Source organism: Massilia suwonensis (assembly GCF_042655665.1).
Classification (GTDB): Bacteria; Pseudomonadota; Gammaproteobacteria; order Burkholderiales; family Burkholderiaceae_D; genus Telluria; species Telluria suwonensis.
The window spans coordinates 1-57014 of the sequence record NZ_JBHSMR010000004.1 but is presented as its reverse complement, the minus strand read 5'-3'; the positions used below and the strand labels follow the sequence as shown (position 1 = coordinate 57014).

General features: G+C 61.4%; 49 protein-coding genes, 1 tRNA gene and 4 pseudogenes (1 of these 54 running past the window's edge). 16 read left to right on the top strand and 38 right to left on the bottom strand.

Annotated features, from left to right (window positions below; all coding sequences use genetic code 11):
• Nucleotides 1-371, top strand: the 3' portion of a protein-coding gene (locus tag ACFPQ5_RS02905; RefSeq protein ID WP_379751733.1) for a YybH family protein. The gene continues 73 nt to the left of window position 1, outside the view; only the last 371 of its 444 coding nucleotides appear in the window; its start codon lies off the left edge, out of view; the stop codon is at nucleotides 369-371.
• A 63-nt stretch (nucleotides 372-434) separates the two neighbouring features.
• Here the strand turns inward: ACFPQ5_RS02905 and ACFPQ5_RS02900 are convergent, their stop codons facing one another.
• The 3 genes from ACFPQ5_RS02900 to ACFPQ5_RS02890 form a co-directional block, all read right to left on the bottom strand.
• Nucleotides 435-2237 carry a 2Fe-2S iron-sulfur cluster-binding protein gene (locus ACFPQ5_RS02900; protein ID WP_379751731.1) on the bottom strand — a complete coding sequence of 601 codons (1803 nt, stop codon included), beginning with the start codon at nucleotides 2235-2237 and terminating at the stop codon, nucleotides 435-437.
• Complete coding sequence (locus ACFPQ5_RS02895; protein ID WP_379751729.1) at nucleotides 2234-2926, bottom strand: hypothetical protein; 693 nt, start codon at nucleotides 2924-2926, stop codon at nucleotides 2234-2236. Before ACFPQ5_RS02895 ends, ACFPQ5_RS02900 begins: the two co-directional genes overlap by 4 nt.
• 84 nt (nucleotides 2927-3010) lie before the next feature.
• Nucleotides 3011-5719 (bottom strand): TonB-dependent receptor, encoded by a 2709-nt coding sequence (locus ACFPQ5_RS02890; RefSeq protein ID WP_379751727.1) that lies wholly within the window; start codon nucleotides 5717-5719, stop codon nucleotides 3011-3013.
• Between the two features lie 1036 nt (nucleotides 5720-6755).
• Here ACFPQ5_RS02890 and ACFPQ5_RS02885 point away from each other — a divergent pair.
• Nucleotides 6756-8046 (top strand): annotated as a pseudogene (locus tag ACFPQ5_RS02885) (type II restriction endonuclease).
• 61 nt (nucleotides 8047-8107) lie between these two features.
• Here ACFPQ5_RS02885 and ACFPQ5_RS02880 read toward each other — a convergent pair.
• From ACFPQ5_RS02880 to ACFPQ5_RS02855, 6 genes are all read right to left on the bottom strand, one after another.
• A complete protein-coding gene (locus tag ACFPQ5_RS02880; protein WP_379751725.1) occupies nucleotides 8108-8791 on the bottom strand; it encodes a c-type cytochrome in 684 nt (227 codons plus the stop codon).
• 234 nt (nucleotides 8792-9025) lie between these two features.
• The gene (locus tag ACFPQ5_RS02875) at nucleotides 9026-9367 is read right to left on the bottom strand and encodes a CzcE family metal-binding protein (RefSeq protein WP_379751723.1); all 342 of its coding nucleotides are present in this window, start codon (nucleotides 9365-9367) and stop codon (nucleotides 9026-9028) included.
• 356 nt (nucleotides 9368-9723) lie between these two features.
• Nucleotides 9724-10614, bottom strand: a complete 891-nt coding sequence (locus ACFPQ5_RS02870) for a CopD family protein (RefSeq protein WP_379751721.1) — start codon at nucleotides 10612-10614, stop codon at nucleotides 9724-9726.
• The gene (locus ACFPQ5_RS02865) at nucleotides 10615-10983 is read right to left on the bottom strand and encodes a copper resistance CopC family protein (RefSeq protein ID WP_379751719.1); all 369 of its coding nucleotides are present in this window, start codon (nucleotides 10981-10983) and stop codon (nucleotides 10615-10617) included.
• A gap of 368 nt (nucleotides 10984-11351) precedes the next feature.
• On the bottom strand, nucleotides 11352-12758 hold the full coding sequence (locus ACFPQ5_RS02860) for a heavy metal sensor histidine kinase (RefSeq protein WP_379751717.1): 1407 nt from the start codon (nucleotides 12756-12758) through the stop codon (nucleotides 11352-11354).
• Nucleotides 12755-13426 carry a heavy metal response regulator transcription factor gene (locus ACFPQ5_RS02855; protein WP_379751715.1) on the bottom strand — a complete coding sequence of 224 codons (672 nt, stop codon included), beginning with the start codon at nucleotides 13424-13426 and terminating at the stop codon, nucleotides 12755-12757. The genes ACFPQ5_RS02860 and ACFPQ5_RS02855 overlap by 4 nt, the downstream gene beginning before the upstream one ends.
• A gap of 230 nt (nucleotides 13427-13656) precedes the next feature.
• On the opposite strand from ACFPQ5_RS02855, the gene ACFPQ5_RS02850 reads away from it, so the two are divergent.
• A complete protein-coding gene (locus ACFPQ5_RS02850) occupies nucleotides 13657-14838 on the top strand; it encodes a hypothetical protein (protein ID WP_379751714.1) in 1182 nt (393 codons plus the stop codon).
• Between the two features lie 114 nt (nucleotides 14839-14952).
• Here the strand turns inward: ACFPQ5_RS02850 and ACFPQ5_RS02845 are convergent, their stop codons facing one another.
• The 7 genes from ACFPQ5_RS02845 to ACFPQ5_RS02815 form a co-directional block, all read right to left on the bottom strand.
• Nucleotides 14953-15297 carry a four-helix bundle copper-binding protein gene (locus tag ACFPQ5_RS02845; RefSeq protein WP_379751712.1) on the bottom strand — a complete coding sequence of 115 codons (345 nt, stop codon included), beginning with the start codon at nucleotides 15295-15297 and terminating at the stop codon, nucleotides 14953-14955.
• Between the two features lie 122 nt (nucleotides 15298-15419).
• Nucleotides 15420-16703 carry a copper resistance protein B gene (locus ACFPQ5_RS02840; RefSeq protein ID WP_379751710.1) on the bottom strand — a complete coding sequence of 428 codons (1284 nt, stop codon included), beginning with the start codon at nucleotides 16701-16703 and terminating at the stop codon, nucleotides 15420-15422.
• The gene (locus ACFPQ5_RS02835) at nucleotides 16700-18577 is read right to left on the bottom strand and encodes a copper resistance system multicopper oxidase (protein WP_379751708.1); all 1878 of its coding nucleotides are present in this window, start codon (nucleotides 18575-18577) and stop codon (nucleotides 16700-16702) included. The genes ACFPQ5_RS02840 and ACFPQ5_RS02835 overlap by 4 nt, the downstream gene beginning before the upstream one ends.
• Before the next feature lie 21 nt (nucleotides 18578-18598).
• Nucleotides 18599-20860: a copper-transporting P-type ATPase gene (locus ACFPQ5_RS02830; protein WP_379751706.1), complete on the bottom strand. Its 2262-nt coding sequence runs from the start codon at nucleotides 20858-20860 to the stop codon at nucleotides 18599-18601.
• A 964-nt stretch (nucleotides 20861-21824) separates the two neighbouring features.
• Entirely contained in the window at nucleotides 21825-22775 is a 951-nt protein-coding gene (locus ACFPQ5_RS02825) for an acyltransferase family protein (protein ID WP_379751704.1), read from the bottom strand.
• Between the two features lie 113 nt (nucleotides 22776-22888).
• Entirely contained in the window at nucleotides 22889-23065 is a 177-nt protein-coding gene (locus ACFPQ5_RS02820) for a Tn3 family transposase (protein WP_136223706.1), read from the bottom strand.
• 158 nt (nucleotides 23066-23223) lie between these two features.
• Nucleotides 23224-24240, bottom strand: a complete 1017-nt coding sequence (locus ACFPQ5_RS02815; protein ID WP_075791083.1) for a YeiH family protein — start codon at nucleotides 24238-24240, stop codon at nucleotides 23224-23226.
• 55 nt (nucleotides 24241-24295) lie between these two features.
• On the opposite strand from ACFPQ5_RS02815, the gene ACFPQ5_RS02810 reads away from it, so the two are divergent.
• The 8 genes from ACFPQ5_RS02810 to sorB all read left to right on the top strand — a co-directional run bounded on the left by ACFPQ5_RS02810 (nucleotide 24296) and on the right by sorB (nucleotide 30923).
• The gene (locus ACFPQ5_RS02810; RefSeq protein WP_379751701.1) at nucleotides 24296-25270 is read left to right on the top strand and encodes a LysR family transcriptional regulator; all 975 of its coding nucleotides are present in this window, start codon (nucleotides 24296-24298) and stop codon (nucleotides 25268-25270) included.
• 80 nt (nucleotides 25271-25350) lie between these two features.
• A complete protein-coding gene (locus tag ACFPQ5_RS02805) occupies nucleotides 25351-25779 on the top strand; it encodes a nuclear transport factor 2 family protein (RefSeq protein WP_034303915.1) in 429 nt (142 codons plus the stop codon).
• 28 nt (nucleotides 25780-25807) lie between these two features.
• Nucleotides 25808-26314, top strand: coding sequence for an RNA polymerase sigma factor (locus tag ACFPQ5_RS02800; RefSeq protein WP_034303913.1), 507 nt, complete (start codon nucleotides 25808-25810; stop codon nucleotides 26312-26314).
• Nucleotides 26311-27108 carry an anti-sigma factor family protein gene (locus ACFPQ5_RS02795; protein WP_034303912.1) on the top strand — a complete coding sequence of 266 codons (798 nt, stop codon included), beginning with the start codon at nucleotides 26311-26313 and terminating at the stop codon, nucleotides 27106-27108. The genes ACFPQ5_RS02800 and ACFPQ5_RS02795 overlap by 4 nt, the downstream gene beginning before the upstream one ends.
• Nucleotides 27105-27557, top strand: coding sequence for a DUF305 domain-containing protein (locus ACFPQ5_RS02790; RefSeq protein ID WP_136223449.1), 453 nt, complete (start codon nucleotides 27105-27107; stop codon nucleotides 27555-27557). The genes ACFPQ5_RS02795 and ACFPQ5_RS02790 overlap by 4 nt, the downstream gene beginning before the upstream one ends.
• 2 nt (nucleotides 27558-27559) lie before the next feature.
• Nucleotides 27560-28954, top strand: a complete 1395-nt coding sequence (locus tag ACFPQ5_RS02785) for a YVTN family beta-propeller repeat protein (protein ID WP_379751698.1) — start codon at nucleotides 27560-27562, stop codon at nucleotides 28952-28954.
• A 119-nt stretch (nucleotides 28955-29073) separates the two neighbouring features.
• Nucleotides 29074-30273: a SorA family sulfite dehydrogenase catalytic subunit gene (sorA, locus tag ACFPQ5_RS02780; protein WP_379751828.1), complete on the top strand. Its 1200-nt coding sequence runs from the start codon at nucleotides 29074-29076 to the stop codon at nucleotides 30271-30273.
• Between the two features lie 11 nt (nucleotides 30274-30284).
• Entirely contained in the window at nucleotides 30285-30923 is a 639-nt protein-coding gene (gene sorB / locus ACFPQ5_RS02775) for a SorB family sulfite dehydrogenase c-type cytochrome subunit (RefSeq protein ID WP_262836180.1), read from the top strand.
• Between the two features lie 146 nt (nucleotides 30924-31069).
• Here the strand turns inward: sorB and ACFPQ5_RS02770 are convergent, their stop codons facing one another.
• A complete protein-coding gene (locus ACFPQ5_RS02770) occupies nucleotides 31070-32086 on the bottom strand; it encodes a tyrosine-type recombinase/integrase (protein WP_136223455.1) in 1017 nt (338 codons plus the stop codon).
• A gap of 186 nt (nucleotides 32087-32272) precedes the next feature.
• Between ACFPQ5_RS02770 and ACFPQ5_RS02765 the strand changes: the two genes are divergently transcribed.
• Together ACFPQ5_RS02765 and ACFPQ5_RS02760 are read left to right on the top strand one after the other, a co-directional pair.
• Complete coding sequence (locus tag ACFPQ5_RS02765) at nucleotides 32273-33241, top strand: DNA-binding protein (protein WP_219881137.1); 969 nt, start codon at nucleotides 32273-32275, stop codon at nucleotides 33239-33241.
• A 107-nt stretch (nucleotides 33242-33348) separates the two neighbouring features.
• Nucleotides 33349-36309, top strand: a complete 2961-nt coding sequence (locus ACFPQ5_RS02760; RefSeq protein ID WP_379751695.1) for a Tn3 family transposase — start codon at nucleotides 33349-33351, stop codon at nucleotides 36307-36309.
• Nucleotides 36310-36317: 8 nt separating this feature from the next.
• Here ACFPQ5_RS02760 and ACFPQ5_RS02755 read toward each other — a convergent pair whose 3' ends face one another.
• From ACFPQ5_RS02755 to ACFPQ5_RS02665, 19 genes are all read right to left on the bottom strand, one after another.
• Nucleotides 36318-36890: a hypothetical protein gene (locus tag ACFPQ5_RS02755; RefSeq protein WP_051516974.1), complete on the bottom strand. Its 573-nt coding sequence runs from the start codon at nucleotides 36888-36890 to the stop codon at nucleotides 36318-36320.
• Between the two features lie 123 nt (nucleotides 36891-37013).
• The gene (locus tag ACFPQ5_RS02750) at nucleotides 37014-37868 is read right to left on the bottom strand and encodes a hypothetical protein (protein WP_379751693.1); all 855 of its coding nucleotides are present in this window, start codon (nucleotides 37866-37868) and stop codon (nucleotides 37014-37016) included.
• A gap of 57 nt (nucleotides 37869-37925) precedes the next feature.
• Nucleotides 37926-38028: transfer RNA gene (locus ACFPQ5_RS02745), tRNA-OTHER, on the bottom strand.
• Nucleotides 38017-39192, bottom strand: a complete 1176-nt coding sequence (locus ACFPQ5_RS02740) for an MFS transporter (RefSeq protein ID WP_379751691.1) — start codon at nucleotides 39190-39192, stop codon at nucleotides 38017-38019. Before ACFPQ5_RS02740 ends, ACFPQ5_RS02745 begins: the two co-directional genes overlap by 12 nt.
• A gap of 47 nt (nucleotides 39193-39239) precedes the next feature.
• Nucleotides 39240-40076 (bottom strand): alpha/beta fold hydrolase, encoded by an 837-nt coding sequence (locus ACFPQ5_RS02735; RefSeq protein WP_034303221.1) that lies wholly within the window; start codon nucleotides 40074-40076, stop codon nucleotides 39240-39242.
• A 2-nt stretch (nucleotides 40077-40078) separates the two neighbouring features.
• Nucleotides 40079-40270 (bottom strand): 2-hydroxymuconate tautomerase, encoded by a 192-nt coding sequence (locus tag ACFPQ5_RS02730; RefSeq protein ID WP_034303223.1) that lies wholly within the window; start codon nucleotides 40268-40270, stop codon nucleotides 40079-40081.
• 23 nt (nucleotides 40271-40293) lie between these two features.
• Nucleotides 40294-41082 carry a 2-oxo-3-hexenedioate decarboxylase gene (gene dmpH / locus ACFPQ5_RS02725; RefSeq protein WP_379751689.1) on the bottom strand — a complete coding sequence of 263 codons (789 nt, stop codon included), beginning with the start codon at nucleotides 41080-41082 and terminating at the stop codon, nucleotides 40294-40296.
• Nucleotides 41079-42110: a 4-hydroxy-2-oxovalerate aldolase gene (gene dmpG, locus ACFPQ5_RS02720; RefSeq protein ID WP_034303227.1), complete on the bottom strand. Its 1032-nt coding sequence runs from the start codon at nucleotides 42108-42110 to the stop codon at nucleotides 41079-41081. The genes dmpH and dmpG overlap by 4 nt, the downstream gene beginning before the upstream one ends.
• Nucleotides 42111-42126: 16 nt before the next feature.
• Nucleotides 42127-43038, bottom strand: coding sequence for an acetaldehyde dehydrogenase (acetylating) (locus ACFPQ5_RS02715; protein ID WP_379751687.1), 912 nt, complete (start codon nucleotides 43036-43038; stop codon nucleotides 42127-42129).
• Between the two features lie 46 nt (nucleotides 43039-43084).
• Nucleotides 43085-43867 (bottom strand): 2-oxopent-4-enoate hydratase, encoded by a 783-nt coding sequence (gene dmpE, locus ACFPQ5_RS02710; RefSeq protein WP_379751685.1) that lies wholly within the window; start codon nucleotides 43865-43867, stop codon nucleotides 43085-43087.
• Between the two features lie 2 nt (nucleotides 43868-43869).
• Nucleotides 43870-45324, bottom strand: coding sequence for a 2-hydroxymuconic semialdehyde dehydrogenase (locus ACFPQ5_RS02705; RefSeq protein WP_379751683.1), 1455 nt, complete (start codon nucleotides 45322-45324; stop codon nucleotides 43870-43872).
• A gap of 114 nt (nucleotides 45325-45438) precedes the next feature.
• Complete coding sequence (locus ACFPQ5_RS02700) at nucleotides 45439-46383, bottom strand: catechol 2,3-dioxygenase (protein WP_379751681.1); 945 nt, start codon at nucleotides 46381-46383, stop codon at nucleotides 45439-45441.
• A gap of 28 nt (nucleotides 46384-46411) precedes the next feature.
• On the bottom strand, nucleotides 46412-46789 hold the full coding sequence (locus ACFPQ5_RS02695) for a 2Fe-2S iron-sulfur cluster-binding protein (protein WP_379751679.1): 378 nt from the start codon (nucleotides 46787-46789) through the stop codon (nucleotides 46412-46414).
• 1 nt (nucleotide 46790) lies between these two features.
• The gene (locus ACFPQ5_RS02690; protein ID WP_379751677.1) at nucleotides 46791-47855 is read right to left on the bottom strand and encodes an NADH:ubiquinone reductase (Na(+)-transporting) subunit F; all 1065 of its coding nucleotides are present in this window, start codon (nucleotides 47853-47855) and stop codon (nucleotides 46791-46793) included.
• A 9-nt stretch (nucleotides 47856-47864) separates the two neighbouring features.
• Complete coding sequence (locus ACFPQ5_RS02685; protein ID WP_379751675.1) at nucleotides 47865-48227, bottom strand: phenol hydroxylase subunit P4; 363 nt, start codon at nucleotides 48225-48227, stop codon at nucleotides 47865-47867.
• 57 nt (nucleotides 48228-48284) lie between these two features.
• Nucleotides 48285-49802, bottom strand: coding sequence for an aromatic/alkene/methane monooxygenase hydroxylase/oxygenase subunit alpha (locus tag ACFPQ5_RS02680; protein ID WP_379751673.1), 1518 nt, complete (start codon nucleotides 49800-49802; stop codon nucleotides 48285-48287).
• Nucleotides 49803-49838: 36 nt separating this feature from the next.
• A complete protein-coding gene (locus ACFPQ5_RS02675) occupies nucleotides 49839-50111 on the bottom strand; it encodes an MmoB/DmpM family protein (RefSeq protein WP_379751671.1) in 273 nt (90 codons plus the stop codon).
• A gap of 22 nt (nucleotides 50112-50133) precedes the next feature.
• Nucleotides 50134-51126 carry an aromatic/alkene monooxygenase hydroxylase subunit beta gene (locus ACFPQ5_RS02670; protein WP_034303247.1) on the bottom strand — a complete coding sequence of 331 codons (993 nt, stop codon included), beginning with the start codon at nucleotides 51124-51126 and terminating at the stop codon, nucleotides 50134-50136.
• Between the two features lie 19 nt (nucleotides 51127-51145).
• On the bottom strand, nucleotides 51146-51379 hold the full coding sequence (locus tag ACFPQ5_RS02665; RefSeq protein ID WP_034303249.1) for a phenol hydroxylase subunit: 234 nt from the start codon (nucleotides 51377-51379) through the stop codon (nucleotides 51146-51148).
• Between the two features lie 289 nt (nucleotides 51380-51668).
• On the opposite strand from ACFPQ5_RS02665, the gene ACFPQ5_RS02660 reads away from it, so the two are divergent.
• Complete coding sequence (locus tag ACFPQ5_RS02660) at nucleotides 51669-53480, top strand: sigma 54-interacting transcriptional regulator (RefSeq protein ID WP_379751669.1); 1812 nt, start codon at nucleotides 51669-51671, stop codon at nucleotides 53478-53480.
• Nucleotides 53481-54208: 728 nt separating this feature from the next.
• On the opposite strand, the pseudogene ACFPQ5_RS02655 reads toward ACFPQ5_RS02660, so the two are convergent.
• Nucleotides 54209-54475, bottom strand: a pseudogene (locus ACFPQ5_RS02655) (transposase); the annotation flags it as partial.
• 189 nt (nucleotides 54476-54664) lie between these two features.
• Here ACFPQ5_RS02655 and ACFPQ5_RS02650 point away from each other — a divergent pair.
• A complete protein-coding gene (locus tag ACFPQ5_RS02650; RefSeq protein WP_379751667.1) occupies nucleotides 54665-55645 on the top strand; it encodes an IS5 family transposase in 981 nt (326 codons plus the stop codon).
• Nucleotides 55646-56104 (top strand): annotated as a pseudogene (locus tag ACFPQ5_RS02645) (IS110 family RNA-guided transposase); the annotation flags it as partial.
• A gap of 472 nt (nucleotides 56105-56576) precedes the next feature.
• Here the strand turns inward: ACFPQ5_RS02645 and ACFPQ5_RS02640 are convergent.
• Nucleotides 56577-56939, bottom strand: a pseudogene (locus ACFPQ5_RS02640) (nucleoside monophosphate kinase); the annotation flags it as partial.
• Between the last annotated feature and the right edge of the window lie 75 nt (nucleotides 56940-57014).

Below are 57014 nucleotides of genomic sequence, written 5' to 3'. Positions count from 1 at the left end.
CCTCGCCTACCGAGGCGCTTGCGGCCTTCCATGATGCCCTCGTCGCAGGAGACAAGGCCCGGGCCACCAGCCTGCTGGCAACCGACATCGCGATCTACGAGGCCGGTCATGTAGAACGCTCCCGCGAGGAGTACGCGGGCCATCATCTCGGGGGCGACATGGAATTTGCGAAGAACTCGACGCGCAAAGTACTCGAGCAAAACGAGCGCGTCGACGGCAACACGGCGGTCGTGTGGCAGGAAACCGAGACGACTGGCACCCTGCGCGGCAAGGCCATCCACATGCTCGGGACTGAAACGGCGGTTCTACAGAAAAAGGACGGCGCCTGGTCAATCGTCCACGTGCACTGGTCGTCCCGAAAAGCAAAGTAAAGCGGGGCATGCCCCGATCGTGCCCCTCCGGACCGATCGGGAGCGCCCCGGGCACCTACGCACCTATATCTTGAAGTCGTCGTACGCTACATTGGCGTCGTCCACCCCGAGAGAACGCAGCATCGTTCGGGTAGCCGACAGCATCGCCGGCGGACCGCACACGTAGAACTCGAGTGCACCGATATCCGGGTAGGTGCGCAGCAGCCCTTCCCGCACTGCATCATGTACGAACCCGCTGCACATGCCAGATTGGGCTGGTTCCTCCGACAAGACCAGGTGCCATTGGAAGTTGGCGTGCTGTTCGGCGAACGCTTGCATTTCCTCGACATAGGGGGCCTCGCGCCTGCTGCGTGCGCCGTACCAGAAATGAAGTGGCTCGCGGGCGCCCCGAGCGAGCAGCGCGTGGATCATCGCGCGCAGCGGCGCCATACCGGCTCCCCCGCCAATGAAAACCTTCTCGCGTGCGCCCGGCTTCAGGGCGAAGTCGCCAAACGGACCGCTGAAGCGCACTTCGTCACCGGACTTGAGCGTGTACATGTAGCCGGATCCCTTGCCCGGTGTCGCGCCCGGAACGAAGCGCACAAGGAAGGTCAATTCGCCGCCCGCTTGCTCCACCGGTACCGACACCGAATACGAACGCCGCACAGGGTTCGCATTGGCCAGCCGCCCTGGTCGCCCGACGGTGTGCCAGTCTTCGAGATGATCCTCGGGAATATCCAGATGGCTTGCGTCGCGCTCATAGGCAGGCACATGCAGCTGGACATAAGCGCCTGGGCGGCATTCGAGCCGGGTGTGCGGCCGTATCGTAAGCTCCCGCAGGAATGGCGTAATGGCCTTTGCGCCGGTTACCACGCCACTTTGTTCGGACATGAACGCTAAGATATCCCCGACATCGATGTCGACGCTGCGCCTGACCGGAAGGTTGCAGGCGAGCCTGAATCCCGCGTCAAGTTTTTGCGGCGACAACAACGCGCGGTCCGCGTCCGTTGGTGCCGGGACCTCGCCAGTGCAGCGGACCTCGCAAAGCCCGCAATTCTGTCCGCCACCGCAGTTCGACGGCAACTGCAGCCCGGCGCGGGCCAGCGCGTTGAATACCATCTCACCGTGCGCCGCCTCGATCGACCTTAGGCTGTTATTACTCCTGTCCACGAGATTGACCGTGCGGCTGCGGCGCCAGCCGCGTGGAACGAACTCGGCCAGGCGGATGCTGGTAAAGAGCAGCCAGACGCCGGTCAATGCCATCCACAAGCCGCCGATGGCACTGGAGACGAGCAACGGATTATTGAAGTTGGTGCGCTCGCTGTAGTCCATGATGTGGAGCATCCAGAACAGGTCGAACAGGCGCCATGTGCTGTTCCTGTGCTCGAGCACGGCGCCCGAGAGGTTCGAGACATACACGGAGGTCCCCTGCGCGTCGTCGAAATCGACGCGCCAGACCTGCTCCTTGTGGGCGCGCGTTTCTGGCGAATACGCGAGCAGGCGTGCCGGCGCCGGCTTTCCGGGTCCGGAATACGAGGCCAGGGCGATCTGCGTGGCGAGGCCGGCATCAAGCGTTATGGCCTTGCCTTCCCTCGCGCTCACCAGCCAGCTGCGCTTTTCGTTCTGTAGCCGGTACACCGGCCGGTCGAGGATCCAGCCTGAGGTGATCGCCATGACACTGTCTACGCTGGCAGCCAGGACGGCGTCCGCAGCAAGCGCACTGCGCGGCCATTCCGGTGGTGTCGGAGGCTTGATCCGGAATTCCCGTCCCTGCACCTTGTTTGCGTCCAGCAGACTCATCATGGCCCCGCTCGACATCCATAGCAGGAACTGGATGGCCAGGATCAGTCCCACCCACTTGTGGAGGCGTCGCATCCAGGGGCTCATGCTGTCTTCCTCCGGGTAAAGCTGTAGAACAGGAGCCATGCGCCGCTCAGGGCGAACAGCAGGCCCGTGATCGATGCCGTCCGCAACAGGGTATTGTTCACGTTTTCACGTTCTTCGTAGTCCATGATGTGGAACATCCAGAGGAAGTCGAACCATCGCCAGAGCTCGTGGCGCCGTGCTACCAGGTCGCCCGTATGCGGCGAGAAATACAGTGTGGTCTTGCCCGGCTCGTCGTAGTGGACGGCCCAGAGCGGCACCGGTCGGCTGCCGACTTCCCGTGGCGCCTTCGTTACCCATTCCACGCCGCGAATGCTGCCTTCCCCGACATAGGCAGCCTCGGCAAGCGCAACGATGTGTTCCCGGTCGAGCGGGCTGATTTTTACACCATCCGCCGCGTTTACGAGGTTGGCTTGCTTTCCTTGCTTGATCTCGTATACCTCTTTTCCGAGAAGGTTTTTCAGGCGAATGGAAGTAATCCCGGGGTAGACCTCGTGCAGCCGGCCCAGTGGGACCCGGCGGCCGCCAGGATTGAGCCGTTCGGTCGGCACGTGCGCCAAGTGGTCGCCGTGAATGACTTCCAGCGGTACCACCACCATATACAGGCCGCTGATCATCCAGAACAATGCCTGCACGCCAATGACAAGGCCGATCCATTTATGGGCGCGCCGCACCCAGAACGCTAATTGCATAGTAGTAAAAAATTGGTTGAGTTACCCGGCTGCGGTGGTCGGCCCCGCAGTATATGCGGGGCCGGCCTGACTGCGGGCCAGCGGTTAGAACCGGTAGCCCAGGCGGACGTGCCAGCGGCGTCCGAGCAGGTCATAGGTCATCGTGTCCGTATTCCCGTCGGTCCAGCTCTGGATGTACGGAGGACGCTTGTCGAACAGGTTGTCGATGCCGAAGGAAATCGCGAGCGCCTTGTTGAAAGCGTATTTCACGCTCGCGTTGTGATAAGCCACACTCGGCGCGCGCGCGCCGATATCGCCAGGAGCGGCATTGATGTCCTCGGCCGACCCGATGTACTGGACCGTATACGAGCCCGCCCAGGGGCCGTTTTCCCCCGACAGGGACATGTTCGAACGCCACTTGGCATAGCTGCCGCGCCCGCCCGTAATCTTGCCGGCGTATTCGATGGTGTCGCCACCAGGGAACGGCGTGACGTCGAAACGCTGGAGCCGCGAGACATCGGCCGTGAAGGACGAGTTCCATCCGAAGAGCTTGAAATCGACCATCGCGCCGACATCCACCCCGGAGACGCGCTGTTGCGCCGCATTTTCCGGCTGCGAGGAAAGGAAATTGATTTCCCGGGTCTGCGGGTCGCGCGTGAAGCTCGATGGGCTGCAGAAAATGTGGGCCAGGCCCGGCGAGTTGTAGCACACTGCCAGCTTGGTGGAACCGGGCACGGTCTCGATCGCGTTGTCGATCTCTATGTTGAAGTAATCGACCGTGAATGTCAGCGTTTTCGACGGCGTCCAGACCGCACCGACGGTGAAGGTGTCCGCCTCTTCGGGCTTGAGGTTTCGATTTCCTCCGCCGGTCGTCAGGATCGAGGGGCCGAACTGCCTGAAGCCGGCCGGCACGCCGGAGGCCTGGCAGTTTTTGTAGACTGCCAAGTTCGGGTCCAGCGTATTCCAGTTATTGCAAGGATCGGTTGTCGTAAGGTTGCCCTCGGATACGCCGCCGAAGAGCTCTGGCACGGTCGGCACGCGGAACGCAGTCGACATGTTGGCGCGCATCTTCAAGGCACGAGTGATCTGCCAGTCCAATCCCAGCTTGTAGGTCCCTTGCGACCCGAACAAATCATAGTCCGAGTAGCGAGCTGCGGCGTTCAAGGTCAGTGAATCGACGAACGGCAGCTTGGCGAGCAAAGGCACTGCCAGTTCTGCGAACACCTCACGCGCGCTGTATTCACCGGCGATCGGATCCTGGGCATTGGTGTTGGCCGAACCCGAAACAATCAGGCTGTCCGGATCACGCCATCCCTTTTCGCGGCGGTATTCGAAGCCTGACGCAAAGCCGACTGCACCTGCCGGCAGCGAGAACAACTCGCCGCTGATGCTGGCGTTGAAACTCTTCTGATCGTTACCGCCATGGTCCCGCGTTGTGAAGTGAATATAGTCGAGCGCTGCCTGGCTGAGATTGCCGTATCCAAGGTAGTTGCCGCAAGGCGCGGCAGTTGGACTGGTGCCGCAGGTTGCCGCACTCAGGGTCGCATCCACGCGGTCGAGGTTGATGATGTTGGTCATGCCATCGACGCCCGTGTTGCGTCCCCAGTTCAGCGAGGCCGACCAGTCCCACTTTTGCGCGAACGTGCCCTTCAGGCCTGCGACGACACGGAAGGTGTTGGTCTCCTGGAAGAAGTAGCGCGGCCCAACCTCCGCCACGCGGCGACGTTCCAGGATCAGGTTTTGCCCGGTAGGGTTGGTCGGGTGATTTGCCGCGATCGCGATCGGCCGATAGATGCCAATCGCGCCAGGCGTGGCCAGCTGTTCCGACTGACGGTTCGTGAACATGAGCTCGGTGAATCCATCGACCGAATCGCTCAGGTGCATGTTGCCGAAGGCGCTGACGCCGATCCGCTTGATCGGGTTGACGGCATTCAGGAACGGATTGCTGTTGTAAGCGTGCTTCGCGGCATTATAGGTCTCGAACCCACGCGGGTTACCGTTTGGGTCCTGATTGAAATTGATCCGTCGGCCGTCCGCCAGGCGTGCCCGGCCGCCGATGGTGGACGAACTGCCAGAGCAGACCAGTTCGCCGTCCTCCTCGAAAAGAGCGCATGGAGCGCGGCTCGCCAGATTGACCGCTCCGCTTTCAGAATAATTCAGCGAGGCCATCACGCTTCCGCGCTCGCTACGCGTTCCCCAGACGAGGTCGGCCGATTTTTCATCGCCGTCGCCACGCTCGGTTTTACCATAGCGAACCGATGCCTCAACGCCGTCGATTGCCTTCTTGGTGATAATGTTCACGACGCCGGCAACCGCATCGGCACCATAAATGGCCGAGGCCCCGTCCTTCAGGACTTCGATGCGCTCGATCATTGCGACCGGAATCATGTTCAAGTCGACCGAACTGTTGGCTCCGGTGCCTCCAGACACGACACGCCGGCCGTTGAGCAGCACGAGCGTGCGGTCGATTCCCAGGCCTCGCAGGTTGACCTGCGTGGTGCCGTAGCCATTGCTGGTCCAGTACGCGCTACTCTGGTTGCCCGCGGTGCCGGCGGACGACGGCAGACGCTGCAGGAGGGTTTCGATCGAAATCGCCCCCGAGCGCTGGATCGTTTCTGCATCGATCACGGTAACTGGGCCAACACCTGAAACCTGCTCCTGCCGCAGATTGATGCGGCTGCCGGTGACCTGTACGCGGGCCACGCTCGCATCTTCGGGGGTGCTACCCCCTGCCGCAGGCTGTTGCGCATAGGCACTCTGCAAGAGCAGAAGTGCGAGCGCGGTCGTCGTCGTCGGTATGTACTTGTGAGTCATTTACCCTCCAGGTTACTTTTTATGAGAAGCCGGGCACTATCCGCACGGCCAGGACGCCAGTTTCGATACACCAAGAGACCACGACTCAAGTTGTATAGACATATTCAGTAAGGGTTAATGTAGACCGAAAATGGATTTTTAGCATCATAAATTAATTTATCCGTGTAACGACAACATAAAATTTTGCCTATCGCGAAAAGTCCGTTCCTTATGTGGGAAAATCGTGCGGTTGCTGGGATGGGCGTTCAGCAGGCGCGGCAGGCCAGTTGCGCCCTCCACTGTCGTAGCGCTGACCCGAACATATCGACCGGACACCAGGTTAAGGTACCTCTCAACTAATGAGTGACCTGTGCCGCAGCGCGGGCAGAGGGTCTTTGGATGCGACCTGCGACTGCCGCTCATGCCTTGAAGCAGCTGCGCACGACCCGTCGAGCACTGGACGCTGTCAGGAATCAGAGACGTGCGGGGCCCTTAGGTCGAACGCCTGGCGGGCACTTATTCCGGCACAGCGACACTTGCTGCTACCGCGGCGACTGTAGGTGTCAACCAAAGCGCTGGATATCGGAATCGATTTGCGCGTGCGAAAATAGCTATTCGCGCTACAACATATCTGAGGCAAACAGTGGAAGAGGTTATCGTTCCGGATTCTGTTATGGAGTTGCTTGCAATGGCAACCGGCATTCTGGCCGTCGTTGTCACTGGTTTCGTTATATACGGAGTTCATGCAAGACGTACGAGACGCAAGATATTGAAAGCAGCTAGGTCTTTGCAACCAGCACCGCGCGAAATCCGGACGACTTCGGGGCGTAGGAAGAAACGCAAATGAGCTGCCGAGACGGCACAGCCTTAGCTTAAAAGTGGACGTTCAAGAGAGCAAAGCTCCGACGGCATGCAGTCTGCGCAGCTTCCGCGCAGATGGTGAATGTCATTTTTCTGGCAATCGCGCGGTACGCCATATCGCCCAGGCCCCAACGGCCCTATTCCCCATTGCTCGGCGTTACAATGTATTTTATTTACTGAACGACCGGAGTCATTTTTGAGTCTCGACACAGGTGCCCCAACCGTACACCAACAGCAGCGGTTAATCGAGCAATGGCGGGCAGACAATGGCGGTTCCTACCAGAGCTGGTTCATGTGGGACGAACGCCTGAAGAACTTCCGATCAATTCGACGGGGCCTCCAGGCCGTTGTAAAGGAAATACGCGAGAACACCTTCGGCGTTGCCTATCGAGGGTCCATCGCTCGAAACTGTCGTCCACTCGATTGCTGAACAGCGCCAGATATTCAAGGGCGCCGATCACGCATTCCTGTGGAAACCGAAACTGCGGATCCCTGACATTTACGAGAGCCGAAACAATCAGCTCGCGTTCGGGCGATTTCTCGACACCTGTTTGTGCTGCGAGCGTGAAGACGACGTCGTCAAGGCTGTCCAACTTCTGGACAGTGTGCAGATCAAAGGGCTGGGTCCTGCATGCGCCAACCTTCTGTACTTCCTGCACCCCACCATTGTCCCTCCCAACAATACCGCGATCGTCAAGGGTTTCAACGCATTGTTTGGTGCGAATGTGAAACTCGGTCGTTGGAGCGAATACCTGGCAATGCGCCGCCGCGTGATCGAATTTAACGAAACCCATCGCAAGCGGCTCTCCAACGACCTAGGCGCAGTCGCAGGCTTGCTGTTCGATATCGGGACGGGGCGCTACGCGCTCGAAGCCGGCAGCTCTCTCTCGGTAGACTGGAAAGCAGACCTGGCAAAGGTGCACCAGGAAAGTACCGCTGCGGCAAAGGCAAGGCAGGCCGCGTCGGAAAACGACCAAAGTCATACCCAAGTCCAAGGATGGCTGCGAGATCTTGGCTTGTCTCTTGGGTACCGGGTCTGGATTGCGAATAACGACAAGGGGCGGGAATACGCCGGTGGCAGGCTGGGCGACCATTGCCTCACTGAGCTTCCGCAGTTCATTCGCTCGAGCCCGGCATGCGACACGATCGCACTCATTGACGTTCTCTGGTTGGACCCGGGAAGCCGAAAGATCGCAATGGCCTTTGAAGTCGAGCACAGCACAAGCATTTACTCCGGCATCGTCCGGATGCTCGATCTCGCCCTCGGGGTTCCGGAACACGACGGATCGACCTTCTTCCTGGTTGCCCCGGATGCACGCGAGCAGGATGTCCGCAACCAGTTCGCTCGTCCGGCCTTTTCCCGGGTGAGCGAACTCGACGTGCGCTACATCAGTTATGGCGAGCTGGCCAAGCATCGCGACGCGATAGCGCGTTTCGGCCACGGTGCGAAAGGCGTCTTGGCAATTTCGACCCCGCTGACGAGCTGAGTCGATCCGTTGCAGTCAGTCTGGCTTGTTCACGCACACGTCCCGTACCTCCGGGCCTGACTCAGTGTGCGTGCTCAGCTTCGGGCGCTGGCTTGGGCGACGTCGCATGGTCCATGTTTCGCATGCCGCGTGGATGTTCGCCCTCACCTTCGGCATGTCCCATTCCGTCGTGCGCGTCTTGGCCCGACTCGCCTTCGTCATGGCCGGCGCCTGCACCGGCATGGGAATGCCCGGAGCTCTTGGCAACCATAGCGCGGTACCCCTGGGCATCGAGGCTCGGTAGTTGCTGCAGGAACCCGACCATATTCCAGATTTCTTCGTCGTTCATGCTTTTGCCCCAAGCCGGCATGCCCGATGTTTTTATCCCATGTTTGATCGCCCAAAACGCCTGTCCTGGTTCAAAGCGGGTTTTCGAAAGATTGGGGGGCGCCGGATATAGGCCCCTGCTCAGCTCGGTCTCCGCCATACCCGGGGCCAGATGGCATTGCACACACATGGCGTTATAGTTTCCCGCGCCCTTGACTGTCCGGCCAGGGTCCTTGAAGACAGGTACCTTGATGTTTTGCGCGCGTACCTCGATGGAGCGTCCGCGCATATAGTCGAGCATTGAATAGACTGGTGCGGAGTGTTGCGCATCGGCGCCGAAGTCATATACGCCCAAATGCGCGAACAGGCCAAAGGCCAGGGTGCCGCCTGCAAGCAGGATCGCTGTCGTCGCCAGGACGTGTTTGGTGATTGGTTTCATACGCTCTTCCGTTTTCAGTTTGCTGCACCATCCAGGAGCACTCTCCGGGTAGAAGTCTGAACAGGAACGTGCGCCCCCCCAAGTACGGCGCGGTGTCATAGACTGCACGCCGCGGCCACGCGTCGCCTTCGATGCCCCCGCCCGCTCTTTGCGGGCTCTGTTTCGGTCGCTACCGGTCCAACCGCCCGGTGCACGACCGTGTGCGTGGTGTCGGGGCGCGCGACCTTATGTGTATCAGTTCTGATAAAGCGGATTCTGCCCGACAAATACTTGTACTGCGTATGTATTAATCCCTTTCGGAGCGAACAGCGCGAGGTCAAGCCAACCTTGGGGACGTTCGGTGTCGAACTGCCATGCGAAGACTTTTCCTTCCACTTCGAACTTGACGATATCCCCCTGGTTCACATTTATATACCTTGTCTGCGGGGCAATCGTGACCGTGCGTGTTGCAGCGGAAACAGGCGAACTCATTCCGATTTTGCGGATGTCGTCATGCGGGCCATCATGTGCAAAAACTGCCTGTGCAAGCGTTAGAGCGGAGAAAAAAGCTACGCTTCGTTTTGTAGAGTAAAACATTTTTGGTTCCTTAGCATTTCCTAATTAAATACAGCGTGCCCACGACATAATTATAGGTAGCAAAGTGAACGGCTCAATTACTCGTACATTACATTCAAATTACGTCACGACCGGTCTAAGCCAATCCCGTTATTCATTTTCTAAATCTGGTGGCACAGAGCGCGAGGTAACGCCCCTCTGTGCCGACGGACACAGAAAAGAGCGCCAGGCCGGTTCAGTACCCGCAGCCGTGCGCCTCAGATTGATTCGGTAGAAAAACGGCCACGTCGCATGATTGCTAACGTGGTCGGCGACTATTGCAACTGAAGTGATTCGGAGCCTAATCGGCAGGTCAAGCGCCTGTCGCCCCCCAACAATCACATCGCGCTTGGAGGCTGCTGCGAGACGAGGAACGCGGCGGCGGCCAGCGCGCCGAGGACCGCCACGGCTTCCAGACGCAACACGAAGCGTACGGTGCGCTGGCCCTCAGCCGAGTTGGCGGCGGCCGGCAGGCCAAAGAGTTTGTTATAGCCGCCCAGCGCGATAGCCAACACTACCAATATTACTTTCACCAGCAGCGTGATGCCGTAGTCGGTGCCGACCAAGTGCTCGGCAGTCCCGACACGGTGCCAGGCACTGTATAGACCCGTAGCGACGATGGCCGTCACCGCGACCATGGCCGCGTTGGACATCGCATCGAGATAGGCAGATATCTTTGACCTGTCGACCTCTCCACGGTCGAGGACAAACCAGCCCGACACCATCACCATGCCGACCCAAAGCGCGATGGCGAAGAGATGGATGCTTTCAGCCGCAAGCGGCAGGCTCACGAACCCCTGCTCGCCCGCATGGCCCATCGAGGCTCGGGTAACAGTGAACACGGCAAGCAGCAACAAGACTGCTCCATCCGCATTGCGACCGGGACGATGGATGAGCCGAGACAGAAGCAGTAGCGCGATCGCCGCCAGGCCAACAGCCCCGGCGTGCCCGAGCGAGGTCGTGGCAAGCATTGTCCAGAGCATCGGACCTGCTTCAGACAGCTGGAACCCGCCCATGACTGCGGTAGCAGCCCAGAATGCAGCCGCGCTCGATGCTATTACCAGTCCGGCTGCCGCTAGGTCGAGCTGGCGCATGGCCTCCTGATAGCTCGCCGCGGGTACGTTCGCCGCTTGCAACCAGCGGCGCCCAAACCAGGACCCGACCAGCCAGGCAAAGCCGAAGTCGACCAACCAGGCTGAGGTCACCTGCAGCAGCGCAACGCGATCCAATTACTTCACCGTGAACGAGAACTCGCCGGTGCGACGATGCCCATCGTGGCCCGCTACTGCCCACTTGACGGTGTAAGCGCCGGCAGCCAGCGTCGGGGTCTCAAGACGCAGGACGGCCGGACTATCGACGTCCACGGTGGCCTTGGCGGCAGTCACGGCTTTGCCCGTACTGTCGTTGAGGCGGACAGTGCTGAATGCCTGCTCGATTTTCTCGTTGAAGGTCAGCGAGATCTGTTTCGGTGCGCTCGCGACAGTGCTGCCTGCCAGAGGATCCGATGCCTTCAGGCTGGCATGGGCGGACGCAAACGGGCTCGCAAATACTGACGCCGCGAATGCCGATGCGATCACGATCGATTGGAATGCTTTCATCTTGTTACTCCTTCACTGGTTGTGTACCGGTTGAGGTGCCGATGTGGCGCCCCAGCGCTCCTTCGCTACATGCCTTGCTGCGGGCACATATATTTCATGAGGCTATTATAGGGAGCCATTCATACGGGCAAATGACCCGAAAATTACATTCGCATTACAACGAGGCCATCTGCATGGAATAAGCGAGTGGTCAAAGTCCGGCGCTATTGGCGCCGGCATCGGTAGTGGCCGGCATGCCAGGGTCTGGTGCTCGTCTATAACAAGTTACGATCAGGCCGGCAAGAATCCATACGCGATCCGATATCCGCGACGTATGGCAGGATCGAGATTGAGCGATCGGATCGACGCATGAGCGTGTGCCGGCCAATTCAAGTATCCGTTCGGCGATCAGGGAAAAATAGTTCGAAACGCGTCGAACCTAGCTCGCTGCTTGCACGGACCCGGCCCCGGTGGAGCGTCATGATGGACCGAACGATCGCCAGTCCCAGGCCTGCCGACCTGGCGGCACTGGAGCGCGATCTGTCAGCCCGGTAAAAGCGGTCGAACAGCCGCGGCAGATCTGCGGCGCTGATGCCGACGCCCGGATTAATGACCGTTATGCGCATCCCGCCATCCGCTGCGGAGGCTTCGAGCCAGATTGTGCCGCCGTTGGGCGTGTACCGAACCGCATTAGCGACAAGATTGTTCACCGCGCGCCGCAGCAGATGCAGGTCTGCAAGGACGGTGCCGCTCGCCCGGACTTTGATACCGATCCCCGCTTCCGCTGCAGGGGCCTCGAAATACTCCGCGATCTGCTCGAGCGCCTTGTTCGCATCGAGCTGTTCCGTGCTCAGCAATATTTCTTCGTGGTCCGCCCGCGCCAGGAAGAGCATGCTCTCCACCATGCGCGCCAGACGCTCGAACTCTTCATGATTCGATGACAGGAGGTTCTGGTACTCCTCGTTTGTTCGGGGCTGGGACAGTGCAACCTGCGTTTGCACCATCAGATTGTTGAGCGGCGTGCGCATGTCGTGTGCCAGATCGGCAGAAAACTGCGACAGATGTTCGAAGCTCTTTTGGAGACGGTCCAGAACGGCGTTAAAGGCATCAGCCAGCACGAGTAGCTCATTTGGCGCGGTCGCCGCGTCGAGCCTCACGGCGAGGTTATGCGCCGTCACCTTCCTGGCCTGGTCAGCCAGTTGCCGTACCTGCCGCAGGCCGCGCTTTACCAGCAGAAAACCCATCAACGCGGTGAGAATCGCTCCTCCGATCGCCGCGGCCATCACCTTCAGCCGATATGCTGCAAGCAGCGCGGAACGGTCGTACGGCGTCCTCGCCAAAACGATGCGCACGACACTTCCGTCGGCAGCCTCGCCCAGTGCCGCCAATATCCTCAGCCCTCCGCCTCCGACCTCGTTTTCGCCAATAACATCATTTGCAGCCGGCGCACGTGCTGTAGCGACGGCATTAGCAGGGATGGTAAAGTTCCTCCGACCGACATTGCGCAGCAGAGGCCGTCCATCGGTCGTTTCGATCGCAAGAAGGTAGCCACCGTGGATGTCGACGGCGTCCAGGAACTGGTGGGGATGCTTGCTCACGTCAGTCACTGTCGCAGTCTCGTCGAGCAGGTGGCGTATCAGTGAAATCCTGTCAATCAGGTCGGCATCGTCGCGCTCTTGCAGCTGGCGCGCTAGCGCTTGGTACAAGTAAATACCCACGGCCGCGAATACCACGACAGCAATCGCAGCGAACAGCGCCCCGAGCTGCATCGTAAGGGAACGCTTCCAGGCGCTCACCCCCGGTCTTCCAGTACATAGCCCATGCTGCGCACCGTATGGATGAGTTTCGCGGTGTACGGGTCATCGATCTTCGCGCGAAGCCGTCGGATCGCGACGTCGACGACGTTGGTTTCGCTGTCGAAGTTCATGTCCCAAACTTGAGAAGCGATGGCCGATCGCGACAACACTTGTCCCGCGCGCTGGGCCAGCACGTGGAGCAGGGCGAACTCCTTTGCGGTGAGATCGATTCGGTTTCCCATCCGGGTGACGCGATGTTTCGGTACATCGATCTCGAGGTCGGCAATCTGGAGGACTTCCAGTTCACGGATGGGGCCACGCCGCAGCAGCGTCTTGATCCGGATGAGTAGCTCCGCAAAAGCGAAGGGTTTGACGAGATAGTCATCCGCTCCCAGCTCGAGCCCCTTGATACGATCAGCGAGCGCGTCCCGTGCGGTCAGGAACAAGACCGGCGTATCAAGGCTCTTCCTCAGCGCACTAATGACCTGCCACCCGTCGAGTCCAGGGAGCATGACGTCCAGCACAATCAGATCGTAATGCATGGCGGTGGCCGCAGCGAGCCCTTCTGTTCCGCTCCGGACCAGGTCGACAACGAAACCGGATTCGCTCAATCCCTTCTGGATATAGTCACCCGCTTTGGGCTCATCCTCGACAACTAATAGACGCATGTTGATTCCGTAACACTACTTTGGGGCAGACCTATTCTAGGGGCGACGCGTAAGAGAAACATGGCGGCGGAATGACCCCAACATTACATCTGGATGACAGAATCATTACATTTCGAGCTTTCGCGCCTGGGGGCATCGGAATGCACCGGCCGTTTGCTTGAAGTATAACCGGCACGGCTTCTCGCCCGGTACTGTGCAGCCAACCTCTGAAAAAACGGATCACTCGACGTATGAACCCGACCTTCCTACTCGTGTTAGTTCGCTTGCGTTGGCTGGCTGTCTGCATGGTTGTTCTATCCCATGTTCGATTCATTCTGTTCGCCAATTTTTCTCAACTAAATGAAACGACACCGCTTTTAACGCTGTACTATTTCCTGACGAGCTACGGGCATGAAGGCTACGCGCTATACATGCTGGTGAGCGGAGTGCTGCTAGGGGGGACATCGTATCGAAGATGGCATGCAGACCGTAATGCTTCCGGCCATTTTAAGGCCCGGATGCTCTGGTTCTATGCTTTATTGGCGCCCGCGCTGGCGATCGGAGCAGTGTTCGATATGTTCGGGAGTCGAGCTTTGGGCGCGTCTGGAGCCTACGCGCATTTTCACGAATTCTCCCCCGCCTTCGATCTGGGCGCCTTTACCGCCAATTTCCTGATGTTGCAGCGCTTTCTTGCACCTGGACTTGGGAGCAATGCCACGCTCTTTATTCTCGCGTTCGAATGTTGGGCATACCTGTCGCTGGCAGCTTACGTCCTTCCCAGCCGCCGCCGGCTTGCCACGCTGGCGGCCACTTCCATGGTCGTGGCTGCCATCGCCCTCGAACCGGAGTTCGCGGGATACCCGATGCTATGGCTGCTTGGGCTGGTACTCGCAAAAGCGAGTGATTGGCCGCGACCTTCGCGTGCCACGGCCTGCCTGGTATTTGTCGGCACCCTGCATATTTCGCGATTCGGTGGCGCCGGACTGGCCCAAATGCCCGAGCACTACGTGCCAGTGTTCCGGCTGTTGCTGGATGTGCAGATGGGACTAGGTTGTGGGGCACTCCTGATGGCGTCGAGGGCGTGCGGCCGGCAGCGCTCAGGCCAGGCGAGCCTTACTTGGCGGCTGGCCCGGCACTTTCCCGGTGCACACGTCGCAATTTTCGCGACGCATTTCCCCTTCATGATGTTCATTGCCGCCGCCGCCAACCTTGGCTTGGGCTTGCCGATCGCCGGCTCCCCCTCGCCGTTGGCTTTCGCCGCATTCGTCTGCCTGGTGATCGCGATCTACGTGTATGGGTTCGCGTTCAGTCGCCTCGCATTTTTTATCTCGCAGCGGCTACGCGGGCGCCCTGCGGGGCGAGTCAGGGTTGCTGCCCGACGGTCCCCCTCCAAAGCGCTGGGGGCTTCGGTTACCAGTAGAGAGCGTTTGTGAAAATCGACTGCGTGGAGCGCCCTCCATTGCCACCCTGCTAACCGACACAGAGCCGCGCTGTACCCTAGCGGAGAGTGCCGCGCGGTCCTGTTGTCTTTTTCATAGTCCTTTGAATCAGGCGCTGGCGCCCATCGAACCCATCCGGCGGCACTCCTCGGCGCAGCGGCGGCAAGCAGCGGCGCAATCCTGGCAGTGCTGCATTGAGTGCTTGGCGCACTCGTCCGCGCACATGTCGCAGATCGCGGCGCAAGCCTGGCAAATCGCGTTTGCGGCCTCGCCTCCGCGGGCCATCACCCCGGCAGCGACGCGACAGATCTGCGCACAGTCGATGTCCAGCGCAATGCAGCGCGCCATCATCTTGACGTCGTCCTCCTGCAGGCAGGCCGACGCGCACATGTCGCAGGCATCGGCACAGTCGTTACAAGCGGCGATACACGATTCGAATTTCTGGTTATGCATGATGTACTCCTTTGTTGGAATGATTAAAGTAACAACTCCCTCTCAGGTCCATCGGCGGCTTCGCCGCAGGCGTGTCTCCAGACGCGCCCGCTGGCCCTGCCGCGCTCGTTCCCTTCAGTCTTTCAATACCAAAGGCGTAATCCGGCGACGGCACGGAAGGTTGTGGCGTCCTCGCCGCGCGCTCTTGCCAGGTCGGCGGTGCTGCCTAGCCTGCGGTTCCATGTAACGCCGGCGTAGGGCGCGAACTGGCGCCTGATCTCGTAACGCAGGCGCAGCCCGAACTCAATGTTAGACAGGCCAGTCCCCGTTCCGCGACCTCGATCGGCGCGGCTGTACAGATTGCCCTCGAGCTGAGGCTCGAGGATAAGCCGTTGCGTGAACAGCACTTCGTAACGGGCATCGAACCGGGCAGCAAATTCGCCTCCGGGACGCGCGTAGGCAGTTGCCTCCACGTCGAACCAGTACGGCGCCAGACCGCGCACGCCGGCAGCAAGCCAGTTGCGGGACCCGCCCCCGCCCGTATCGTGGCGCACGCCGAGCTGGGTACTCCAGAAGGGGGCAAAGGCGCGATCCCAAAGGGCCTCGGTGCGCAAGGACTCGAGCCGGCCGCCCGTACGCTCGCCCTGGGCCTTCAACCACACTTTGTTGTAGTCCCCGCCGTACCAGGCTTCGGCGTCGAGATTCTGGCCGTGCTCGCCGTCGCCGCGCGACAGTTCGGCGCTGTCGATAAGTACGCGTCCGAAGGGCATGTCGTCCATCATCGCGTTGCCAGGCAGCTTGGCGTGACGCGTTCCTTCGCCGTAGGCGTTCGGGTCGCGTGCGTCGGCAGGTGCTTTACCTCCCTGCATCGGCCCCATCTGCATCGAGCCCATCGCTTCCCCCGTGCCATGCGTCATCGCTTGCTGTGGCTTGGCCCCGGACGATGCCTGCGCCGACGGGGGCATCGTCATTTGCGAGTAATCCATGCCCGACTGATCCTTTGCTGGCTGTTCGCCGGCGGGCTTGGTTGAATCGAGCTGCCGCGGCATCGAGTGGTCCATCTGCGAATGGTCCATGCCCTGCATCGGCTGCTGCTGCGACATCGGCGCTGGCACCGCCGGCGCAGGGACCGGCATCGTCATCTGCGAATGGTCCATTCCGGAGTGATCCATGCTCGACTGGTCCTTCACCGGCTGCCCTGCCGCAGGCTTCCTGGCATTGGACTGCCGCGGCTTGGCCTGGCTCATCTTCGAATGGTCCATCTGCGAATGATCCATTCCGGTCATGTCCTGGGCAGGCCCGTCCTGCGAGTTGCCTGGCGGATTTGCGGTCCGAGACGCGGTAGTCTGCGCCTGCGCGCATTGGTTGGCAATGAGCGCGCAAAGCAGCAGCGGAAGCCCTCCCCTTGTCATTATTTGCTTATTCATGATACGACCACCTCCCTGAACATTCCCGCCTCCATGTGGTACAGCAAGTGGCAGTGATAAGCCCAATGGCCTGGGGCGTCGGCGGTCACCCGATAGGTGACGCGTTGCGCCGGCTGGACATTGATCGTGTGCTTGCGAACCTGGAACTGTCCGTCAGGCGACTCCAGCTCGCTCCACATCCCATGAAGGTGGATGGGGTGGGTCATCATCGTGTCGTTCACGAGGACGATGCGCAGGCGTTCTCCCGCGCGGAAATGAATTGGCGTCGCTTCGGAGAACTTCTGCCCGTCGAACGACCACATGAACCGGTTCATATTGCCGGTCAGGTGAAGCTCGATCTCGCGTGTCGGTTCGCGCGGGTCGATCGGGCCGCCGATCGTACGCAGGTCCGCATAGGTGAGGACACGGCGCCCATTGTCTCGAAGGTTAATGCCCGGATCGTCAAGATTGGTACGGGGCATGTCGACATGCATGTCGACGCCGGGACCATACTCCGTCCTGGCATGCGTGACCTTTGGCGCTTGCCCGGAATTCTGCGTGCCACCGCCCATCGGCATTTCCTGCTTCGAACCCGACTGCATGTCCCCCATCTTGCTATGGTCCATGCCCTGCATGTTCATCCCTTCCATCTTGCTATGGTCGATGCCCTGCATGCTGCCCGCTCCTTGAGACTTCCCCTGGTCCATGCCCTTCATGCCGGCCATCCCAGGCATCCCGGCCATCGACATGGCGCCCATCATGTCCGTCATCGTCAGCCATCCGGCCGGATCGACTTCCGGTACCGGCGCCTGCATGCCGGCCCGGGGGGCCAGGGTTGCGCGGACAAAGCCGGAACGACCAATCGACTGCGCAAAGATCGTATAAGCCTTGTCTTCCTGGGGTTCGACGATCACATCGTAGGTTTCAGCAACGGAAATGCGGAACTCATCGACGGGAACCGGTTCAACATCCTGGCCGTCGGCTGAAACCACCGTCATCTTCAGGCCCGGAATCCGAACATCGAATATCGTCGTCGCCGCGCCGTTAATAAACCGCAGACGCACTTTTTCCCCTGGCCGGAACAGCCCTGTCCAGTTCTTCGCCGCCGGCATCCCGTTGATCAGGAAATGCAAGCCTCCGCTGACGTTGCGGCTCGCCGTTACATCGCTGAAGTCGGTCGGCATCATGCGCATGCTGTTCCACATCTTGCGCTTGTCCACGGCCGGGCCTAGTCCCATCGACCGGATATCGCTGAAGAACTCCCCAAACGTCGGCTGGTTGTTGGCGAAGAAGTCACTCATCTTTTTCAAATTCGCGAACACCCGCTCGGGGTCTGAATCGGTCCAGTCGGACAGCATGACGACGTAGTCGCGATCCGTCGGTACCCGCTCGCCCCCCTTGGGCGTGATGACAATCGGGCCGTAGAGCCCGGTCTGTTCCTGGAAGCCCGAGTGGCTGTGGTACCAGTAAGTCCCGCTCTGTTTGACCTCGAAACGATACACGAAGGTCTCCCCCGGACGGATGCCCGAAAAGCTTATTCCAGGAACCCCATCCATCTCTGCCGGCAGCAAGATGCCGTGCCAGTGGATCGAGCTCGTGTCGGGCAGGCGGTTGGTCACCCTGAGGGTGACCGTGTCGCCTTCGCGCCAGTACAAGGTCGGCGCCGGTACTCGGCCATTGACAGCGGTTGCAATCCGCTGAGCTCCCGAAAAATTAACGGGCGTCGCTCCGATCTGGAGATCGAATTCGGTCCCCCTCAGGGCCCCAGGATCGGTCTCGGCGGCAAACAGCCGCGCCGGACTGAGCCCGGCCACGCCGGCGGCAGCTCCCACTCCTTGCAGTATGCGGCGGCGCCAGGTATTGACGCCGCTTCCTGCACTATCATCGCGTTGCATGAATCCTCCCTCTTCGATTAATTAAGCACTTGGTGTTGGTAAGCTGCGTGCCTTGGTGCCGCCGCGCAGACGCAACGCGTTGGTGATGACTGATACGGAGCTCAGGCTCATGGCCAGGGCCGCGATCATTGGCGAAAGAAATTGACCTGTGACTGGGAACAGCAGTCCGGCGGCCAACGGAATGCCAAGTGCGTTGTAGACGAAAGCGAAAGCCAGGTTCTGCCGCATGTTGCGCACGGTCGCGACCGATAACTCGCGTGCTCGCGCGATCGAGCGCAGGTCGCCTTTTACCAGTGTCACATGGGCGCTATGGATCGCGACGTCGGTCCCCGTCCCCATCGCGATGCCGACGTCGGCCCTGGCCAGTGCCGGCGCATCGTTGATGCCGTCGCCCACCATCGCGACGATCTTGCCCTGCCTTTGCAGGCGTTCAACGAGCTCGAGCTTGTCGCGCGGTTTCACTTCGCCATGAAATTCTTGGATACCGAGCTTGCCGGCCACGCTGGCGGCCGTCGCCACGCCGTCGCCGGTTGCCATGATGATGGTCAGGCCGGACTGGCGCAGGCTTGCCAGGGCTTCCGGCGTCGACGCCTTGATCGGGTCCGACACGGCAATTAACCCGGCAAAGCGTTTGTCGACCGCCAAATACATGACGCTGGCTCCCTCCCGGCGCAGACTATCCGCCTCGGCGGCCAGCGGGTCGACGTTAGCACCTTCGGCCTGCATCAGGGCGGTGTTCCCCAGTGCGACGCGGCGGTTGTCGATCGTGCCGGTGACACCGATGCCAGTGGACGACTCGAACTGCGCGGATGCCGACAAGCTCATTTGCCGACGCCGGGCCTCTGTAACGATCGCGTCAGCAAGCGGGTGCTCGCTGCCCTGGTCCAGGCTGGCCGCAATGCGCAGCACCTCGTCCGGGTCGAAATCCGGGGCCGCCAGCACCCGGTCGAAGGCCGGTTTTCCTGCGGTGAGCGTGCCGGTCTTGTCGACGACCAGGGTATTTACCTTGCGCATTGCCTCGATCGCGGCAGCGTCCCGGTACAAGATACCCTGAGTGGCCGCGCGGCCGGTCGCGGCCATGATCGACATGGGTGTTGCCAGGCCCAGGGCACAGGGGCACGCAATAATCAGCACGGAGACGGCGTTGACGAAGCCGTAGGTCCAGCTCGACCCTGGTCCCCAGAGGCCCCACCCGACAAGCGTCAAAAGGGCAATGATGACGACGACCGCCACGAAGTATCCGGCGACCTGGTCTGCGAGACGTTGCAGCGGCGCCCGCGAGCGCTGTGCCTGAGCAACAAGCTGCACGATCTGGGACAGGACGGTCTGGGCGCCGATGCGCTCGGAGCGAATCACCAGGCTACCGTTCGTGTTCAGCGTCGCGGCTATGACCTTGTCGCCCGGTTGCTTCACTACTGGAACGGGCTCGCCTGTCAGCATGGACTCATCAACCGCACTTGCCCCTTCGATGACTTGGCCGTCGACTGGCACCTTCTCGCCAGGGCGTACTCGCAGCATGTCCCCCACGTGCACGTGGCTGATCTGGACGTCCTCCTCGTTTCCGTCCGAACCGATCCGGCGCGCAGTTTTCGGCGCCATGCCCAGCAGCGACTTGATCGCCGCGGAGGTCTGGGACCGTGCACGCAATTCCAATATTTGCCCCAATAAAGTCAGGGACACAATCACAGCCGCGGCCTCGTAGTACACACTGGCTCGGCCATGCGACCCGAATTGCTCCGGTATCAGGTGCGGAGCGACGGTTGCTACCACACTGTAGAGGAAGGCGGCCAGCACGCCCAGGCTGATCAGGGTCCACATGTTTGGGCTTCGGTTAACTACGGACTGGGCACCTAACCTGAAGAACGGCGCCGCTCCCCACAACACGACCGGGGAACTTAGCGCCAATTCAATATAGTTTTGGTAGGGCAGCCCCTCAGGTACAAACTGATGGGCTCCCATGGCCAGCCCCGTCACGATGACCGTCAAAGGCAAAGTTACCCAGAACCGGCGCCTGAAATTCGCCAGTTCCGGGCTTTCGCCCTCATCCAGCGCCGGCATGACCGGTTCGAGGGCCATGCCGCAGATAGGGCAATTCCCCGGCGCGTCGCGACGGATCTGCGGATGCATTGGGCATGTAAACATGCTTCCGGCAGGATTTTCGCCAAGGTTGGCGTCCCGTCGGGGTTCCGCTACCCCAACTGAAGATGCGGCGTGTTCATGATGGCGATCGGCATGGCTGTGCTCATGCTCGTGCTGGTGGTCGTGCATAGAATGGTTCTTCATAATCCTCCTCCCTTGAGCAAGAGCCGGAAACCCCAGCCAATGCTCGGTGGACCACCGGAATCCTCACCGGTTCTCCGATTGGGGCATACGGCGCCGCACCGTTCTGCGCGCAGCATTTGTGCGTCCGGCAATACATGGTCTGGCGATCCAACCTGCGACGCCGGCAAGGCGTGCAGATACCAAACCGCCGGGGTAAGCGACAGCAAGCTAATGCCGGAGTGCGCTTCCTGGAATGATGTTCAGCCGGCGAAAGAGGCCGCGTAACGTGGAGGTCGCTCTATACGAGCGGAGATGAACCCGGTGAACGGGTCGGAAGACGGAAGAGGGACGTCGCTGGACGGAGCGGCTGTTGACGCGAATGCGGCGACGGAGGGGGGCGCGAACGCGCCAAAGGTGCAGCCAGCGCAGTGGCTGCATGAATGCTTGTGCGCTGAGCTCTGCGTGGAGTGATCATGCACTTCGCTGCCCCGCAGATCGACCTGCGGAATGTCCTTGGTTTCCATTGCCATTGCTGACTCGTTGCATGGTTCGGAAACATTTACTGAAGCATTGGACATTTCACGGTGCGCCATGGCACACGGCCGCATCACGGCGGCTGCCATACCTTGGACAGGCAGCCAGGCCATCAACAGCCATAGAACGAAATGTCGCAGACGCTTACTCATACGGCCGAATTTAGCACATATGAAAATGGCATTGCCGCACGATACGGTGATTCAAGGCCCTGTGCGGCAACTCGACTAGCGCGTCGGCAAGAACGCTGAGATTCCCACTGTGTACTGGGGCCATCTCCACAGATGTTGGAGCCCGCTTTGGTACATGCCGAAAGCCCGGCGCCGGCCTGCCGCGGTTACCAATCTCGGGCATCGGCGCGCTGGCCGAAACGGGATGGTCGCTCGGCCGCAGCAAAATCCACTACGATCCGGTCAATGATGGCCATAATTGCCAAGGCGCCGTTCCTCGCTTACGCCCTCGCCGGTCGGCTGGGGGCAAACCACATCGTCTTAAGCCATTCCCTGACACGATAAGTCTTGGCTTCGAAGGGCATGTGGAACAGATATGCACCGACGACGAGCCCAAGATACAGGAGCAGATACACCAGCAAATGCATTGGCCGATTCGGGTCCAGTCGCCCGTGGCCAAGGACGGGTGCGGCAAAATGCAGGAACGCTGCCATCAGCGGGATATGTAGGACGTACAGCGTGAACGAGAACTCCGAGAAGAAAAGCCCGATCCGGCTTGTGAGTTCGATCGAGCGGGTACGCTGACGCTTGTACTGCATGCTTGACAGGAAAAGCACGAAGATCGCGCTGAAAAGCAGATACTGGAGAAAGCTGTCCACCGTGATGTCGTTCCTGCCTTTCAGGCGGATACCGACTGCCGTGGCCACGAGAGCGAGGAATAAGGCCCAGCGCAGGAATGCGCCGCACTCAATTCGCACGCGCGAGAACGCTGCCCCGAGCAGCCAGATCGAAAAGTATAGAAGGATTGCGCTGTCGAGGAAGTGAACGATAGCCGCGAGCGCCATCAGGATCAGCGCTCCCTGCAGGGCGGACCGTGTACGGAAAAGCATGGCAAGTAGGGGGAATAGCACGTAATACCAGGTTTCATTCGCCAGACTCCACAGCGGGAAATTTCCGCCGAACTCGGGCACGAGAATATTTTGCAGTCCGACGAGGTTCCCAAAGAAGGCAGCCGCCGAATAAGCGTTGTCAGGGCCGAACGACAAACGGGTGGGATCGAGCGCCGCCGTCGCGAGACCGAACAGCAGCATTGCGCCAAAAGTCGGTATCAGCACGATCCATAATCTCGTCGCCCGGTCGATCGCGTAATTTGCAATGGCCCGGTGAGTGTCAAGGCGATTGAGCAAGCTGCCTCCTACCAGCCAGCCGCTGAGCACGAAGAACACGATCACGGCCAAATAGGGGAGAATAGGGAAAACGGGAAAAATCGGGCGCTAAGCCCTGTTACCGATTCTTGAAGTCCGCAGCGGCCGATATTTTTCTCATCAACCTTCTTGCTCTTCCTTCAAATGTAATATCCGGTCCCGTAGATGTGCTCCCAGGCCAACGAGGACACGAAACTGCAGCATACTGGCGTCGGGGAGCTGCCAGGACCGCGCGCAACCTGTGTCGCCCGCTCCAGAAACACCGCATGCCAAAGAACGATGGCGCCCGTCACCAGGTTTAAGCCGCGGTCGCACATATCACCTAAGCGATGAATCAAGACCGCTCTGGCAAGCGCATTGCGCGACTGCTTGCCAAGCGTATCAGACTGTAACTTTCTGCAATACCACCAAGTTTCTCGTATTAAAAAAATACAGATCCTCGATTTCTAACGGTAGCCGCTAATCGGGCAGTGCTTCAAACGATGCCGAGCATTTTTATCAGGAAAAAACTGATGACTGCCAACGCCAGCAGCGACAACACGACAACTGCGGCGACCCGGCAACCGGCCCGCATGACTGAGCGCGCATCGACGCCGAGTCCGAGTGCGGCCATCGACATAATGGTGAGGAAATTCGCCGTCACGTGCATCGGCGCAATTGCCGCCTCTGGAATGGCGCCGAACGAGCGCAAGGTCAGCAGTAGCAAAAAGCCGACGATGAACCACGGGACCATATGCGACAGCGCAGGACGACGACCACCTTCGCGCCGACCAATCAGCGACAGTACCAGCACGACTGGGCCCAGCATCAGCACCCGCACCAGTTTCACCAGGGTGCCGATGTGGACGCTGCTAAGCGATATCGATGAGGTCGCGGCCAGCACCTGGGGCACCGCGTAGACGGTCAGCCCGGCAAAGACACCGAACTGCGTTGGTGAAAACGACAACAGTGACACCATTAGCGGCAGCACCAGCACCACGACAACGCCAAGCACGGCAGTGAAGGCGATCGCCGCAGCGACGTCCTTTCCATCCGCATCGATAACCGGGGCCACCGCGGCAATGGCAGAGTTACCGCAAATCGAATTGCCGCAGGCAATCAAGATGGCCATCTTGCGTGGCAGACCAAAAGCACGGCCAAGGGCAAAGCTGAGCGCAATCGCGATGGCGACCACTGCCGCGATGCCGCTCATCAGACCAATGCCGTTTTCGAGCAGCGCACCGGCGCTGACTGAAGCGCCCAGCAGCACGACCGCGATTTCCAGCAATAATTTCGCACCGACTTGGATGCCGTCTTCGAAGCGAGTATCGAGCCGATGCACCGTCCGCACGGCGGTGCCTAGAAGAATGGCCAGCACCAGGCTTTCGAGCCATGCGTGGCCAAATAAAGCGCTTTCGATGTTTTCCATTGCGTAAGCTATCGCAGTAACCACAGCGCAAAGTGCCAAGCCTGGCAGCGCGTTGCGAACGAGTTTTAGTGGTTGCTTGACCATTTGCCGCTCCTGATTCTCGAATTCAATAGAACGATTATCAAGTCGACAGATTGTTATGTCCATCTTACAATATCGGATATATCGTTCAATAGAATTGAACAATCAGATGACACTAGAACAATTGCGGATTTTTGTTGAAGTCGCCGAGCGACAGCATTTGACCCAGGCCGCCGCAGTGTTGGCGCTCACCCCTTCAGCGGTAAGTGCTTCGATCAAGGTGCTGGAAGAACGCTATGGTACTGCCCTATTCAATCGCGTCGGCCGCGGCATCGAGATCAGCGAAGCGGGCCGTATTTTCCTGATAGAAGCACGCCGCACGATCGCCAGCGCGCGCGCCGCCGAACTGACATTGGCCGAGCTGGGTGGAATGAAACGTGGCACGCTGACCATTCATGCGAGTCAGACTATCGCCAGCTATTGGCTACCCGAGTACCTCGTGCAATTTCGCCAAGCGCATCCGGCGATCGCACTGAGCGTGACCATCGATAACACCCATAATGTCGCCCAAGCAGTGCTTCAGGGGGGCGCCGACCTTGGCTTTGTCGAGGGCGCCATCGACGAGCCGACACTATCGGTCGATGCCATCGCATCCGACCAGATCGTCGCTGTAGTCGCAGCGCACCATCCATGGGCTTCAGGGAGGAGGCTGCTGCACGCGGATCTTCTTGAGGCACAGTGGATCTTGCGCGAAAAGGGGTCCGGCACGCGCTCGGCGCTCGAGTGCGCACTTCGGGCGATGCATGTCGACTTCGATGCACTCGATATCGCACTCACATTGCCGTCCAACGAAGCGGTCCGCTCCGCTGTGATGGCCGGCAAGTTCGCCACCGCCATGTCGGAACTGGTAGTAGCCTCGCATCTGCGGGCAGGTTTGATGGCGAAAGCAAACATCGACTTGCCGGAGCGCGCGTTCTACATGTTGCGCCATCCCGAACGGTACAAGACAAAGGCATCTCTGGCACTGGAAGCGATGATCCGCCTCTCCCAAATAGCGCGCGACGAAACGCCTGCGAAAATTAATTTGAAATAGATGGAATAAATTCGCCGCAGATCCGTTCACCTCGATAACACCCGTTTTTGCGTCCGACTGACCCAACCAGAGAGAATTTCATGAAACAAGCCACCTTCGCCGCCATCCTCGCTATCGCTTCGATCGGCAGCGCTGTCGCCAGCCCGTCGAGCGATGCTGCGCAGATTCACTTCAGCGCCATTGGCGCGGGCGACACATCCATCATCATGCGTGGCTATGCCGACAACGCCCAGCTGACATGGGTCGGCGGGCCGCTCGACGGCATGTACGCCGGCGCCGATGCCATTCGCGCCACCTGGGAAAAGTTCGGCAAGGCTGTCGGGCCGGCGCGCGTGACCGTGCTTGCTCTGGAGGAATCGGCGAACCCAAAGGGTGCGACGATCGTCGCCAAGGTGCAGTTCGAGGGCAAGGCACAGGTCAATGTGCGCTATGTACTGACCTACCGCGATGGCAAGCTGGTCAACGAAACCTGGCAGATTGATCCGAAACTGACCGCTGCAGCGTATTGATCAATCGACCACTACCCCAGTGACAGCCATGCCCAATTCTCGCGACCAGTTGCTGGCCTGCATTCCCCGTCTGCGCCGCTATGCGCGGGCATTGGTCGGCGATCGGTCAGGCGCCGACGACCTGGTGCAGGACACGGTCGAGCGCGGATGGGCGAGATTGACGTCATGGGAGGGTGGTAGCGATATGCGCGCATGGTTGTTCAGCATCATGCACAACCTGCGTATCGACCAGGTGCGGCGGCCATCCGTGCTAACTGAAACGCTCAACGAGGAGACATCGATGGCAACGGCACTCGGGAGTCCTTCAAGCGGACTCGAACTGCGCGACATGGAAACGGCCTTGCGTGCTCTGCCAGAGGAACAGCGTGAAATCCTGCTGTTGGTGGCCTTGGAAGAAATGAGTTACGACGACGTCGCGCAAACGCTCAAGATTCCCATCGGTACGGTCATGTCGCGCCTGTCGCGCGCGCGTGAAAAAATGCGCGCGAATATGGAAGGGAGAGCGTACATCGCCCCCTTGAAGGTGGTCAAATGAATACCCTACCCATCACGGAAGCCGACTTGCACGCCTTCGTCGACGGCAAGCTGCCTGCCGCGCGCCGACTCGAAGTCGACGCCTATCTGGCGCAGCGCCCGGAAGAGGCGGAGCGGCTGCGCGCCTATACAGCGCAAAACGAAGAACTGCGCGCGCTGTTCAATCCCGTGCTCGACGAAGCGGTGCCGGAGCGCTTAAGCGCAGCGCGACCGCGCCAGTGGCAATGGCAGCGGCTGGTAGCCGGTCTTGCCATCGCCCTGTTCAGCGGCACGACAGGGTGGTTACTGCATGGCCAGCAGGCAGGCGAGATTCAATACGCCCAAGGTGATTCCATGCAAGCCAGGCCGGCGCTGTACGTTGCCGGCCTGGCCCATCAGGCCGCAATCGCCCACGTTGTCTATAGCCCGGATGTCAAGCGGCCGGTGGAAATCGGGGCTGACCAGGAAGAGCAACTGGTGGCGTGGCTGTCCAAACGCCTCGGCACCGCAATTCGGCCACCCCGGCTGGGCAAACTCGGCTACGAGCTGATCGGTGGTCGCCTGCTGCCTGGCGCCCAGGGCGCGGTGGCGCAGTTCATGTACCACGACGCGACCGGACAGCGCCTCACCTTGTACGTGTCGACCGATCAGGCGCACAACAAGGACACGGGTTTTCGCTTCGCACAGGAGGGACCGGTGAATGTGTTTTATTGGATCGACGGCAAATTCGGCTATGCGCTGTCGGCTGGAACTAACAAGGCCGAACTGGCGCGCGTTGCCACCGCCGTGTACGACCAACTGGAGAAACCGTCATGACCCTGATCAACCGGCCTTTGTATTATCGACGCTTGGGCACGTTCGCCGTTGCCGCCCTCATTGGCGCTAGTGCGCTCGGACAGGCCATGCCCCACCATCATGGCCAGTCGGCAGCGGCAAAGCCCCCCGTATTTATCGCCAGCACGGCCAAGCCGTTTGCCGCGCTGATGGACGATGCCATGGCCGTCATGGATGACGGCATGAAGCGCGCGCCAATGAATGGCGTTGCGGAACATGATTTCGTGACGATGATGATTCCGCACCATCAGGGCGCAATCGATATGGCGAAGGCGCTGCTGCTCACCACCAAGGATCCTGAATTGCGCAACGTCGCCCAAGGCATCATCACGGAACAGCAAAACGAAATCAAGATTATGCAGGCCTGGCTGCAGCGCTACCAATCGGTTCAGGAAAAAGTTGCTCCCACTTCGATCACCAAGAAAGAATAATCATGCAAATCCGTCACTTCGTTTTCTCGTTGACCCTCAGCAGCCTGCTCACCGCCTCCGCGTTTGCCGCTCCAGGCGCGCAAGACCGCGTCTACACCGCTGACCAGAATACCAATACCGTTTCGGTGATCAACCCTGCGACCAACAGGCTGCTCGGCCAAATCAAACTGGGCAACCAGCGCCCGGATGTGCTCTCGCCGCTGTACAAGGGCGAGATCAATGTGCATGGCCTGGGCTTTTCGCCCGACCACAAGACCCTGATTGCCATTTCAAACGGTTCCAATTCGGTAGCATTCATCGATACGGCGACCAACAAGGTCAAAGGCATCACCTACATCGGTCGGTCGCCGCATGAAGGCTTTTTTACAGCGGATGGACGCGAGGTATGGGCCGTGGTACGCGGTGAGAACTACATCTCGGTGATCGACCCGGTCACCTTCAAGGAGAAAAAGCGGATCGAGACGACCGCCGGCCCCGGCATGGTGCAGTTCCTGCCGAACGGCAAGCTGGCGTTCGTCGTCTCCAGCTTCAATCCCGTGGTCGACGTGATCGACATGAAGTCGCACAAGGTCATCAAGCACATTAAGGTCGTCAGCCCGTTCTCGCCGTTCCTTCAGTTCACCCCTGATTTCAAGGAAATGTGGATGACGCACAAGGATGCCGGCAAAGTGACGCGCATCGATACTGCCAGCCTGGAAGTAAAGGGCGTTATCGACACCGGTTTCATCACTAACCACTTGGCGTTCGCGAAGACTGCGGCTGGCACCCGTGCTTACGTAACGATCGGCGGTGAGAATGTCGTCAAGGTGTACACCACCGACGCCATGCCAACGCTCGTCGCAACGATCCCGACCGGAGCACTGCCTCACGGCATCTGGACCTCCGACGACGGCACCCGTCTGTATGTGGGACTGGAAAACGGCGACGCTGTCGATGTCATCGACAGCGCGAGCAACAAGGTGATTGCGCGCGTACCGGTCGGCCAGGCGCCGCAGGCACTGGTGTATGTCTCGAACGCTGTGCCGCACGGCGACGGCATTACCAACCTGGTCCCGCGCGCCAACAGTGAGCCGATCAACATCGCCCTCAAACCCGCTGCCGGCGAGGCCAAGGGTTTTGTTGTGGCGCGCAACCTGGGCGTGGTGGACTCGCTGGAAGTCTCGCTGTTCAAGCTCAGGCCACAAACCGTTTATAGCGTGTACGTCACTGGCCAAGCTACACCTGTAGCCAGTTTCAAGACCAATCCCATGGGCATGGCAAACGGCACTGCGATCGGACCGATGCGCGCCGTGAGCAACAGCCTCAACGACAAGGCCGCGACGGCGAGTCGCATCCTGGTGATGGAAGGGGACGTGGCCGTCGATCCACAAAAAGCCGTATTGAGTAGCGTGCAGTAAGCAAATCACGACAATACTGTGGCAGTATCGAGCTAACCGATTTCACAATAATAACGGAGACCAGTATGGCGAAGAACTCGTTGATATTGACGGCGGAGGCGTTGCGGCGCCGTTCCTTTATGAGGCAGGCCGGCACGCTCGGTGCCGCCGGCGTGTTCGGCAGTCCGGTATTGAGCGCGCTCGCGGCGGAGGCAGGCCACGTCACGCTGCCGTTTGAAAACGGCAAGCGCGAACTGGTCGTGTATCCTCAAAAGCGGCCGCTGATCCTGCTGACCGCCCGTCCGCCGCAGCTGGAAACTCCGTTCAGTGTGTTCAACGAATCGGTGATTACGCCGAACGATGCGTTTTTCGTCCGATATCACTGGAGCGGCATTCCCACCGCGATCGATGCGCAAACATACCGTCTCAAAGTCGGCGGCAATGTTAATACGCCGCTGGAGCTCTCGCTCGCCGACCTCAAGCAAATGGCTGACGCCACCGAACTGGTTGCCGTGAACCAGTGTTCCGGTAACAGCCGCGGCCACCTGTCGCCGCGCGCCAACGGCGGCCAGCTATCGAATGGTGCCATGGGCAACGCACGCTGGACTGGCGTGCCGCTACGCAAGGTGCTGGAAAAGGCCGGCGTCAAGGCCGGGTCGGTACAGGTCTCGTTCAACGGCCTTGACACGCCGCCCGTTGGCGACGGGCCCGATTTCATGAAGGCGCTCAATATCGACCATGCGCTCGACGGCGAAGTCATGTTGGCCTGGCAAATGAACGGTGCCGATCTGCCGATGTTGAATGGCTACCCACTGCGCCTGGTGGTGCCCGGCTACTACGGCACCTATTGGGTCAAGCATCTGTCCGACATTACCGTGACCGACAAGGTATTCGACGGATTTTGGATGAGCACGGCCTATCGCATCCCCGACAATCAGTGCGCCTGTACCGAGCCGGGAAAGGCGCCGACCAAGACCGTCCCGATCAATCGCCTCAACGTGCGCTCGTTCGTGACCAGCCTGACGGACGGCATGCACGTCAAGGTCGGGCGCCAGACTGTGGTGCGCGGGATTGCGTTCGACGGCGGCTACGGCGTGAATGAAGTGGCGTTTTCATCTGACGGCGGCAAGAATTGGCAAGCTGCACAACTGGGCAAGGACCTGGGGCGCTACTCTTTCCGAGAGTGGAGCGCGGCGTTCACGCCGAAACAAAAAGGAAACCACGAACTGCTGGTTCGAGCGGTCAACCGGATCGGTCAAGGCCAACCGGCGAGCGCCCTGTGGAATCCTGCCGGCTACATGCGCAATGTGGTCGAATCGACGCGCGTCGTCGCGGTATAAGGGGAACTAAATTGAAACATCCACTGATTTGCTCTCTGTTCACCATCAGCCTGATGCCTGCGGCCCCAGCTTTCGCCCTCGACATTCAGCTTCCGCCTGAAACTGCTGTCTTCAAACCCAGCCAGTTGCCGGGATATGCGCTGGCCCAGCGCAATTGCATGACATGTCACTCGGTCCATTACATCCAGTCGCAGCCCACGACATCACCGCGCGGCTACTGGGATGCCACGGTGAGAAAGATGAAGAAACCGTTCGGTGCGCAATTCTCAGACGCGGATATCCCGGACATGGTCGATTACCTGGTCAAGACCTACGGTGCCGAACGCAGTAACGCAGTGCCGATTGCGAACGCGGCGATAAAGCCAGCTGCAGTTGCACCGAAGGCCGGCGCCACCGCAGCAATCGATACGAAAGCGTTGCTTGCCGCAAATGCTTGCATGGGATGTCATTCGATCGACAAAAAGGTCGTCGGGCCGGCATTCAAGGAAGTGGTGGCAAAGTACAAGGGCAAGGCAGACGCGGTATCACTGGTGGCGAGGAATATTCGAGCGGGCGGCGCTGGCAAATGGGGGCCTGTACCGATGCCAGCTTTCTCCCAACTGAGCGAGGGCGAAGCGATGGCCTTGGCGCATTATGTCCTGGCGCAATGAATTTGATGCCATCCCCTTCCTGTAGACGCCTTTACTGAGCATGCCCGCCGGGGACGTGCTTCGCGCCATGCCGTCGCTCGCCCCGGCACAGCCGGGGGCCGGCCGGTGCTGCTTTTCAACAACGGGCAAGCGGGCGCTGAGACAAATCAGGCCGGTTTGACCCGCTTACGCAACAGACTGCCGGCCGCGTTATCCTCGAACCGGCTGGCCTCCTCAATGTAGCCATGGACCGTGCCGTCGTGGCGCCAGCCTCCTTGCTTCTTGATGTCGCGGAAGTCGGCGCCGGCGCGGTGCGCGCTGGTGGCCATGCCACGCCGCAGACTGTGACTAGACAGGTCTAGCACGTAGTCGAGTTTGACCAGTGTCGCGCAATCCTCCAGGATCGTATTCACGCTGCCCACGCCCAGAGCGGTGCTGGCCACCGTCCCCCACTTGCTGATAGACCGAAACACCGGTCCGGCCATGATGTCGGCGGCGTCGAGCCAGGCGCGCAACGCCGCCGCCGGGCAGCAAGGGCCGTCGCTGTACGGGATCGCCTTGATGATCCCTTCGCCCAGTTGGTCAGTCTTCGAGCGCGGCAGCATGATCTCGATGCCCTCGGGTGTCCAGCCAATATGTCCGACCTCGATGGCGACCAGCTCGCTGCGCCGCAATCCGCCGAAAAAACCGATCTGCAAAAGTGCGTTGTCGCGCGTCGCCTTCAACGTGCCGGCGCTGACCAGCTGCACCACGATACGTTCCAGGTCCTCGATTGGAAGGGCCTTGGCCCTCTTCTTCGGGCGGCCGTGCGTGCGTGCGATCCCCGTCAGTGTCTTGCGCACGGTCGGTGTCGAAGCCGGATTGGGGAAGCCCTGGTGGACGTGCCACTGCGACAGTGCCGTCAGGCGCAACGCCAAGGTGCGGGGATTGAGGGTCGGCGCGTAGGTGAGCAGGTATCGGATGATCGCCGCTTCGTCGGCCGGCAACACGCCGCCCCACGCCAGGTAGTGGTTTACGGCGGACCGGTACGCCCGGCGCGTGTTGTCGGCCGTGGCGGCGGCCAGGACGGCGCGGTGCTGGGCTGCGAGCACGGCGTCCACAGCTGTAACGGCAGAGTGCAGCGCCGACGCTGGGTGTGCATCGTTATTTTCGGCGCCGTTGTCGGCGGGTTCGGGGGTGGCCATGGCTGTGTTGCTCGCGGTCGGGCTTGTAACGGGGGTTACGGCAGGATAGCACGCTGCGGATCGGCATCGGTGTCGATAATCTACATTATCGAGCCTAATTATTCACTCATTTCGGATCGATTTTATATCGTAATATAACGTACCATTACGTATTACACCGCACGTTATCTTATCCAAGGAGCGATCATGGCCAGAGCCGGTATCCTGTACTCCCACGTCGCCAAGGCGGCCGCCCAGCTGACCGCCGCCGGCAAGAACGCCACCGTCGACACCGTGCGCGAGGCCTTGGGCGGCACCGGCAGCAAGAGCACGATCGCGCCAATGCTTAAACAATGGAAGGCGCAGCACGAAGGCGAGGTCGCGGCGGCGGGCGCGGGCGTGCCGGCCGATCTGCTGGAGGCGATCAAGGGCGTCTACGACCGGGTGCAGGTAGGCGCGCAGGTTCAGGTCGAGCAGCTGCGCATTGAGCACCAGCTGGCGGCACATAAAGTCGCACAAGCGGCGGAGGCGCTGCGCGAAGAGGTGCGCCAGCTTGGCATAGAGCGCGAAGCCCTGAAAGCCGAACTGCACAGCGTAATGGCGGCGTTCGCGCGCGAGCAGGCTGCCCGGCATCAAGATGCGGTGGCGATCGCCGCCCTGGAATCAGAAAAGGCGGGGCAGGCCCAGCGCCTGGCCGACCGCACGGCCGAGGTCCGGGAGCTGGCGGACCAGCTGGCGCAGGCGCGGCGCCAGTTCGAGCACTTCCAGGAGGCGAGCGCGGCCCAGCGGCAGGATGACAAGCACGCCTACGAAACGCGGATTGCCCGCGCCGAACAGGAGGCGGCCACGCTGCGCGCCAACTTCCAGGACGGCCGCGAGGCGCTGGCCGTGCTGCGGAGCGAGAAGGCCCAGCTGGAACACACATTGCACGAGCAGCGAGACGCGGCCAGGGAGCAAGCCCGCAAGCTGTACGAGGCCACGGAAGGACTGACGGCGACGCGCGAGTTAGCTAGCAGCAGGCAGTTTGAACTGGAAATGGTGGTGGAACGCCTGGAGCATGCCCACCAGGCGAATGAGCGGCTGGAGGCTCGCGTTAGCGAGCTGGAGGGCGAGAACGCGGATTTGAAAAAGAAACCCGCCGCAGCCAGTCCGAAAACACGGAAGACAAAAACGTAAAGCGCTTTACCTTTTTAAATTTAATGAGTTCGAATGATGCGAACCATTGTCAGGGCGATCCTTCTACCGGCGCACCACACAAACCTTTCAGCGAAGGATCGGACCGAATGCCACGCCGCTCACTGCTGTCCGATACCGAACGCGACAGCTTATTGGTATTGCCACAAAGTCAGGATGATTTGATTCAGCAATACAGCTTCACGGATGCCGACCTGGCGTTGATCCGGCAGCGGCGCGGGGCAGCGAATCGCCTTGGGTTTGCGGTCCAGATGTGCCTGTTGCGCTATCCCGGCTACGCGCTTGCCAGCGACACCGCGCTGCCGGATTCGGTGTTGCACTGGATCGCCAAGCAGGTGCGCAGCGACGCCGGCGCCTGGCCGGAATACGGCGAGCGGGAGAAGACGCGCAACGAACACCTGCACGAGCTGCGCGCCTACCTGGGACTGTCAGTCTTCGGCCTGCCGGACTTCCGCAAGCTGGTGGACAGCCTGGCCGACCTCGCTATGCAGACCGACAAGGCGATGGTCCTCGCCGCGCATTCCCTTGAAACGCTGCGCCAGAAGCGCATCATCCTGCCGGCGCTCACTGTCATCGAGCGGGCCTGCGCCGAGGCCGTGACGCGGGCCAACTGGCGCATTTACCGCGCGCTGATCGATCCGCTGGAGCGGCACCACAAGCGCTCGCTTGACAACCTGCTCAACGTGGCGCCTGACATGAGCATCACCTGGCTTGTGTGGCTGCGCCAGTCTCCGCTCAAGCCCAATTCCCGCTACATGCGCGAACACATCGAAAGGCTCAAGGTGTTTCAGTCTCTGGCACTGCCGGAGGGGCTTGGCCGCCAGATCCACCAGAATCGCCTGCTGAAGATGGCGCGCGAGGGTGCGCAGATGACGCCGCGCGACCTGGCGAAGTTCGAGAATGAGCGGCGCTATGCGACACTGGCGGCGCTGGCCATCGAAGGCATGGCCACCGTGACGGACGAACTGGTCGACCTGCACGACCGCATCATGATCAAGCTGTTCAGCGCGGCCAAGAACAAGCATCAGCAGGACTTCCAGAAGCAGGGCAAGGCCATCAACGACAAGGTGCGCCTGTACAGCCGAATCGGGCGCGCGCTGGTCGAGGCCAAGGAATCCGGCATGGACCCGTATGCCGCGATCGAGGCCGTGCTGCCGTGGACAGACTTCACGCAAAGCGTGACCGAGGCGGCAGAACTGGCCCAGCCCGAGACGTTCGACCACCTGCACCTGGTGGGAGAGCAGTACAGCACCCTGCGGCGCTATACGCCTGAGTTCCTCGATGTGCTTCGGCTTAAAGCTGCGCCGGCGGCGCAAGCGGTGCTGGACGCGATCGACGTCCTGCGCGAGATGAACATGACCGGGGCGCGCAAGGTGCCGGACGATGCGCCGATCGCGTTCGTGAAGGCGCGGTGGAAGCCCCTGGTCATCACCGACGACGGTCTTGACCGCCGCTTCTACGAGATTTGCGTCTTGTCGGAGCTGAAGAATTCGTTGCGGTCGGGCGACATCTGGGTGCAGGGTTCGCGCCAGTTCCGGGACTTCGAGGAATACCTGCTACCCACGGAAAAGTTCGGGGCGATGAAATCAGCGCGCGAGCTGCCGATCGCGGTCAACCAGGACTGCGACCAGTACCTGCACGACCGCTTGCTCTTGCTCGAACAGCAACTGGCCACCGCCAACCGGCTCGCGCTGACGAACGAACTGCCCAATGCGATCATTACTGAGACAGGACTGAGGATCATCCCACAGGACGCCGTGGTGCCGGACGAGGCCCAGGCGCTGATTGACTTCGCCAGCGGCATGCTTCCCCGGATCAAGATCACCGAACTGCTGATAGACGTGGACGACTGGACCGGTTTCACGCGCCACTTTGTCCATCTTAAGAGCGGGGAGCAGGCCAAGGACCGGACGTTCCTCATGTCCGCGATCCTGGCCGACGCCATCAACCTCGGCCTGACCAAGATGGCGGAATCGAGTCCCGGCGCCACTTACGCGAAACTGTCCTGGTTGCAGGCCTGGCACATCCGGGACGAAACCTATTCGGCCGGCCTGGCTGAACTGGTCAACGCCCAGTTCAAGCACGCTTTCGCTGCGCACTGGGGCGACGGCACAACGTCGTCGTCGGACGGCCAGCGCTTCCGCGCGGCCGGCCGGGCCGAGAGCACGGGCCACATCAACCCCAAGTACGGCGCCGAGCCCGGCAAGCTGTTCTACACCCATATTTCCGATCAGTACGCGCCGTTCAGCACCAGAGTGGTCAACGTCGGCGTGCGCGACTCGACCTATGTGCTCGACGGCCTGCTGTACCACGAATCGGACCTTCGCATTGAGGAGCACTATACCGACACCGCCGGCTTCACCGACCACGTGTTCGCGCTAATGCACCTGCTGGGTTTCCGCTTCGCGCCGCGCATCCGCGATCTGGGAGACACCAAGCTGTACGTGCCGGCCAAAGTGGGCGATCACCCCGCCTTGCGCTCGATGATCGGCGGCAGCCTGAACGTCAAGCACCTGCGCGCACACTGGGACGACGTGCTGCGCTTGGCCGCCTCGATCAAGCACGGCACCGTCACAGCGTCGCTCATGCTGCGCAAGTTAGGCAGCTACCCGCGCCAGAACGGCCTGGCGATCGCGCTGCGCGAGCTGGGGCGGATCGAGCGCACGCTGTTTATCCTGGACTGGCTCCAGAACGTCGAGCTGCGCCGACGCGTACACGCCGGTTTGAACAAAGGCGAAGCGCGCAATGCGCTGGCCAGGGCGGTATTCATCCACCGGCTGGGCGAGATCCGCGACAGGTCGTTTGAGCAGCAGCGGTACCGCGCCAGCGGCCTGAATTTGGTGACGGCCGCAATCGTACTGTGGAACACGGTCTACCTGGAGCGGGCGACGCAGGCCTTACGTGAGAAAGGCAAGTTGCCAGACGACGGTATGCTGCAATTTTTGTCACCGCTGGGCTGGGAGCACATCAACCTGACCGGGGACTATGTGTGGCGCCAGCAGCGTATAGCCGAAGGCGGGTTCAGGGAGCTGCGCAAGCCCCAAGAGTAGGAAATATTCTAGAAAAGGGAAGATTCAGTTCGCGGCTGCGTGAATCGATTCCCCCGCCCCTCACGCAAGATTCTTAGCTTCTCTAAATAAACCAAGCCCTGCCAGCCTGGTGTGGCCAGATTGAGCCCTGGGTATTGCCGGCGGCAGTTTTCCAGGGCAGGCGACTGAGCATTGCGTTCTTCGTCACGCAGCGCATCCGAGGCGCCTCTGATAATTCGTGCAGCTTCCTCGCGCTCTCGCTGTTCTTCTTGTCTAGCGCGTAAATCCAGTGCTCGGGCATGCTCCAGTTGAAGCCGCTGTACCTCCAGCATGGCAATGAAGCGTTCAGTGTTTTCGGCTAGTAGCTGACGCTCGGCGTCGGTAAGAAGCTGGCCAGCGCTTGATCCATAAACGGGCACCGCCCCGGTGTCATAGGAGCCGTATAGGAGCTTGAAGCACTCGGAGCCGAGGACGGTGAACCGCCCATTCTCCCGCACGATGTGGATGCGTTTGTACACGCTGTGGCGACAGCCGTCGCGCTGACAAATTATCCGATCTCCTTTGTCTACCTCGACTACTGCCATCAGCTGCGCGTTCGACATCTTTTATTTTTCCAAGCAAAGACCGCCCCCGGTCATAAATGTCGACTATACAGTATAGGGTCAGGGCGTTTGCAAGTCGACTGCGCGGAATGGTTTGCGGGCGATATGCTCGGCCAAATCGCCTTAGCGCCCGATTTTTTCCGTTTTCCCTATTCGCCCCAGTACCGCCTTGCCAACCCAGTTGCAGACGCGCTCCCCGACCCCGTACTCAATCCAGAACTCGGCATTTGCGCCCTGCATTTGCCACCACGCCACCACTGCACGTGCCATGAACTTCAGCCGATCCGCGTGCGGCTCGACCTCCAGCAGGCTGAGGAATGCGAAAGCGACGAACATAGACCCGGATGCCTGCTCCGTTAATGGCGTGAGCAAGGACAGCAGCAAGGCAGTACGCGCGGCCCCAAGGGGGTGAACGTAGCAGCAAGGGCCTCGTCCGATGTTGTGTTGCCCCATGAACATCGCAGCAACCGCTCCGGCAACATGAAGTTCTATTCCCGAGGAGCACTTGGATGCCGAGCGGCGCCATCTCTGGGTCGCCACGAGCTGCTGCGCCAGCGTCTCGCGGATTGATACGGCTGTGCTGTCCGACACCACCTTGCCGTCCAGCCACAGCGGATCCAACGCATGCAGCACAGCTTCCATGGCATCGAACAATGGCTCTTCCGGCAATTGAGCGAGGGGTTTAAGCACATACTCTTCAATTCCCCCGTCGCCGATCGAGACCGCTGCTGCGAGCGCGGCTGTGAAATAGGCATCGTTCCACTCGAACGACAGGTCGCCTGGCTCCTCATCGGGTCCACAACCTATCCCATTGGCTCCAGCGGTCCAAGCCCAGCAATGACGCACCAAGGCACAGAGCAAATCGGGCCGAGTCGCACGCCAGAGTTCGACCGCGAGCGACAGCCATTGCGCCGCTGCGCCCGCGTCCAGCGCAAAGACGCGCGACAGTACATCGGATTGCTTCTGTCTCGGCTGCAACTCGCCTGCAAACCTCTCAACAACTTATTGATGCAAACGGTTCAAGGCGAACTTGGGTGGTGCGGCTGGCTGGGATCGAACCAGCCCAATCGTTGCGAGCTCAATCCTGATCAACATCGCGCCCAGGCCTGTGAGAAACCCATTTTCTTCAACCAGCCGCCAGCTTGCGCGCCCGCAGCCGCGCGAAATTCATCGCCACCGCCACTGCCCCCAGTGCGCCGGCCGCAATCACCGTCGTGGTACCGATCCCCTCCACCAGCGCCCCCGCCAATGCCATCCCGGCGGATTGCCCGAGCAGGAAGCAGGACGAAAAGGCCGATACCGCCGCGCCACGCCGTTCCGGCGCCATCTGCGTGGCGTTGATTTGCAAGGTGTTATGCAGCATGTAGAACCCAAGCCCGGCCAACAGGCATCCGGGAATCGCCCACGGCCACGAAGGCGCCAGCGCCGCCAGCAACAAGCCCGCACCCAGAATCGTCCCGCCCCAGCGTGCCAGGCCCACTTCCCCAAGGCGCCTGACCAGCATGCCCGAGGTCGTCGCAAACAGCACCCCGCCCAGTCCGAACAGCATCACCAGGCTGCCGGCCTTCGACAGCGATACCCCGTGCAGGCGATGCAGGTGCGAAGCAATGAAGGGGAAGGCGCCATACACGAACGCGCCTTCCACGAACACCGTCAGCAGCACCACGCGCGCCCAGCGCGAGGACAGCACATGGCCAAACTCGGCGAGCATGCGGCGCACCGCGTGGCCTTCCGCCTTGCGCACCTGGCGCGCGCGCTCGGGCAGGCGCCGGTTCATCGACAGCAGCGCCACCGAGAGTGCGGCGAACGCCAGCGCAATGCCAAAGAACGGCGCGCGCCAACCCAGGTAGTCGGCCGCCAGTCCGCCCACCATCACGCCGCACGACAAGCCGCCAATCTGCCCCAGCAGGAAGCGCGCCAGGACCGGCTGGCGCCGCTCGTAAGGCACCACATCGCCGATCCACGCCATCGACAAGGGAATGGTCCCGGCGGCAGTGGCGCCCGCCAGCAGGCGCGCACCCAGCAGCATCGGGAAGCTTGGCGCCAGCCCGCATAGCGTCGCGGTGAACGCGCAGGCCACACAGGCCCAACCGACCACGACGTACTTGCCGAAGCGGTCGCCCAGGGGGCCGAAGAACAGCTGCGACGCACCCCATGCGATGGCGAAGCAGGTGATGACCGCCGATGCCACGCCCAGCGAAACGCTGAACTCGCTGGCCAGGTTCGGCAGCTGGGCGTCGGCCACGCGCGACGACATCGCGCTGCAAAACGCCGCCAGCGACAGCCACAGAATGGCCGTCACTGGAATCGTGGTGGCCGCCGCCGGCGCCTGATGAGCTGGTACTTCCGTCAGTCTTCCCCCTCGGCGAAAAAGTCGCCAACCAGCTGGTTGAAGCGCGCCGCATGCTCGATCTGGGTCCAGTGACCGCACTGCCCGAACACGTGCAGCTGCGATTTCGGAATCAGCCCGAACAGCTGGTACGAGCTCTCCAGCGGTATTACTTTGTCCTCGCGGCCGTGGACCACCATGGTCTCGTGCGGCAGCGCGCGGATTGCTTCCACCGGGCTCGCCAGCCCATCGACGCCACGCTGGCGCGGCGCCGGGAACATTTGCGAAAACGCTTCCTGGAATCCAGGCCGGATACTCGCCTCGTAGCGCATCCGCGCCAGCTCGTCATTGACCAGGTTGCGGTTGTACGCGAACACGTCGAGCAGGCCACGCATGTTGTCGAGCGACGGCGTGTAGCCCCACACCCGGTCGAGGCCCTCGGTGATCGGAAACGCGATGCCGGCGCTGCCCATCAGCACCAGGCGGTTGACCCGCTGCGGCGCGCGGATCGCCAGCGCCAGCGCCAGCCCGCCGCCGAACGAGTTGCCGACCACGTGCGCGCGCTCGATGCCCAGCGCGTCCATGAAGTCGATGATGTGGCTGACCCAGGTGTCCATGTTGTATTGGACGCCCGCCGGGCGCTCGGTGTAGCCGAAGCCCACCATGTCGGGCGCCAGCACGCGGAACTGTCTGGCCAGCGCCGGCATGGTCAGGCGCCAGTTGGCCCAGCCGGTCACGCCCGGGCCGGAACCGTGGATCAGCAGCACCGGCGCTCCCTCGCCCTGCTCGTGGTAGTTCGTCTTGACGCCGTTGGCAACGACGGTCTTGCCGATTTCTGGGTTCGGATTGGTCGTCATGATCAGCGCCCCAGGTCCTTGGCGCTGACGCCGCCGATACCCCAATTGGTGTTCGGCACGTCATGCATCCAGACGCGCACGTTTTCCTTCGGCGCACCCACCGCCTCGGACAGCGCCTGCGTCACCTTCTCGATGACGGCGCGCTTCTGTTCCTCGGTCCGGCCTTCCAGCAGATAAATCTGAGCGAACGGCATGATGAATTCCTTTGATAAGTATTTTATACGAAGCGCATGCCAACACTGCCCATGCCCTGAATACGCAGGCAAACCGAATCGCCGGCCTGCACCGCCACCGCTTCCGTTATGCCGCCCGACAGAATCAGGCTGCCGGCCGGGATTTCCTCGCCGCGCGCACCGAGATGGTTGGCCAGCATCGCGATGGCCGCGGCCGGGTGGCCCAGCACGGCCGCGCCGGCGCCGAAGGCCACCGGCTCGCCATTCTTTTCCAGTACGATGCCGGCCGTGCGCAGGTCTACTTCGCCCACAGCGACCGGGCGGCTGCCGACCACGAAGCGCACTGCCGACGTGTTATCCGCAACGACGCTCTTCAGGTCGAACTTGAAGTCGCGGTAGCGCGAATCGATGACCTCGATCCCCGGCATGACGAAATCGGTCGCCGCCAGCACCGCGCCGATGTGGCAGCCGGGGCCCTTCAGTGCGCGCTTGGTGACGAAGGCGATCTCCGGCTCCACCTTCGGGTGGATCAGCTGCGCCACCTTGCACTCGCCGCCGTCCGGCACCGCGAAGGAATCGGCCAGGAACCCGAAGACCGGTATTTCGACGCCCATCTGCTTCATCTTTGCGTGCGAGGTGAGGCCGGCCTTGAGGCCGACGATCCTGCCGCCGCGCGCTACCTTGCGGCGCCTTATCTCGTCCTGGATCGCGTAGGCGTCGTCCCAGTCCATGCCCGGATAATCCTCAGTGATCTTGGTGGTGTCGCGTGCCTCCAGTTCGCAGTCTTCCAGGTGCTGCGCGAGGCGTACGATGGTTGCGTGGTCGAGATTCATGCTGCCATCCTCCGCTCGCGCGCCAGGGTCATTGCGGTGTCCTCGATCATGTCTTCCTGACCCGCCACCATGCCGCGCCGCCCCAGCTCCACCAGGATGTCGCGCGCCGACACGCCGTACTTCGCCGAGGCGCGCTTGGCGAACAGCAGGAAGGTCGAGTACACGCCGGCATAGCCCAGGGTCAGCGCGTCGCGGTCGATGCGCACCATGTGGTCCATCATCGGCAGCACGATGTCTTCGGCCACGTCCATGATCTGGTACAGGTCAACGCCGGTCTCGATCTCCATGCGGTTGCAGACTGCCACGAACACTTCGAGCCGGGTATTGCCGGCGCCCGCGCCCAGGCCGTTGGTCGAGCCGTCGATGCGCACCGCGCCCGCTTCCACGGCGGCCAGCGAATTGGCCACGCCCATCGCCAGGTTGTCATGGCCGTGGAAGCCGATCTGGGTCTCGGGCCTGAGCACGGCGCGCAGCGCGGCCACGCGCTCGGTCACGCCGTCCGGCAGCAGGTAGCCGGCCGAATCGGTCACGTACACGCATTCGGCGCCGAACGACTCCATCAGCTTGGCCTGCCCGGCCAGCTTCTCGGGGGTATTCATGTGCGCCATCATCAGGAACCCGACGGTGTCGAGGCCCAGCTTGCGCGCCACCGCGATGTGCTGCTCCGCCACGTCGGCTTCGGTGCAGTGGGTCGCCACCCGCACCGTGTGCAGGCCGCAGTCGTGCGCCGCGCGCAGGTGGTCGACGGTGCCGATGCCGGGCACCAGCAGCGCCGACACTTTGGTGCGCTTGAGGTGCGGCAGCACCGCGTTGAGGTACTCGACATCGCTATGCAGCGGAAAGCCGTAGTTCACCGAGCCGCCGCCGAGGCCGTCGCCATGGGTGATCTCGAGCAGCGGCATGCCGGCTTCGTCGAGACCCTTGGCCACCGCGATCATCTGCTCGATCGTGATCTGGTGGCGCTTCGGGTGCATGCCGTCGCGCAGCGTATTGTCATGCAAAATAATCTTCCGGCCTTTAAGGTTCATCTCTTGTCTCCTTGGGTCAGGCAGCCACGCGTTCGAGCGTCAGGCTGCCGTTCAGCAGTTCTTCGGCAAACATCTCGGCGGTGCGGGCGGCGGCCGCCGTCATGATGTCGAGGTTGCCGGCGTATTTCGGCAGGTAGTCGCCCAGCCCTTCCACTTCAAGGAACACCGAGACGCGGTTGCCGTCGAAGACCGGGCCGTTGACCAGTTTGTAGCCGGGCACGTATTTCTGCACATCGGCGATCATGGCGTGGATCGAGGCGGTGATGCGCTCCTCGTCGGGTGCGGACTCGGTCATGCAGTGCACGGTGTCGCGCATGATGATCGGCGGCTCGGCCGGGTTCAGCACGATGATCGCCTTGCTCTCCCTGGCGCCGCCCACGTCGCGAATCGCGCCGGCCGTGGTGCGGGTGAATTCGTCGATGTTCTTGCGGGTGCCGGGACCGGCGGAGCGCGACGCGACGGTGGCGATGATCTCGCCGTACGCCACCGGCTGCACGCGCGACACCGCAGCGACCATCGGGATCGTCGCCTGGCCGCCGCAGGTGACCATGTTCACGTTCATTTCGCCCTTGCCGACCAGGGCCTTCAGGTTCACCGGCGGGATGCAGAACGGGCCGATCGCGGCCGGCGTGAGGTCGATCATCAGCACGCCCAGCGCGTTGAGCTTGCGCGAATTTTCGGCGTGGACATAGGCGCTGGTGGCGTCGAACGCGATCTGCACGCCGTCTTCGATGACGTGCGGCAGCAGGCCGTCAACGCCGTCGGCGGTGGTCTTGATGCCCATCTCGCGGGCGCGCGTCAGGCCGTCCGACGCCGTGTCGATGCCCACCATCCAGACCGGTTCCAGCACGGCGCTGCGCTGCAGCTTGGCCAGCAGGTCGGTGCCGATATTGCCCGGCCCGATCACTGCGCATTTGATTTTTTTCATGGAAGATGCTCCGATAAAGTCGTTAGGTAAAGCCAGGTCCTGGACGTCAATGGAAGCGCACCGAGCAGCCGCCAAGGCCGCCGATGCTGACGCGGAAGCTGTCGCCGGCCTTGGCGGGGAACATCGCCGCCAGTGCGCCGGACAGGATGACTTCGCCGGCCTTGAGCGGAATCCCAAGCGCGCCCATGGTGTTGGCCAGCCACGCCACCGCATTTACCGGCGAACCGAGGGCCGCGGCGCCGGCCCCGGTGGCGATGATTTCGCCGTTGCGCTCAAGGACCATGCCGCACAGCGAGAGGTCGATCTTGCGCGGATCGACCGCCTGGTCGCCCAGCACGAACACGCCGCACGAAGCGTTGTCGGCCACGGTGTCGCCGATCTTGATCTTCCAGTCGCGGATGCGCGAGTCGACGATCTCGAAACAGGGCATCACGCATTCGGTGGCGGCCAGCACCTCGGCGTTGGTCACGCCGGGGCCCATCAGGTCCCTTTTCAGAATGAAGGCGATTTCGCCCTCGGCCTTCGGCTGGATCAGGGTGTCGATTGGCACCGAGGCGCCTTCGTTGTAGATCATCCCGTCGAGCATGTAGCCGAAGTCGGGCTGGTACACGCCGAGCATGTTCATCACGGCGCGCGAGGTGACGCCGATCTTCTTGCCGATGATGCGCTCGCCGGCTTCGACCCGGCGTTCGATCATGCGCTGCTGGATACGGTAGGCATGTTCCACCGTGAGCTCGGGGTGGCGCGCGGTCAGCGGATCGACCACCGAACGCGTGATCAGGGCCTGGTACAGTTCGTCGCCGAGCCGGGTAATGAGGGTCTTGTCCATGGTCACAGTTTGATGCACACGTTTTTAAGTTCGGTATAAAACTCGAGCGAATGGACGCCGCCTTCGCGCCCGATGCCCGACTGCTTGGAGCCGCCGAATGGCGTGCGCAAATCGCGCAGGAACCAGGAGTTGACCCAGACGATGCCCGCTTCCAGTACGCCGCCGAGGCGATGCGCGCGCTGCAGGTTGGTGGTCCACACCGCCGCGGCCAGGCCGTAGGGGTTGTCGTTGGCGCGGCGGATGACTTCTTCTTCGCTGTCGAATGGGGAGATGTGGCAGCACGGGCCGAAGATCTCGTCGCGCATCACCGCCGCGCTGTCGGGCAGGCCGGTCCAGATGGTCGGCTCGACCCACGAGCCGGCTTTCAGTGCGGCCGGCATGTCCGGAACCCCGCCGCCGGTGACGACGGTGGCGCCCTCTTCCACCGCCTTGCGGTAGTACGACAGCACCTTGTCGCGGTGCTCCTGCGAGATCAGGGGCCCCATCTTGCTGGCCGGGTCGGCGGGCAGGCCGGGCTTCATGCTCTCGGCGCCGCGCTTCAGGCGGCTGACGAATTCGTCGAAGATCGGGCGCTCGACGTACACGCGCTCGGTGCCCAGGCATACCTGGCCGCAGTTGGCAAAGGTGGAGCGCAAGGTGCCTTCGATGGCGGCGTCCATGTCGCAATCGGCAAAGACGATGGCGGCGTTCTTGCCGCCCATTTCGAGCGACACAGGACGGGCGCCGTCCGCTGCGGCCTTCATGATGGCCGCGCCGGTGCGCGTCTCGCCGGTGAAGGTGATGGCGGAAACGCCGGGGTGGGTGGTCAGGAACTCGCCGGCGGCGTCCGGGCCGAAGCCGTTGACGACGTTGAACACGCCCTTCGGCATGTCCACCTTGTTCATCACTTCGCCCAGCAGGGCGGCGGTCTGCGGCGTTTCCTCGGAAGGTTTGACGACGACCGTGTTGCCGCACGCGAGCGCCGGGCCGAGTTTCCAGGTCATCAGCAGGAACGGCAGGTTCCACGGGCAGATGACCGCCACCACGCCGACCGGGCGGCGCAGCGAATAGTTCAGCGCGCCGCGTCCGTCGGGGGTGGCCATTTCGAAGAATTCGGACGGCACGTTCTTGACCACGTCAGCGAAGATCTTGAAGTTGGCGGCGCCGCGCGGCACGTCGACGTGGCGGATGAAGTGGGACGGCTGGCCGATGTCGCTCATTTCGGCTTCGGCGAAATCGTCGAAGCGGCGGGTGATTTCGTCGGCCACCGCGTACAGCATGTCGACGCGGTCGGCGACCGCCAGCTTGCCCCAGGGGCCGTCTAGCGCGCTGCGGGCGGCGCGTACCGCGGCATCGACCTCGGGCTTGCCGGCGGCCGCGACGCGGGCGATCACCTTGCCGTCGTACGGGGTCGTCTTGTCGAACCAGTCGGTGGTTGCGACAAATTCGCCGTTGATGAAGTTAAGTATTTCTTTCATTGGTAAGGTCCTTGGATTCGCGGTTACGACTCAAGCGACGCGGCGGCCAGGCCGGCGCGCGCGGATGGATCCATGCAGCGCGGGCACGCGTGCCCACGCATGCATCCGTCCTGGTCAGGTGTACACGGTCGTGAAGCTCTCCTCCAATACCCCGGTGTGATAGAAGATACTGCGCCCGGCCTGGTCCTCGGTCCAGGTCACGACCGGCTTGTCGCGCTGCGCCTGGTAGCCGAGCCCCGCAAAGGTCTCGTTGCGGTTGCCCGACGGGTCGAAGAAATAAATCGTCTCGCCGCGCGTGAGGCCGTGGCGCGTCGGCGCCACGTCGATCCGCACCCGGTTCTTGGCCATGATGTCGCCCGCCTTCAGGATGTCGTGCCACGAATCGAGGAAGAACGACAGGTGGTGCAGGCCGGCGCGCTCGCCGCCGACGAAGGCGATGTCGTGCGGCTTGCTCGAATGCGACAGGAACGACGCCAGCTGGAACGCGCCGTCCGGCCCCACCGTGATCTGCTCGGTCTGGAAGAAGTTGAGCGCCTCGATGAAGAACCTGGTGTTTTCCGCGACCTTGTTGATGCCGTTGGCGGGGTCGAATTCGCACATCAGCAGGCAATGGTCGAGCCAGTGCGCGCCGGCGCCGCGCACGTCGTCCGGCCACGGGTCGGGGTTGGTCGAGCCGACGTCGGTGCCGACGCATTCCTTCTGCGCAAACAGGCGCATCTCGTGCCCGCTGGGCATGGCAAAGCGCAGCATGCGCCCGCAGTCGGGCAGGCTGCCTGCCGCCAGGTGCTCGACCGCGATCCCGTGCGCGCCGATCCGCTCGGCCAGCGCATCGAGGTCGCTGTCGCGCTCGACCTTGTACGCCACATGGTTGAATCCCGCCTGGTCCGATGGCGTCAGGATCACCGAATACTTGTCCCACTCGTCCCAGCATTTGAGGTACACATTGCCCTCGGCGTCGGTGTGGGTGGTCTTCATGCCGACCACCTTTTCGTAATGATTCACCGATGCCGCCATGTCCATCACCTTGATACTGATGTGGCCTATCCGCATGACACCCATTTCTGTCTCCTTTTTTGTAATTCGGTTGTTATCGATTTTGCTCGTCTGGCGCAGCTGGCGAACGCAGGAAGGCTTTCTTCATCTTGCCCACCACTTCCAGCTCCACTTCGCAGTCGGGCACCACGCGGCATGCCAGCACCACGCCCGCTGCTTCTTCCTGCTCGGTTACGTGGGCGCGGCTCATGGCGCCCGACTTGTGGACCTCGCCGGCGCGGATCGCCACCTTGCACACGCCGCAGCCGCCGTTCAGGCAGCCCGCCGGAATGCATTTGCGGCCGATGCGCGCCATCCCCTGCAAGATCGTTTCGCTGCTGCCGCACTGGTAGGTTTCGCCGGTTTCGCGGACCCGCACCGTGTGCTTGCAAGCCCCCACGTCGAGCCCTTCGGTTGTCGTCAGGGTTCCCATGTCAGATCGCCTTGAACAGTGGGCTGCGGCGCGCGGTCGACTCGGAGTCGGCGGCGGAGATGAATTTTTCCATGTACATATCCCTTTCGAACAGGCGGCCGCGGATCAGCGTCGTGATGCAGGCGTCGATCATTACCGGCGGGCCGCACATATAGGCCTTGTGCTGGCGGAAGTCACCGCCGAAATGGCGGACCGCCACCTCGTGCACGAAGCCGGTTTCGCCTTCCCATGCGTCGCTCTCGGCCGGCGCCGACAGCGCCGGCACATAGGTGAAGTTCGGGTGGCGCGCGGCCAGGTCGCGGAACAGCGCGTCGTCATACAGTTCGGCGCGGTGGCGGGCGCCGTAGACCAGCGTGATGGCGCGCGTCTCGCCGCGCTCGAGCAGGTCGAGGATCATCGATTTGGGGCTCGACAGGCCGGTGCCGCCGGCCAGGAACAGCAGCTTTTCGGGCGCCGAGCGGCGCACGAAAAAGCGGCCGTAGGGACCGTTCAGGCGCAGGCGGTCGCCTTCCCTGAGCTGGTTGTGGATATAGCCGGTGGCCTGGCCGCCGGGCACGTTGCGGATATTGAGCTCGATCATCCGTTTTTGCGACGGTGCGTTGGCGAGCGAGAACGCGCGCGGCTGGTCCAGCCCCGGCACGTGCAGGTTCACGTACTGGCCGGCCTGGAAATCGATGCCGTCGCCATCGAGCTCGATGTACACGCCCTTGGCGGTCGGGGTCAGGTCGACGATCTTCGCCACGGTGCCGGTGAAGTCCTGCATCGGATGCATCTCGGCGTCGGGTTCCTCGTCGATCTCCGCTTCGATCACGATATCGCACGAGGCGGTCGCCACGCATGCCAGGCACTTGCCTTCGTCGCGCTCGAAATCCATCAGCGCGAACGGCGAGGCGTCGCCGATATCGACTTCGCCCTCCACCACCTGCACCTTGCAGGTGCCGCACAGGCCATGCAGGCATGCGTGGGGGATGTAGACGCCGGCGCGCAGGGCGGCGTCGAGCAAGGTCTGCCCGGCCTCGACCTCGACGGTCTGGCTCAGGGGTTCGATACACATTCTCGCGTTCATGCCAGCTCCTCAGAAACCCGTGTTGCCGATGCCGTTCAAGCCGGGGGTGGCCAGGCGCAGCAGCGATTTGTGGCCGACGCCGTTCTCGGCGATGCTGCGGTCCATGTCGGGCGTGAAGCGCGCGCCGTCGAGCGACCATTCGGTCGCGGCCCAGTCGATCCGGGCGAAATCGGGATGGACGCCGTACACCGACGGCAGCAGGTCCTTGACCAGCGCCGCGAACGGCATCTGCGGCGGCAGCGGAAAGGCGCCGGCGAACGGGAACATCAAGTGCTCGTCCCATCCGATGTACACCACCTGGTTGCCGTGGAAATTCTCGACTGCGTCCGCGTTCGGGCCGCTGTAGTTTTCGTATGCTGCTTTGACTGCCATGCTTGTCTCCTGATTGGGTGGTGCTTGCGCCGGACGATCCGCGGCCGGCGCCTGGTGTCACGCTGCCTCGTCGTCCTTGTTCAGGCCCTTCCACTCGTTCCAGTTGGCGTTATCGCGCGAATGCAGGAACTCGCCGGGGTCGTTCTCGGAGAAGTGGTAGTACTTGAGGACATCGGGAATCGTCGGGCCGCCGCAGTTGCCCTGGAAAATCTGGTGCGGCGGCAGCCAGGCCTGCACGTATTTTTCAGGCTCGTGGTCGAACACCGACTTGCAGCCGTCGGAACAGAAGTGGAATTTGTCGCCGTTATAGGTGCTGTGCTTGTACACGCGCTCGGTCGGCTTGCTGGTGTCGGTAAAGACCATCGGGATCTGGCAGGTCTGGCACAGCTGCGGCAGTGCGGCGGAGTAGAAGCGCTTGCCGGCCTTTTCCTGGGCGCGCAGGTATTCGAAGCGCGGGCGGTAATACTTGTCGAAGGTGTTCGGGTATTTTTCGGACAGCCAGTCCAGCTCGGAGTCCTCGGGCACCCAGGTGTGGAAGCCGGCGGCGTTGCCGACGCTGTAGAAGGTCAGCCACAGCTGGTGGGTGATGTGTTCCTTCTCCTCGACCGATTTCTCCCAGAACTTGGGCATCGTGATGCCGTAGCGTGCCAGGTCGTCGAACAGCGCCTTGCCGTTCTGCTCGAAGTACATCTCCCAGCCTTCTTTCCACGACATCACGCGCTTCGGATGCATGTAGTCCATCATCATGCCGACGATGCCGAGCAGGCGGTAGCCGCGCCAGAAGTACTTGTCGATCCAGCGCTGCACGATGGGCAGGTTGTCGGGATGCTGCTCGAGGATGAACTTGATCACCTCCAGCCCCAGCGTCATGTGGCGCGATTCGTCCGACTGGGCCGAGAAACCGAAGTTCACGGTGGCCATGTCGCCGTTGTAGGCGGCGCCCGACATGAAGGGCATGAACAGCAGGTTGGTCAGCACGTACTCGAACGAGAACGAGATGGCGGTGACGAATTCGAACGGGCCGGCCGACAGCGCGTCCTCGAAATACGATTTCGGCACCGACAGGTACCAGGCGCGGTCGTACATGTGGAACGGGTCGTGCAGGCCGTCGAAGTACTTGTTGTACTGGCTGATGGTGTGCAGCTGGGTCTGCGCGTGGCGCAGTTCGTCGATCGACTGCATCTGCGAGGCGACCTGGGCGCCGACACCGGGGAAGGCGCGGCCGGCCATGGCAAAGCCGCGGTGGGCGCCGTATTCGAGCGGGGTGACCGCCGTCAGGAAGATCTTCAGGCTGTTGATGTAGCGCGCGTCCGAGACGCCCAGGTGCGCGTTGTTTTGGGTAAAGGCGTCGATCACCGCGTACAGCTTGCGCTCCTTTTCGCCCTGGTATTTCCAGTAGGCGTCCATGGTCAGGCGGAACGGGTCTTCCCACTTGCTCCAGTCTTCGATCTTGATGCCTTCGAAGTCGCACAGCGGGAATACCTCGGACTGCGACTTGTACGAAAAATCCCAGGCCAGGTCGCTGGTCATGGTGGTGTACTTGTCCTTCAAACTCATTTTCTTGGCTTGGGCCACGATTGTCTCCTGTGATGTTTTGAGGTTGCGCCTGGGTCAGACGCGTTCCAGCGCAAAGTAGTCGTCGGTCTCGTCGATATTTCCGGACAGCGACACCAGCGTCAGGTGGATGTCCTGCGGGTCCCATGGGCGGCCGATGCGCTCTTCGACGCTTTCACGCTTGACCACCAGGCGCCCGGGGGCGTCGATCTTGTAGAGGCCCGGGTACTGCGTGATCGTGGCGTGCGGGTTGTCGGCCTCGATAGCCTCGCGGATCGGGCGTGCTTCTTCGTTGTCCTGCAAGGCCAGGAAAACCATTTTTTCAGTCATGTTCTGTCTCCGCTTTCAGGTATTAAAGGCCGCTCTTGGCCAGGCGTTCGGCCAGCTGGCCGGCGCAGGCATCGAGTTCGGTGCCGGCCTGGGTGCCGAACGCCGCCGCGGCGACCGGCTGCAGCGCCTGCAGTACCTGCGGCTGCCACTTGCCGACCCACTGCGCCAGTTGCTCCTTGTTGGCCGGCGATTCGGCGGCGGCGATCTTCAGCACCGCGCCAGTCCAGCGAGCGTGTTCGTCGAACCACTCGCTCATGAACTCGGTCAGCATCGCGAAGCTGGTCTGCCCCGATGCGCTGGCCAGGTTGCCGAATGACTGGTACACCAGCGGATACAGCAGGCCGTCGAGCACCACGTTCTGCGCCACGAACAGTTCGAACCAGTCTTCGGTGACCAGCATGTTCTCGGCCAGCGCGCGCATGCCCTGCCACGCCGGGTCGTTCTGCCATGCGGCCTTGGCGGTCTTGAGTGCGGTGTCGGTGCCGTCCGCCAGCATCAGGCCGATGCGGGTGATGTACTGGGCAATCCCCAGCCGGTCCATCGCGCACATCATCGTGGCCTGGGTGACCGACACACCGTAGCCCTTGGCCGACATCGCGCAGTTGTTGAGGTTGGCCGCGTACTCGAGATGGCGCAGCGGCAGCAGCAGGTACTCGATTTGCGCGCGCAGTCCGGCGGGGATGGTCGCCAGCATCTGGCGCTTTTCGACAAAGGCAAAGTTGCGTTCGGCCGCATCCTGCTGCTTGCTGCGGGTGATGGTCCAGGCACCGTAGTAGTATTGGCGTGGGTCCAGCAGGCGATACCAGTCGGCCATCTCGATCGCGGTGTTGCGCTTGTCGAAGATGGCGCGGTCCTTCGACCACAGCGGCTGGTAGTGGAAGTTCGTTTCCGGCTGCAGCCCAATGGTCGCCTCAAGGTAGCGCGAGGCCGGCTTGTCGGTGCCGGTGAAGCGCGCCACGGCGTCGAAAGTATGGCGCAGCGGCTTGATGTTCAGGCTCTTGATGTCAACTTGCATCCCATGTCTCCTTGTAAAATTATTTGATCCGGCGCAGCGGAATGCCGGGCTCGGACGGCGTGATCAGGCCGGGCGCGCCAGTGTCGATGAAGCGGACCTGATTGATTGCGCAAAACTCCTGAAAGGCGGCCGCGGGCAGGATCAGTTCCACGCACAGGTCGCGGTCGGCGACGAAGAATTCGAACTCGATGAAGCCGTTTTCCGTTTCATTGGTAACTCTTACCCAGCGGTTATTTGCATTGACTTCGGACATCAGCCGCCCCTATATTGAAAAAGACAAATAAGAAACCGACATATGCGGTATTCATCTAACGCATAGCAAACGGTGTGCCAGCTTGATTCCTCAAGTGCGTTTGCTGCACCGCGAGCACGGCAATATGATTGGGCGCGGCCAAGTCAATACGGAGCATGGATGCTGCGAACGCACAAAGTTGTCCATGAGTATCAATTAGTCAATTCATGAAATTCGCCCAAAAGCGCATGTCATCAAAAGCTTAAAAAAAAACGGCAGTGCTGGCGCCTGAGATTAGAACGAGGAGACCATGCAGTCGAAATCCACAGTGGCCGACGCCGGGGCCGGGCCGGGCGTGAGCCTGCGCCTTCACATCCCCGACAAGATCGAGGACAAGATATTTCCAAATATTCGCGACCTGGCCGAACGGCTGCATTTCAGCCCGACCGACGGCCGCATCTGGCTCGACGACAGCCGTATGATCCTGCTGCGCACCGAGGCCTTCGGGGCCTTGCGCCAGGAACTGATCGAATCGCTGGGGGTCGAGTCGGCGCGCGGCCTGCTGACCCGTATGGGCTACCTGGCCGGCTCCAAGGACGCGGCGCTGGCGCGCAAGGTGCGGCCCGGCGACAACCAGACCAATATGTTCATGGTCGGTCCGCAAATGCACGGCCTCGAAGGCGTGGTGCGGGCCGAACCGGTGCGGCTCGAAATCGACAGCGCCACCGGCCATTTCTATTGCGAGGTGGTGTGGAAGGATTCGTCCGAGGACGAGTCGCACATCTCGATCTACGGGCTGGGATCGGAGCCGGCCTGCTGGATGCAGACCGGCTACGCCAGCGGCTACAGCAGCGCGTTCATGGGCAAGCGGATCCTGTTCCGCGAAGTCGAATGCAGCTCGACCGGCGCCGCCCATTGCCGCGTGATCGGCAAGCCGGTCGAAGAATGGGACGATCCGGAACTGGACATGAAATATCTGGAGGCGCAACCGTTGCAGCAGCGCCGTGGCGTGGCGCCGGGCAGCGCGCCACAGCCGGCTTCTGGCGCGCCTTTGCCAGCCGGGGGCGGCAGCGGCGGGCATGCGGTGGCAATCGGCGCCTCGGCCGGATTTTTCGGCGTGATCCACCGCATCAACCGGGTCGCGGGAACGCGCGCCACCGTGCTGCTGCTCGGCGAAAGCGGCGTCGGCAAAAGCATGTTCGCCTGCGAAGTGCACAGCAAGAGCCCGCGCGCCAACAAGCCCCTCATCCAGCTCAATTGCGCCGCGATGCCAGAGCAACTGATGGAGTCGGAATTGTTCGGGGTCGACAAGGGCGCCTACACCGGCGTCAACGAATCGCGCCCGGGCCGGTTTGAAGCGGCCGACGGCGGCACCATCTTCCTCGATGAAATCGCGTGCCTGAGCCTGACGGCGCAGGCCAAATTGCTACGCGTCCTGCAGAGCGGCGAACTGGAACACCTGGGCAGCACCAGGACCCGCAAGGTCGACGTGCGGGTGGTGGCCGCCACCAACGAAAACCTGAAGGTTGCGGTCGAAGAGGGCCGGTTTCGGAAGGACCTGTATTACCGCCTGAACGTGTTCCCGATCCTGATTCCGCCGCTGCGCGAACGGCGCGCCGACATCCCGCTGCTGCTCGAAAAACTGCTGCGCGAGCTGTGCCAGCGGCACGGGCGCCAGGTTTCCGGCGTCACCAACCGCGCCATGCAGGCCTTGCTGACGCACCGGTGGCCGGGCAATATCCGCGAACTTGAAAACGTGCTCGAGCGCGGCATCATCCTGGCCGACGAAGGCGGTGCGATCGATATCCCGCACCTGTTCAGCGTCGACGAAAGTCCGGCCAACTCGACGCAGCTGGGACTGGCCGAGCTGGCCGCGCTGACGCCGGCGATGCCGAGCCTGGCCGAGACCACCGGCCTGGGGCCGGCGAGCGGCACCTCGATCGACGAGTGGGCGTCGGGCGTGATCGCGCGCCAGCAGTCCACGCTCGGCCAGATCGAGGATGCGCTGATGCAGGCGGCGCTGAAGTCGGCGCACGGCAATATCAGCAAGGCCGCCAGCCTGCTGGGCATCACGCGCGCGCAAATGGATTACCGCACCAAGAAATTGCCGCAGCCGCGCTGAGCGGGAGATCGGGCCGAGGGGCTGGACCGCGCTACCGCCACTGGGCCCTCTCAGAGCAGCTTGTCGAGGGTATCGGCAAGTTGCGCACGCGGCGCCGGTGGCGTGGCTCGACTGCTTCAAACGGGTCGAACACAGCGGACAATTTGATGGTCACCTGCGCTTTGGGGAAAAACTGGAAATTGGGAAGACGTGGCACCCGCTGGATGACATCTGGCGATAGATGTGCTTCTCGAACCGGGCGCTCTTTTGCCTTTTGACATGAAGCAACTCCGTTAGGTGGAGTTACGTATAAAACAGAAAGAAATGTTGGGATTTTCCCAAACTCTTCATGTCACGTCGAGCCTTGAAGCATCATGGCCTGAAAGGCGTATGAAGAGTGGTGCGGCTGGATGCAAGTGGTTGCCCTGCGCACGCGGGGATCGGCCCCTGCTGGCCTGCGAGTTGATCCTGCAGTTGGCGGTTGCCCCGCGCACGCGGGGATCGGCCGGCCAGCTACTGGGGGAAGCCCCGCCTCAACGCGGTTGCCCCGCGCACGCGGGGATCGGCCACAGCGTGACTATCCCGAATAGTATGCCGACCCGGTTGCCCTGCGCACGAGGGGAATCGACCTTCTTGAATGCCATGTATCGGACCGGCATATGGGGGTGTCCCGCGCATGCGGGGATTGTCCGCGATTGGCATACAAAGTGGAACGAGGTATCGAAGGGGGTATTATAAATTCATGAACCTCTTTTTAAGAATTTTCTCCTATGTCGATCCAGGAAAGTTCGGTAGAGGTAGCCGTAAATGTACAGCTTGAGCAGAATGGCGGGATGGTAGGCCGGCCGGCCCGTCTTCGCCGGCGCCACCCGAGCAAAACCCAGGCTGGCAAGATCAAGCTCGTCGACGAACACATCGACGACACGAACCGGATTATCTTCGGCCACGTAGTCGTCCAGAAGCTCGGGCAGCAGCGTGCCTTGTCCGCGGTCCTCGCCCTCAATAAAGCGCTTCATTTCGCACCCGTAGTGATGAGATACTGGCTTAACGTTGACTACGCTGCCGCCGTTTACACGTCCCTACGTTTTTACACAGTCTGGGCCGATTGCAGACCTAGGGAAGCACTGATTTATTCGCCACCAAGCGCTCCGTCGACGCTGTCCGTCTGAGATAATTTCACTTCACTCAACGCCGCCCTGTCGATCATGCAGAAAAGCTTCTCCGATCTCGAGTATGCCAACAAGAAGAAGCTGACGCGGCGTGACGTGTTTCTCGCAGAGCTCGACTCGACCACTCCGTGGGGTAAGCTGCATCAAGAAATCGAACCGTTTTACCCGAGGGTCAATGGCGCTGGCCGTCCTCCAATTGGTCTTGCGCGCATGCTGCGCATGTACGTGGCCCAACAATGCTTTGGCATGTCGGACGAAGGCATCGAGGATGCGATCTACGACAGCCAGGCGATTCGTGGTTTCGTCGGTATCGACCTCAATCGAGAGTCCGCCCCCGACGCGACGACATTGCTGAAGTTTCGGCACCTGCTCGAGGACAATGAGCTGACCAAAAAGATCTTCGACACCATCAACGGTCATCTCGCGGAAAAGGGTTTGATGATGCGCGAAGGGACTATCGTCGATGCCACGCTGATCGCGGCACCACCGTCGACGAAGAACAAAAACGGAGAGCGCGATCCGGAAATGCACCAGTCGAAGAAAGGTAACGACTGGCACTTTGGGATGAAGGCCCATGTGGGCGTTGATGCTGCGTCCGGTCTGGTGCACACCGTTATCGGCACTGCTGGCAACGTCTCCGACGTCACCCAAGCCTGTGCGCTATTGCATGGCGATGAGTCTGCTGCGCTCGGCGATGCCGGTTATCAAGGTGTCGAGAAGCGCCCGGAGAATCAGGGCAGATCGGTCACCTGGCATGTCGCAATGAAGCGATCCAAACGCAAGGCACTGCCGAAAAATAAGGTCGGTCGTATGCTTGAAAAACTGGAGCATCTCAAAGCCAGTGTGAGAGCGAAAGTCGAGCATCCGTTCCACGTCATCAAGAACCTGTTTCGTCATCGGAAGACGCGCTATCGCGGCCTGGCCAAAAATACTGCTCAGCTGTTCACGCTGTTCGGTTTCGCCAATCTGGTGCTGGCCGGCCGGCGATTTTCGATCACTGAATCCCGACGTGCGTAGGATCTCGATCGGCAAGTGAAGGAGATGGAGCACCAGATCCAGTGCTGGCATCGAGCAAATGCGTTATCGCGCAAGCTGGAGAAAATCCCGGGGATCGGCCCGATTACCGCCAGTGCCCTGGTCGCCTCGGTTGGTGATGCGAAGAGTTTTACGAACGGCCGTCAGCTAGCGGCGTGGTTAGGCTTGGTACCCAAGCAGCACTCGTCCGGCGGAAAGACGAACTTGCAGGGGATCAGCAAGCGCGGCGACAAGTATCTGCGCACGCTGCTTATCCATGGCGCTCGAGCGGTCATTCGGCAATTCGAACGCAAGGCTAATATGCAGGGCTGGCTAGCCAAGCTGCTTGGCCGACGCAACAAGAATGTAGCAGCGGTCGCACTGGCGAACAAGAATGTCAGGATTGCGTGGGCGCTGCTGGCACATGATAGGAGCTTCCGGTCCGATTACGTCGCTACGTAATCGGACCGGCGTAGAGTAACAGCAGTACAAGATTGTTGATTCCACCGATTGCACAGGCAATCATGCAGTAATGGCGTAACAGGTAAGACCGTGGTTGGTAAAGCCCTCAGTTAGGCTGGCACGCGAAGTGCGATAGAGCGATGGGGCACCAACCAGCAGATCCCATCAGGGAGAACGACGAATCGTTGCATACAAAGTCCGGATGTACGGGTGCAATCTTTACCTTCACGCAGTCACGAATTGAGTGCTTGGCAAACCGGGGGCGTCCATGTACGCCTAACAAAACACTATTGTTGCCCTGAAGAAAACAGCCGGGTACACTGAGCCGTACCGACCGTCCGCAATCGACCCAAAACGGACGGTCCTACTCATGGAGAATGTACTCTTGCAGAGCCGTGCATTTCGCCTGCGGTCGACTCGATATGACGGAAGCGCACAATAGCAAGATCTGGCCTCTTGCTATGTGGCCCAATTATTCGTTCATGGCCGCGAAGGCGGCTGCCCGGACCTCTTCGACTTCGCCCACGCCTGAGACCTTTCGGTACCTTGGTGCTCCTGACAGGCCCGACTGTGCCCATGTGTTGTAGTAATCCAGAAGAACTTCGGTCTGTTGATGAAACACGAGCAGATGCTTGAGAACGGTTTCTTCCCTGTCGTCTTCGCGCTGCACAAGTGTCTCGCCAGTGACATCATCTACACCGTCGGTTTTGGGTGGATTGAATTTGACGTGATAGACGCGGCCTGAGGATTGATGGGTGCGCCGTCCACTCATGCGCTCGACGATGAGGTTGTCGGGCACGTCAATTTCGAGCACGTAATCTACTGCTACACCGCTGTCCCTCGGTAATCCCCCCGTTTTTAGAGCGCGCTAAAAGTAGAGGTTAAGCGGCAAGGGCAAGTTTCTGTTTTG

Bases quoted from the DNA above. Each gene is read 5' to 3' on its own strand.
- ACFPQ5_RS02755 (WP_051516974.1), bottom strand. From the start codon at position 36,890: ATGTCGAACGCGCAGCTGATGGCAGTAGTCGAGGTAGACAAAGGAGAT.
- ACFPQ5_RS02695 (WP_379751679.1), bottom strand. From the start codon at position 46,789: ATGGGAACCCTGACGACAACCGAAGGGCTCGACGTGGGGGCTTGCAAG.
- ACFPQ5_RS02735 (WP_034303221.1), bottom strand. From the start codon at position 40,076: ATGACGACCAATCCGAACCCAGAAATCGGCAAGACCGTCGTTGCCAAC.
- dmpH (WP_379751689.1), bottom strand. From the start codon at position 41,082: ATGAATCTCGACCACGCAACCATCGTACGCCTCGCGCAGCACCTGGAA.
- ACFPQ5_RS02820 (WP_136223706.1), bottom strand. From the start codon at position 23,065: ATGTGCGACCGCGGCTTAAACCTGGTGACGGGCGCCATCGTTCTTTGG.
- ACFPQ5_RS02855 (WP_379751715.1), bottom strand. From the start codon at position 13,426: ATGCGTCTATTAGTTGTCGAGGATGAGCCCAAAGCGGGTGACTATATC.
- ACFPQ5_RS02875 (WP_379751723.1), bottom strand. From the start codon at position 9,367: ATGTTTTACTCTACAAAACGAAGCGTAGCTTTTTTCTCCGCTCTAACG.
- ACFPQ5_RS02730 (WP_034303223.1), bottom strand. From the start codon at position 40,270: ATGCCGTTCGCTCAGATTTATCTGCTGGAAGGCCGGACCGAGGAACAG.
- ACFPQ5_RS02705 (WP_379751683.1), bottom strand. From the start codon at position 45,324: ATGAAAGAAATACTTAACTTCATCAACGGCGAATTTGTCGCAACCACC.
- ACFPQ5_RS02805 (WP_034303915.1), top strand. From the start codon at position 25,351: ATGAAACAAGCCACCTTCGCCGCCATCCTCGCTATCGCTTCGATCGGC.
- ACFPQ5_RS02900 (WP_379751731.1), bottom strand. From the start codon at position 2,237: ATGAGCCCCTGGATGCGACGCCTCCACAAGTGGGTGGGACTGATCCTG.
- ACFPQ5_RS02800 (WP_034303913.1), top strand. From the start codon at position 25,808: ATGCCCAATTCTCGCGACCAGTTGCTGGCCTGCATTCCCCGTCTGCGC.
- ACFPQ5_RS02840 (WP_379751710.1), bottom strand. From the start codon at position 16,703: ATGAATAAGCAAATAATGACAAGGGGAGGGCTTCCGCTGCTGCTTTGC.
- ACFPQ5_RS02880 (WP_379751725.1), bottom strand. From the start codon at position 8,791: ATGAAACCAATCACCAAACACGTCCTGGCGACGACAGCGATCCTGCTT.
- ACFPQ5_RS02785 (WP_379751698.1), top strand. From the start codon at position 27,560: ATGCAAATCCGTCACTTCGTTTTCTCGTTGACCCTCAGCAGCCTGCTC.
- ACFPQ5_RS02770 (WP_136223455.1), bottom strand. From the start codon at position 32,086: ATGGCCACCCCCGAACCCGCCGACAACGGCGCCGAAAATAACGATGCA.
- ACFPQ5_RS02810 (WP_379751701.1), top strand. From the start codon at position 24,296: ATGTCCATCTTACAATATCGGATATATCGTTCAATAGAATTGAACAAT.
- ACFPQ5_RS02685 (WP_379751675.1), bottom strand. From the start codon at position 48,227: ATGGCAGTCAAAGCAGCATACGAAAACTACAGCGGCCCGAACGCGGAC.
- ACFPQ5_RS02665 (WP_034303249.1), bottom strand. From the start codon at position 51,379: ATGTCCGAAGTCAATGCAAATAACCGCTGGGTAAGAGTTACCAATGAA.
- dmpG (WP_034303227.1), bottom strand. From the start codon at position 42,110: ATGAACCTTAAAGGCCGGAAGATTATTTTGCATGACAATACGCTGCGC.
- ACFPQ5_RS02715 (WP_379751687.1), bottom strand. From the start codon at position 43,038: ATGAAAAAAATCAAATGCGCAGTGATCGGGCCGGGCAATATCGGCACC.
- dmpE (WP_379751685.1), bottom strand. From the start codon at position 43,867: ATGGACAAGACCCTCATTACCCGGCTCGGCGACGAACTGTACCAGGCC.
- ACFPQ5_RS02895 (WP_379751729.1), bottom strand. From the start codon at position 2,926: ATGCAATTAGCGTTCTGGGTGCGGCGCGCCCATAAATGGATCGGCCTT.
- ACFPQ5_RS02660 (WP_379751669.1), top strand. From the start codon at position 51,669: ATGCAGTCGAAATCCACAGTGGCCGACGCCGGGGCCGGGCCGGGCGTG.
- ACFPQ5_RS02650 (WP_379751667.1), top strand. From the start codon at position 54,665: ATGCAGAAAAGCTTCTCCGATCTCGAGTATGCCAACAAGAAGAAGCTG.
- ACFPQ5_RS02845 (WP_379751712.1), bottom strand. From the start codon at position 15,297: ATGCATAACCAGAAATTCGAATCGTGTATCGCCGCTTGTAACGACTGT.
- ACFPQ5_RS02760 (WP_379751695.1), top strand. From the start codon at position 33,349: ATGCCACGCCGCTCACTGCTGTCCGATACCGAACGCGACAGCTTATTG.
- ACFPQ5_RS02690 (WP_379751677.1), bottom strand. From the start codon at position 47,855: ATGAACGCGAGAATGTGTATCGAACCCCTGAGCCAGACCGTCGAGGTC.
- ACFPQ5_RS02700 (WP_379751681.1), bottom strand. From the start codon at position 46,383: ATGGGTGTCATGCGGATAGGCCACATCAGTATCAAGGTGATGGACATG.
- ACFPQ5_RS02890 (WP_379751727.1), bottom strand. From the start codon at position 5,719: ATGACTCACAAGTACATACCGACGACGACGACCGCGCTCGCACTTCTG.
- sorA (WP_379751828.1), top strand. From the start codon at position 29,074: ATGAGGCAGGCCGGCACGCTCGGTGCCGCCGGCGTGTTCGGCAGTCCG.
- ACFPQ5_RS02675 (WP_379751671.1), bottom strand. From the start codon at position 50,111: ATGACTGAAAAAATGGTTTTCCTGGCCTTGCAGGACAACGAAGAAGCA.
- ACFPQ5_RS02765 (WP_219881137.1), top strand. From the start codon at position 32,273: ATGGCCAGAGCCGGTATCCTGTACTCCCACGTCGCCAAGGCGGCCGCC.
- ACFPQ5_RS02670 (WP_034303247.1), bottom strand. From the start codon at position 51,126: ATGCAAGTTGACATCAAGAGCCTGAACATCAAGCCGCTGCGCCATACT.
- ACFPQ5_RS02830 (WP_379751706.1), bottom strand. From the start codon at position 20,860: ATGAAGAACCATTCTATGCACGACCACCAGCACGAGCATGAGCACAGC.
- ACFPQ5_RS02850 (WP_379751714.1), top strand. From the start codon at position 13,657: ATGAACCCGACCTTCCTACTCGTGTTAGTTCGCTTGCGTTGGCTGGCT.
- ACFPQ5_RS02790 (WP_136223449.1), top strand. From the start codon at position 27,105: ATGACCCTGATCAACCGGCCTTTGTATTATCGACGCTTGGGCACGTTC.
- ACFPQ5_RS02865 (WP_379751719.1), bottom strand. From the start codon at position 10,983: ATGAAAGCATTCCAATCGATCGTGATCGCATCGGCATTCGCGGCGTCA.
- ACFPQ5_RS02815 (WP_075791083.1), bottom strand. From the start codon at position 24,240: ATGGTCAAGCAACCACTAAAACTCGTTCGCAACGCGCTGCCAGGCTTG.
- ACFPQ5_RS02795 (WP_034303912.1), top strand. From the start codon at position 26,311: ATGAATACCCTACCCATCACGGAAGCCGACTTGCACGCCTTCGTCGAC.
- ACFPQ5_RS02835 (WP_379751708.1), bottom strand. From the start codon at position 18,577: ATGCAACGCGATGATAGTGCAGGAAGCGGCGTCAATACCTGGCGCCGC.